The sequence below is a fragment of the Oceanobacillus sp. FSL W7-1309 genome, assembly GCF_038002145.1.
In the GTDB taxonomy this organism is placed as follows: domain Bacteria; phylum Bacillota; class Bacilli; order Bacillales; family Amphibacillaceae; genus Oceanobacillus; species Oceanobacillus profundus.
In genome coordinates, this window is sequence record NZ_JBBOBX010000001.1 from 1729647 (window position 1) to 1787317 (window position 57671).

The window sequence follows — 57671 nt, forward strand, 5'->3', positions numbered from 1 at the left end:
TGGCGGTGCACAGGATATGGATGTTCGTATTCTGAATGAAGCAGCGGATTCTGCCTATAGTCAGATGCTCGTCATGCATATGCATATCAATACGTGTGATGCAATGGGAGCGAATATCATCAATACAATGGTTGAATCAATTGCACCAATTGTCGAAGAATTAACGGATGGAAAAGTCTATTTACGAATTTTGTCAAATTATGCCGATGAATGTTTGGCACGGGCACGATGTGTTATCCCTCCTGCATTACTTGCTACAGGTGATTTTTCTGGGGAGGAAGTACGTGATGGGGTGATCCATGCGTTTGAATTTGCTGCATCTGATCCGTATCGTGCTGTTACGCATAATAAAGGTATTATGAATGGAATTGACCCGGTTGTTATTGCGACTGGGAACGATTGGAGAGCCGTGGAAGCTGGTGCCCATGCATATGCTGCAAGGAATGGCAGCTACGGCTCGATGACAACTTGGTCAAAGGATGAAGCAGGTAATTTGGTTGGAGAAATTGAATTACCGATGGCTATTGGAACAGTCGGTGGAGCAACACGAGTGCATCCATTAGCGAAGCTTTCATTATCTATGATGCACATTGAATCAGCCAAAGAGCTTGCCCAAGTGATTGTGGCAGTTGGATTGACGCAAAATCTCGGAGCTTTGAAGGCATTAGCTACTGATGGTATCCAAAAGGGCCATATGGCTTTACACTCTCGCTCTGTTGCGATCGCGGCAGGAGCTACTGGGGAGATGATCGATATCATTGCAGAACAACTAGTTGAACAAAAACAAATCCGTGTCGGAAAAGCTAAAGAATTGGTGGAACAGTATACAAAATGAGTGCAGAAAAAGTAACAACTTCAGAAAAAACAGCTATTGGTATAGCTCATAGTAAGCTAATTTTGATTGGAGAGCATGCGGTTGTACACGGACAACCAGCAATTGCCATTCCATTTCCATTAATTGGTGTTGAAACAGTTATTGAACGTGTACCAGGGTCGGTTAAAATGGATAGTTCTTTTTACCATGGACCATTACATTTAGCGCCGGAATCCTTACAAGGAATCGTCCAGTGTGTTGAAGCGTCGCTAGAATATTTACAAATCCCTTGTAAAGACCTGCTGATTCGAATTAATTCCTCTATTCCGCCTGGAAAAGGGTTAGGCTCGAGTGCATCTGTTGCAATCTCTGTGATTCGGTCATTATTTGACTTTGCTGACCGAGAATGTACGGACGACGAGCTGTTGGAGCTTGCAAATGTAGCGGAGACGTATGCACATGGGGCTCCAAGCGGGCTTGATACGCTCACCATTACATCTCGTTCTCCAGTTTGGTATAAGAAAGAAAACCCAATTGATTACATTGACCTTGGAGAGGATTTCCACTTTATTGTTGCTGACTCTGGAAGAGTTGGTGACACACGTACATCCGTAGAATCCGTTGCGAGGCTTCTCAAGTCAGCACCGAAGCGAATTCAGCGAAAAATGGATCGAATTGGTGAATTAACCCATCAAGCAAAGCATGCACTAGAGCGTGCGGGTAAACATTTCCTTGGGCATTTATTAAATGAAGCGCAAAAGGAATTAGAAGCACTTGGCGTTAGTGATGCTGGGTTGAATAAATTAATTTATTTTGCTCGGAAAGAAGGAGCTTTAGGAGCCAAATTAACAGGCGGGGGCAACGGTGGCTGCATTATCGCGCTTGCCCAAAATGAAGTACATTCGAAATTGCTTGCAGAGAAGCTAAGAAAGTATGGCGCGACAGCAGTGTGGCCATTTGTATTGAAAAAGCAGAAATAAGAAGAATAGAGAGACAAGGGAGATAAAACGATGAAAGCTACAGCAAAAGCACATACAAATATTGCTTTAATTAAATACTGGGGAAAGCGTGATGAACGGCTGATTTTACCTACTAACAGCAGTCTTTCCCTAACATTGGATGGCTTTTCAACAACAACTACTGTAGCTTTTCAGGAGGGTTTATCTGAAGATCAATTTATGCTCGATAATCAGCTTGTAGAGGGTGAGGCATTCCGTCGCGTGACGAAATTCCTTGATTTGATCCGCCAGCTTGCAGGAAAAGAACAGTTATATGCTAAAGTGAATTCAATCAATGATGTTCCAACTGCAGCTGGGTTTGCCTCATCCGCTTCTGGTTTTGCGGCACTAGCGGCAGCGGGTACAAAAGCAATCGGATTAGATTTGGATGATCAAGCATTATCCCGTCTTACACGTCAAGGTTCGGGATCGGCTTGTCGTTCTATCTATGGCGGTTTTGCAGAATGGGAAATGGGTGAACAAGCAGATGGTTCGGATTCGTTTGCTGTTCCGATTGCTCCAGCCCGGCATTGGGATGTTCGTGTTGCTGCTGTTGTCCTTTCGTCTACAATGAAAAAAGTCTCGAGTCGTGCTGGGATGAAGCGAACGGTGGAGACATCTCCGTTTTATTCAGGCTGGATAGATAGTATTCCAAACGACTTGAAACAAATAAAGGAAGCAATTGAAGGGAAAGATTTTGAGAAAGCAGGAAGTATTGCTGAGGCAAATTGCCTCAAGATGCATGCAACGACACTAGCTGCGAACCCTCCATTCACGTATTGGCATGATACGACAATGCGTGTGATGCATGCCATTCAAGACATGCGAGCAGATGGAATTCCAGCATATTTTACGATTGATGCTGGACCAAATGTCAAAGTCCTTTACTTGCCGGAGGATGAAGCACGTGTTAAGCAAAGACTTTCTGAAATATCCGGTGTTTCGGATGTGATTTTAAGTAAACCAGGGCAGGGAATAAGCTATCTTTAGGGGTTGGAATGTCTTGGATAATACATCAATGACTATAAAAGTACCAGGGAAATTAATGATTGCCGGAGAATTTGCTGTTCTGGAGCCATATCAAAAACTAGCGGTTACAGCTGTAGACCGGTTTGTTTATGCTTCAATTGAACAAAGTGAAAGAAACACGCTAACATTGCATGATTTCGACCTCGAGGAATTGGAATGGTCGTACGAAGCGGAGGAAGTGAAAATCCATTCGGATGACAAAAGAACGCAATTCGTATGTGATGCGATGACGGTTGTTTATACATACTTAAAAGAGAATAATGTCCAACCGGGAAAGTTCCACTTAGCGATTCGCAGCGAATTGGATGACAGTTCTGGTATTAAATATGGGCTAGGGTCAAGTGCAGCGGTTGTAACATCTGTAATCACGGCTATACTTAATAAATTCCATGTAGAAAAGCCTGCATCAGAGCTTGTTTTTAGACTTGCGGCTATTTCTCATGTGAAAACACAAGGAAATGGTTCAGGCGCAGACGTTGCTGCTTCATCCTTTGGCGGCATGCTGCAATATGCATCGTTTCAAGCAGAGTGGCTGTTGGATGCATATAAGAATCGAATTTCAATAACAGATTTAGTAGAAAGCACATGGACGTATTATGACGCAAAATCGATACAAATGCCGAAAAATGTCTATTTTTGTGTAGGTTGGACTGGTAAGCCAGCATCGACCTCGAAGCTTGTCGACCGAATTTTACAATTGAAATCAGATAATCCAGAAGCCTTCCAGCGCTTTTTGAATGCAAGTAAATTGGCAGTAGATCAATTTTTGCAAGGGATGGAGAATGCTGATGTGGAGCTTTTATTAAAAGGTGTAAAACAAAATAGAGAGGCGTTAGCAACTGTTGGTAAGGATGCGGATACACCGGTTGAAACGCCATTGCTCGGCACACTATGTGATTTGGCAGAGTCCTTGGGCGGAGCGGGTAAGCCTTCAGGAGCCGGCGGAGGAGATTGTGGTATTGCTTTTATGCCATCGAAACAACAAGCTGATGAATTGATGAAAGCTTGGGAGGAGGCAGGTATTAAAGCCTTAAGCCTACAATCGTATCAATATGGTGCTAATATTATAATAGAATAGATGGAGAATTTGATCATTTTATATTTAATTTTTGCCCAAATAAAAAAGACATTCATTTCCTGCTCCGATGGAGAGCACTTTGATGTCTTTTTTTACCCTATTTGTATCATCTTTATCTAGTAGTGCTTTTGATACGTATTAATTAATTGGTCTAACTTAACACTTGATGCGATAACAGCTTCAGAAGTCAGGTCATGTGTTATAGAAAGTGAAATCATTTCTTCGCGGCATTCTTCAATTTTTTCAATTAAATGATCTTTATTCACAATTCTGTCCTCCTATCTAGTATACTATAATAGAAAAATACCCGAATTATTGCAACAGTAAACGTCTGTGAACATTTTGTGTCTTTTTGATAAAATATTATTTGTACGATTACTTTAGATGAGTTCGATAATTGCCAAGCCTTGGGGCACATGACTTAGTGGGACTATGCAGTGCAGGTAGGAATGTTTTATACTTTTTGTTAAATAAAGTTTGAAACCTTTTTGCTAGATAATCGTATAACAAGTACCGCATAGTAAGCGGAGGTAACCTGATGGATCAATTTATAATAGAAAAAATAAAACAAGTTAAAAAAGGAGATCAATCTGCATTCGCGGATGTCGTTTCCTTTTATCAAGATAAGATATACCAGCATTGTTTGCGGATGCTTGGTAATGCACATGAAGCAGAGGATATGGCGCAAGAGGCTTTTATTCGTGCATATGTGAATATCCATTCGTTTGATGATCGCAGAAAGTTTTCTACATGGTTGTATCGGATTGCGACGAATTTGACAATCGACCGGATCCGTAAACGAAAGCCAGATTATTATCTGGATGCAGAGATCAGAGGAACGGAAGGGTTGGATATGTATTCCCAGCTGGCGAGCGAGGAGCGGCTACCTGGTGAGCAAGTTGAAAGCTTAGAATTACAACGCTATATTCATCACGAAATTTCCCAGCTTCCAGTGAAATATCGAAGCATTATTATGTTGCGTTACCTGGAAGAGTTTTCCCTACAAGAAATAAGCGACATCTTAGATATACCTTTAGGAACGGTGAAAACCCGTATTCATCGTGGGAGAGAAGCTTTAAGAAAAAGGCTTCGTCATGTGTAAAGGAGTGTGAAACACTTGAAATGTAATAAAGAATCGGTTGAATTGATGCATAAATATTTGGACGGTGATCTTTGTAAGGAGGAAGAGATACAGCTAAGGACACATCTGGAAACTTGTGAAGCTTGCCAACATCATTTCCATGAACTAAAGCGTACGATTACATTGATTAAAAGTGCGGAGCATTTCGCGGCGCCTAACGACTTCACGCAGAAAGTCATGGATAGACTTCCGACCGAGAAGAAACGTGTAACCTATAAGCGATGGTTTAAAACGCACCCGGTACTCACCGCTGCAGCAATATTCTTCGTATTAATGATGACTGGAATGTTTGCTTCTTGGAGTGAGGATGGTCAATTAGTTGTCTCAAAACAAGAAGAACTAGTCATTCAAGGAGATACGGTAATTGTACCAGAAGGAGTAACCGTTCCGGGTGACGTACTTGTTAAAAATGGGAAATTGCTAATTAAAGGTACAATTGATGGGAATGTGACATTAGTGAATGGAAAGCTGATAAGCGATGATGAAACGCTAAATGGAGATGGACTCATGGCTTCAGCTGGCGGCGTCAATGGCGAATTAGAAACAGTTGATCAGATGTTTGAATGGATGTGGTATCAACTGAAGAGCTTTTTTAGTGGCGTTTTTTCCTTTTAAACATGTTAAAATAAACCCAGGTAAGGTGGGAAATCTTATCTGGGTTTTTGCCTTCCTAAAGTAATATGTTTTAGCAATATTGTGTTATAATAGATAACGTTCCTATCTTTTGAAAATCAAGCTACATAAGCGTGCTTGTTTTAGTTGAGCGTATAATTAGAATAAATTTTTATTGCAAAAGGATGTGTGCACATGCTTGATGGGGGATTCGATGTAATAGATCTGCTAAGAATAGGCGTAGATATAGCTCTCGTCTGGTATGTATTATATAAATTAATGATGCTGATTAGAGGTACAAAAGCAATCCAGCTTTTAAAAGGGATTGCCGTTGTACTTGTGGTCTGGCTTTTGAGTATATTATTGAATTTACAAACCATGCAATGGCTGACGAATCAAGCCATTTCTTGGGGTTTAATTGTAATCATCATTTTATTCCAGCCGGAGCTACGGAGGGCACTCGAGCAGCTTGGCCGGGGAAACCTTTTTGCTCGGAGTGTAAAGTCAGAAGAGGAAAAGATGCAACAAGAAATCGATGCGATAGTACAGTCGTGTAGCTACATGGCGAAACGTCGAATTGGTGCATTAATTTCGATTGAGCGGGAGACAGGTATTGGTGATTATGCTGAAACAGGTATTGCGATTAATGGAAAATTGACGCATCAGTTGCTAACAAATATTTTTACTCCGAATACACCTTTGCATGATGGTGCTGTCATCATTAAAGAAGGGGAAATCACCGCAGCTGCTTGTTATCTTCCTTTATCAGAAAGTCCATTTATTTCGAAGGAGCTAGGGACGAGGCACCGTGCAGCAATGGGGATCAGTGAGGTTACCGATGCATTGACAATTATTGTTTCAGAGGAAACAGGTGCAGTTTCCTGTACAAAGAACGGAGAACTTCACCGAGATATTGATCAGGACAATCTTCGTACGATGTTAGAAGCCCATTTATCCCTAAATCAAAAGGCTTCTGAGAAAAAGTCGTGGAAACGAAGGGGGAACAAGAATGGATAATTGGTTTAAGAGTAAATGGTTTGTCCGACTTGCTTCTTTAGCTTTTGCGGTGTTCTTGTATATATTTGTGAATGTTACAGTTAATTCTTCACATTCTGATCCAACTTTTTCTGGTAGGTCTGAACAAACACAAACACTTGATGATGTTCCGGTCGAAATACGAATCGATGAAGCAAATTATGTGGTTAGTGGTGTACCAGAGTTTGTTACGGTTAGCTTGCAGGGGAATCCTGGAAACCTGACCCCCCTTATTTTTCAACGTAATTTTGATGTGTATGTTGACTTGCAAGGATTAGAAGAAGGCGATCACGAGGTGAAATTGGAGCACAATATCTCCAATGATCTTACTGTCTTTATCGAGCCAAAGACGATTGAGGTTACGATTGAAGAAAGAGCGAGCGAAGAGTTTGCTGTTGTTGCTGATTTTATTAATGAAGACAAAATGGCACCTGGATACGAGCTGGTTGATTATACGCTCGACCCACCTACAGTTACGATTACAAGCTCAAGGTCCGTTATTGACCAAATCGGTATTGTTAAGGCCTATGTTAATTTAGAAGGACTGGATAGTTCAATAAATAATCGCGAGCTGCCTGTAAATGTGTATGATACACAGGGGAATGAGTTAACAGTCCGAATAGAACCAGAGAATATACAAATATCAGCCGAAGTTGATAACCCAAGTAAGTCGGTACCTGTATCAGTCGAGACAACAGGAGAACTGCCAGAAGGTTATGCATTAAATTCTATTTCTGCTAATGTAGATGAGGTGGAGGTTTTCTCCACGAGTGAAGTACTTGAAGGAATTTCTGAACTTGAGACAGAGGCAATTGATTTATCCGAAATCACCGAATCTGGTACAATAGACGCGCAACTGTCATTACCGGAAGGTGTAAATGTTCCCGATATGGAAACAATTGAGGTAACAGTCGATGTAGAACAGACACGTGTTTTGGAAGGACTAACAATTGAAGAAGAAGGGCTGACGAGTGGCCAAGCAGTTACTTTTGTTGAACCTGATGCCGCCGAAATGGATATTACGGTTACGGGTGACGAAGCCGATATAAAAGAACTAACAGCTGAGGATATTCGTATATTCATTGATTTAAGTGATCTGGAGCCTGGAGAGCATCAAGTTCCAATTACGATTGAAGGGCCAGATACTGATAATATAACGATTACTGGAGAATTTGAAGAAGCTACAATTGAGATTAGTGAAGTGGAACCTGAGTAATGAAATCATTTGTAAGCAGATAGCTGAATTGGATGTAAGTTAAAGGAGAGGTAACGAATGGGAAAATATTTTGGAACGGATGGTGTGAGAGGCGTAGCCAATAAGGATCTAACACCAGAATTAGCATACAAGCTAGGACGTTATGGTGGTTACGTTTTGACGAATGGAATGGAAAGACCTCGCGTTGTTATCGGACGTGACACCCGAATTTCAGGCCATATGCTGGAAGGAGCTTTATTAGCAGGGCTCTTATCCATCGGCGCAGAAGTAATGCGACTCGGAGTAATTTCGACACCAGGTGTTGCCTATTTAACGAAAGCAACTAGTGCACAGGCTGGTGTTATGATTTCAGCGTCGCATAACCCTGTTGAGGATAACGGAATTAAATTTTTTGGACCAGATGGCTTTAAATTGACAGATGAGCAAGAAGCAGAGATTGAAAAGCTAATGGACACAGAAGATACCCTACCTCGTCCTACAGGTGCTGGTGTTGGTATTGTCACCGATTATTTCGAAGGCGGACAAAAGTATCTTTCCTATTTGAAGGATACAATTGATAATGATTTTGAAGGCTTTCAAATCGCAATTGACTGTGCCCATGGAGCGACATCTAGTTTAGCTACACACTTGTTCGCTGACCTGGAAGCAGATATTTTTTCAATTGGATCTGCCCCAGATGGACTCAATATAAACGACGGAGTAGGTTCCACGCACCCAGAAAAACTGCAAGCATTTGTTGCGGAAAAAGGTGCAGATATTGGTCTTGCATTTGATGGAGATGGTGATCGTCTCATTGCAGTTGATGAAAAAGGGAATATTGTTGATGGCGATCAAATCATGTTTATTTGTGCGAGACATTTGAATGAAAAAGGACTACTCAAGAAAAATACAGTTGTATCAACGGTAATGAGTAATCTTGGTTTCTATAAAGCAATTGAGGAAAACGGCATGCGAAGTGATAAAACTGCAGTTGGTGACCGATACGTGATGGAGGAAATGCGTAATGGGGGTTATAACCTTGGTGGAGAACAATCCGGCCACATTATCTTCCTTGATTACATCACAACAGGAGATGGCATGCTATCGGCAATCCAGCTTGTGAATGTCATGAAAGAAACCGGCAAACCTTTATCCGAGCTTGCTAGTGAAATGACAATCTTCCCGCAAGTATTAAAAAATGTGAGAGTTACCGATAAAACGGAAGCATTAAGTAACTCAGTAATTCTAGATGAGATTAAAGCAGTAGAAACGAAACTTGCTGGACAAGGACGCGTTCTTGTAAGACCTTCTGGTACAGAGCCGCTTGTTCGTGTCATGGTTGAAGCTCCAACTGCTGACGAATGTGAAAAGTATGCCGACCAAGTTGTAAAGGTTATTGATGACTTGCTAGGATTAAAAGAATAATTTTTATGAACTGCTCTCTTATTTAAATGGAGGGCAGTTTTTTGTTGTGCATATATGTAAAATTAGTACGCATTTAGAGAGGGGGCTGAAGTTCACAAGAGAAAGACTGATATTGACGAGGAAAAGACTGATATTCAGGAGAAAAAAGCTGAAGTTCACAAATTAAGGACATGATGAAATGAGGTAGGTGCTCAAGCTCAACGCAAGCCGAACATGAATCAATCAAAGGAGATATGGTATGGTAAAGTTATTACAGGTTAGGAGGTTCAGACGCGATGATTACAATTTTGATTGTTGATGACGATCCGCATATTCGAGAATTGCTTCGTTTTTATTTGCAAAAAGATGGTTATAAGACGATAGAAGCTGCTGATGGACAAGATGCATTGCAGCAATTAGAAGAAAACAGCATACATTTGGCTGTTGTCGATATTATGATGCCGAATGTAGATGGCTATCAGCTCTGCGAGGAAATACGTAATAATTATGATATTCCTGTGCTCATGCTTACCGCAAAGGATGGGATTTTAGATAAAGAAAAGGCTTATTTGGCTGGAACAGATGATTATATTGTAAAGCCATTTGAACCGAAGGAAGTGCTTTTCCGTATAAAAGCATTGCTTAGACGATTTCAAATTACCAATGAAGAAGTTATCCGGATTGGGAAAACAACGGTGGTTAATCGAAAAAACTATGAAGTACAGGTGAAAGGTAAAACAATGATTTTACCTTTAAAGGAATTTGAGCTGCTTGCACAATTAGCGAATTATCCAAATCGAATATTTTCCCGGGAGCAATTAATTCAATTGATTTGGGGAAATGATTATGAAGGAAATGATCGAACAGTGGATGTACATATTAAACGGCTTCGTGAGCGTTTTGCACCAATGGAAGCGGGTTTTTCGATTAATACGATCCGGGGGTTAGGATATAAACTAGAAGTGAATTAGAGAGTTGGAGGAGCAGATATGCGAACGCTCTATGTACGAATTATTGTAATGACAATGGCAATTATGATTGCAAGTGCCCTGATTGCATTTGCTGCAACAAACATTTATTACCAGCATTTTTTAAAGCCGGAGAATGATAAAAAGGTAACCCATATTGCTGAAAATATTGTAGATCTATTTGAAGAAAGTCCAAATCAATCGATAGCGGACTATTTAACAGCAATGACAGATTTAGGATATACCTTTTATCTTGTGACGCCGGCAGGGGATGCAGAAACGTTCGGAAACCCTTTTTCATCTGAAGAGCTGGATCAAAGGGAAATCAATCATGTTTTTCGTGGGAATACCTATCACGGAATTGCGAATTATCCTTGGAAGCCCTTTGTAACTGGCTTTTTTGATAATGAAGTGAAGAATACAATTGGAGTTCCGATTCAGGTAAACGGTGATACACATGCACTATTTATTCGTCCGAATTCTGCCCAGCAATTTGGTGAAATGCGGATATTTCTAGCTATACTACTCTTTTTGGCATTGCTATTTAGCTTTTTATTAGTATTAGCAAGCACTCGTTTTATCGTGAAACCGATTAAGAAATTGACAGAAGCAACGAGAAAGATTGCTGCTGGAAACTATCATTTAAAGCTTGATGTTAATCGCAAGGATGAGATTGGAAGACTGGCGAGTGACTTTTCTACGATGAGCAGTAGTTTAGCCCGAACAGAAGAAAAGCGTCAAGAGTTCGTGTCGAATGTTTCTCATGAAATCCAGTCTCCATTAACATCGATTCAGGGTTTTTCTCAAGCTTTGCAAGAAGAGGAAATGTCTGAAGAGGAAAAGCGGCGTTATCTTGCTATCATTGAGAATGAAAGCAAGCGATTATCAGCTTTGAGTAAACAACTTCTTACCTTATCCAATTTGGATAGCGAAGTGGATATCAATGACTTTGTACCGTTTGATCTAGCAGAGCAATTGAAGGAAGTTGTTTTAACAATGGAATGGCAATGGCGGGAAAAACAAATTGCGATAGAACTCGATATTCATCCTACTACAATTGTTGGTGATCCGAAGCTTCTACAGCAGGTATGGGTAAATTTAATCTCAAATGCAATTCGGTATACAGATCTCGGAGGAGAGATATCGATTCATATAGCGACCGATAAATACCATGTGCAGGTTATGGTGGAGGACACGGGCATTGGAATTAGTGAGGTAGATGTACCCCAGCTTTTTGATCGCTTCTATAAAGTCGATAAAGCCCGAACAAGGACAGAAAACAGCACTGGCTTAGGTCTTTCAATTGTGAAAAAAATAATGGAGGTACATGGCGGCACAATTATGGTAGAAAGTGAGCTTGGGAAAGGAACTGTATTTACAGTATCCCTTCCTCAAAAGTAAAAGTAACGATTCGTTCATCCTCCGTTCATATTCAGCGTATATGCTTGAAACATAGAGAAATAAAGGAGTGAACAGAATGTTTCTAGCTATACGGGAATTAGCACATGCGAAAATTCGTTATGCTTTAATCGGTTTGATCATTGTATTAATTGCTAGTCTGATTTTTATTATCTCGGGACTAGCAAAGGGATTATCTGCGGATAACGCATCAGCAATTCAAAATATGCAGGCAGATTATATATTGATGGATACCGATGCTGAACTTGAGATGACAAAATCGTTTATTTCAAGAACAGACCTAGATAATGTGTTACAGATGGATGGGATTGAACAAGCGAATTCTCTTTCGGTTCGAATGATGAATGCATCTGTTAACGGATCCGATCAGAATGAGGATGTAGCTTTATTTGTGACAGATGGGGATAGTATGCTCTTGCCATCTGTTCGTGATGGCAGCCCAATTACGCAAGAAGATGAAGCAATTGTAGATGCATCCTTACAACGAGAAGGTATTGAAATCGGTGATAGACTAGTATTTGGAGAAGAAAGTGAGTTAACGGTTGTGGGTTTTACCGATAGTCAGCGCTACAGCCATACGCCGGTTGTGTTTGTAGATGGTGGAGGTCGCGAAACGATTAATGCCATTGCAATCAGCGTTGATGAATCGCGCGCTGATGAAATTCGAAATGCTGTTGGTAATTCGTTCGATATGGTAACGAAAGACGAAGCATTAAAAGGAATCCCTAGCTACTCGCAGGAGCAAGCTTCCTTAAATATGATGATTGTCTTCCTATTCGTAATTACAGCATTTGTTTTAGCTGCGTTCTTTTATGTAATCACATTGCAAAAGCGAGATCAGTTTGGCGTGCTAAAAGCGTTAGGTGCGAAAACGACGTATCTTGCACAAAACTTAGTCGGTCAAGTTGTGCTTATATCTATTATGTGTATTGGCATTGCGATGGGACTAACGTTGGGAATAGCTGAACTCTTACCAGAGGAGATGCCATTTCTATTAACAGCGGATGAAATGGTGCAGACCTCTATCCTTATTCTAATTGTCTCGATTATAGGTGCCTTTCTCTCGCTTATCCAAATCGTCAAAATTGATCCGATCGAAGCAATAGAGGGGGCTGGCAAATGACAATCGTTATGGAGAATGTATCAAAGGTATATCAAGATGGTCCGAAGTCCTTTACAGCATTGGACTCCATTTCTTTGGAAGTGAAGGAAGGAGAGTTTCTTGCGATTATCGGTCCTTCTGGATCTGGAAAAAGCACGATGTTATCAATAGCGGGAGCCCTCTTATCGCCAACGAAAGGAACGGTTTTGCTTGATGGAGAGAATCTTGCAAACCTATCATCTAAACAAATTACTGCTCGAAGATTAGAGAAGATTGGATTTGTTTTTCAAGCGGCAAATTTAATCCCTTATTTAAAGGTGAAAGATCAGTTAAGTGTTATCAATATCTTAGCGAAACATAAAAGCAAAGCAAATGAAGGAGCACTTTTGAGGCATTTTGGCTTAGCACATCGAGCTGTAAACTATCCGAATGAGCTTTCAGGAGGAGAAAGGCAGCGTGTAGCTATAGCACGAGCGCTAATTAACGATCCCAAGCTAATTCTTGCAGATGAGCCAACTGCAAGCTTAGATTCGAAGCGTGGACGAGAAGTTGTAGAAACACTAGCGAATGAAATTAAGTCGCGGGGAAAATCGGGAATTATGGTCACGCATGATGAAAGGGTTCTTGATTTATGTGATAGAGTCGTTACGATTCGTGATGGTCGGTTAGAAGAATAGATTGGAAAAGGAAAATGAGCTTGGGGAGCTTTCTCCAGGTTCATTTCCATTTTTCCTCCCCTTCATTATAACCCCTACTCCGCCTAAGGTCTGAACAAATATCCCACTCCAGCAGGTTCACTATAATGCGAATCTTGAATACAGACATTTACTGTGCAGGGGTAAATCGTTTATAATAAAAATATCCATTATTTTATGTTTTTTCAGAATAAATGATTCGAAAATCGAGGAGGATAAGGATGATTCAATTTCCTAAACCGAAAGTGGAACAGTTTTTCCGTACGTCCAATATTTATGATTTTGCTGTAAGTGGTGATGAAAAGCGGCTTATTTTTAGTTCTAATTTAAATGGAAAAGTTAATTTATGGGCGATTGATTTGCCAAGCACATCTCCTTATTTATTTGCCCATCATGATGAATCAACCAATTTTATTAAGTTTGATCCAGAAAATCGCTATGTATTAACTGGCTATGATAAGGATGGTGATGAGAATTATCAGATCTATGCTGTTCCAAGTGAAGGAGGACTCCCCCAGTCATTAATAACTGGTGATGCCAAGGAGAAATATTTCTTTTGTCATTTAAGTGAGGATGGAGAACGAGTCTATTATATGACTTCTGAGGGGAACCCATCATTTTTAAATGCGCGAGTACGTAATCTGAAGGATAATGCAGATACGTTATTGAATGAAGGAGAAGTTTCGCCAACGTATTTAGCTGCTGTATCGGATAATGAGGATGCCTTTGTATATACGCGTATGTTCGCAAATACATATGTGACAGCTTTTGTGAAGGTCGATGATGAGACACACTATTTAACACCTGATCAAGAGAAAATTCATGTTGTTTTCAGCCCTGTTTTTACAGATGAAGAAACGGTTTATTTCGTAACTAATTATGATAGTGAATATAATTACCTGGCTAAATATAATTTGAAAACAAAAACATTTTCTTCTGTTTTCTCTATCGATAAGGAAAGCATCGATATAAAATGGGATAAGGAAAATAAAGTGTTTTATCTCACGACAGAAAAAGGGGTAGAGGATTTATTCTACCGTTTTGATCCGGCGACAGAAAAGCTTGAGAAATTAGCTTTGCCAGTTGATGTGATTGAAAAAGTGCATGTCGCTAAATCAGGTAATCTTTATGTGCTTGGTAGAAGTGCAACCCTTCCATTCAATATCTTTACATCAGAGGACGGAAAGGATTGGGAGCAGCTAACAGATAATCGGGTACTCGGGATTAGCAGGGAGGATATGGTAGAACCAGAAGTAATCGCTTATGAATCTTTTGATGGGATGGAAATTGAAGCATTGCTTTTCAGAGCAAAGCCTGAAAACGATAATGGCTACACAATTTTTTGGCCTCATGGAGGTCCACAGGCATCTGAGCGCAAGATGTTTCGCGCGATGTTCCAAAGCTTTTTAAACCGTGGTTATACAATATTTGCGCCGAACTTCCGTGGGAGCACAGGCTATGGCTCTTCTTTTGTAAAATTAGTGGAGCAGGATTGGGGAGAAGGTCCACGCTTAGATAATGTAGCTGGAATTGAATGGTTGTTTGAAAAGGCTATCGCTGACCGGGAAAAGCTTTTCCTTGTAGGTGGAAGCTATGGTGGATATATGGCGCTGCTGCTGCATGGACGGCATCCGGAATATTTTAAGGCAGTCATCGATATTTTTGGACCATCAGATTTGTTTACGTTTGTAAAATCTGTTCCACCACACTGGAAGCCAATTATGGACCGCTGGCTTGGTGATCCAGAACGGGATAAAGAGCGTTTTATTAAAGACTCGCCTGTTACGTATCTTGATACGATGACGAAGCCAATGCTCGTTATCCAAGGTGCGAAGGATCCACGTGTTGTAAAAGAAGAATCGGATCAAATCGTTGCTAAGCTCGAAGCAAAAGGGCGTGACGTCGAATACCTCGTGCTAGAGGATGAAGGTCATGGGTTCTCGAAAAAGGAAAATGAAATTAAAGTGTATAGCTTGATGCTGGAATTTATGGAAAAGCATAAAGGATAAGCGGGATCTCTGTATGTGCTAAAATAACTTTAGCAATGGAAAAAATCTCCGCCTAAAATCAAGTATTTCTCTTGTTAACCTATGTGGTTGGGTTAACAAGAGAAATTTTTATTCGTCCATCTATAATAAACAAAAGACAGCTTCTGTCCATTCATTTCAAATGTTTCCTTATCCGCCCTCATATAAGCAAATCCATTTTTCTCTAGAATCACTCTAGATGCCACATTATTGGTTGTGGTTTTGGCATGAATCTGCTTGATATTCTGATTGGCGATGACGTTTTCTAATAATAATTGCAATGCTCTTTTGGCGACGCCTTTCCCAGTATAGAACTTGCCAACGCGATAGCCGAGATGAGCTGCTTTTTGAGCAGAAGTAATATCCACTAGATTAATCCTGCCAACAATCGCATTATGCTGATCCTTTATTAAGTAAAAATACGAAGTACCTACTGTTTGCTCTTTCAGCAAAGCCTCGTGGTTCCTTTTAAAAATATCTGGCTTATAATAGTCGTCCCCTCGAGATGGTACTGTTTCCTCGAAATAATCTCTATTTTCAAGTTCAAATGTGAATAAAGCGTCTGCATCGGCAGCTTTTAATTTTTCAATTGATATTTCCATCTGCAAATCTCCTATCATTGGTTATGTGTTTATTATAACGAAAAAATAGGGTTCCTCCGTCTGATTTAATGTTTATAAATAAAAATCTAACGGATCGTTATATAACCTTATCTGTGATATAAATCGATAAGGAACTTTGACGCCTTGACCATCATATACTAATCAATAACTCCTTCTAAAAAATAGGGGTTAGGTATTGACCAAATTGATAAGTTTCAGTTAGAATGAAGAGTGTTCGTTTGGAAATATTTCCAACAGAACCGTTTATTTAAAAAAAGAAAGGAGCATAGAGGTTATCGAAGTAACAAAAAGCGCCAGGACTATTTTTCAGGTCGAAATGGAAAAATAGTTGACGAGGTGGAGGTTATCGAAGTTTCGGCGGGTGCCTCCCGGTTGCACATCTCAATCGTTTCGCTTTATCTATAAAACAATGAGGCGACTTATTGGACAAAAGGATAAAGCAAGATGTCCACTATAAAAATACACGAGAGAGGGGCAGAAAGACGCCCCTTGTACAGCAAAGAAAAAGGTTCGTTTTGTCTGCCCCTTATTAGGAGGACAACGTTATGTGCGGAATTGTAGGATATATCGGACAAAATGATACGAAGGAAGTTTTATTAAACGGACTGGAAAAGCTGGAATACAGAGGTTATGACTCTGCGGGTATTGCTATGCTGAATGCAGAAGGCATCAACCTGACGAAGGTGAAAGGTCGCATTGCTGCACTACGTGAACGTGTGGATAACTCGATCCAAGCAACAATGGGAATTGGCCATACTAGATGGGCAACACATGGTGTACCAAGTATCACGAATGCACACCCACATCAAAGTACAACAGGCAGATTCACTCTTGTTCATAATGGAGTTATTGAAAATTACAATGACCTGAAAAAAGAATACCTTCAAGATGTTAGTTTTGTAAGTGATACGGATACAGAAGTAGTTGTGCAATTGATCGATAAGCTTTATCAAAAACATCAGGATACGGTCGAGGCGTTTCGTGAGACGATGCGTTTATTAAAAGGTTCTTATGCGATTGGTCTAATCGACGTAGAGGATCACGAGACACTGTATGTTTCCAAAAACAAAAGTCCACTTCTGGTTGGTTTAGGTGATGGATTTAACCTTGTTGCAAGCGACGCTATGGCAACATTAAAGGAAACAGACCAATACCTTGAAATTTTTGATAAAGAGATTGTACTTGTTAATCGCAACTTTGTTGAAGTTCAAACATTAGAAGGTTCTGTTGTGGAACGCAAACCCTACACTGCTGAAATTGATGCAAGTGATACTGAAAAGGGTACGTATGCCCATTACATGTTGAAAGAAATCGATGAGCAGCCAATTGTAATGCGTAACATCATCAAGAACTATCAAGACGAAAACAATAAACTAAAGCTTGATGCAAACATCCGCAGTGCAATGAAAGCGGCTGACCGCATTTATATTATTGCGGCAGGCACAAGCTACCATGCAGGCTTAGTTGGAAAAGAACTCATTGAGAAACTAGCAAACATTCCAGTGGAAGTTCATGTTGCAAGTGAATTTTCATATAATACACCGCTGTTATCCGAGAAACCACTATTTATATTCATCTCACAAAGTGGTGAAACAGCTGATAGCCGTGCCGTTTTAGTTAAAATAAAAGAAATGGGCCACCCGGCATTAACGATTACAAATGTGCCAGGATCCACCCTTTCTCGTGAAGCGGACCATACATTGCATTTATATGCAGGTCCCGAAATTGCTGTGGCTTCAACAAAAGCATATACTGCACAAATTGCAGTACTAGCTATTTTGGCAGTCGATACAGCAAATGTAAAAGGAATTCAATTAGATTTCGATCCATTGCAGGAGCTTGCTATTGTTGCAACAGCAATGGAAACTCTAACTGGTCAGAAGGAAGAAATCGAACAATTAGCAAGAGATTACTTTGAGACAACTCGTAATGCTTTCTTTATCGGTAGAAGCGGTGATTACAATGTTTCACTGGAAGCTGCATTGAAGCTGAAGGAAATCTCCTATATTCAGGCAGAAGGTTTTGCTGGTGGAGAATTGAAACACGGAACGATCGCCCTAATCGAAGAGGGAACACCGGTAATCGCGCTTGCTACACAGGAAAATGTAAACTACTCTATTCGCAGTAATGTGCAGGAAGTCGTTGCCCGTGGTGCAAACGCAATGATCATCAGCATGAAAGGCTTAGAAGAAGACGATGATAGCTTCGTGGTCCCACATGTGCATGAACTCTTAACACCGCTTGTCAGTGTGATTCCAATGCAATTATTAGCTTATTACGCTGCGTTGCATCGTGGCTGTGATGTTGATAAGCCAAGGAATTTAGCTAAGAGTGTTACGGTGGAGTAAGATGTTTCAAACTACTGTTGTGTTTGTCTCCCTGTAACTCCCTTGTTCCCAACGTAACTTTGTTCTTCCCTACTGTAACTAAGTTGGTATCGAAGCGGGAAAAGTACAGAGAGGACAACGGGTGGAAACAGTATGCAGTTCAATGGTTTTCCTATCAACAATCAAACGTTTGTTTTACCCAAACATTAATCTCAAATTCAGACTGGATCCATTATTAGGGTCCAGTTTTTTGTCTGCCAATAATATCTCAATCCCTTCTCCAATAAGGATTTCATCATCTTATAACCATTCTTTTTCTCCCATTATGTTACCATCCCAACTGTATCAATTCGAACGATTTTCAGTCGTCTTTTTCGGTGTTTTGTCAATATCACTTCGTCAGTTTCTCCAGTCTTTCATCTGGTTCGATCTTTTAATACTCCCCAATTCTGGGGAAAGACTTAGATACAATGGCAGAATATTCTATACAACCCGGACGGGATATTTAGGGTCTTTTTCAGGCGTTTTGGGGAAGAACTTAGTTCCATTGCCTTCAGGATTAAAAGAGCGGGAGGAACCTTGGGAGAGAAGGAGTGGAGGGGGATTTTGGGCGAGGAAGGACTAAGTTACAGACACATATGTTGTGGCTTTAAAATAAATTCGCGAAGTTTCGCCCCTTTGGATAGATTGTCTAAAGGGGTGTTTTTTATTGTTTGAATTTTACCCTGACCCCAACATATATTTCAGAGCCAAAAAAAGAACAACTATTATTGAACACCGTTCGAATTATTTGAACGGTGTTTGATTGTTTGCTTTATTTGATTAAGAAAAGATTGCTGCGGTTGTTGGATTTAAACCTATGATTACTCTTTACTATGGCCGCTTTGTAAGGATATGCGATTCTAGTAACCAGTAAAATTAAGTATTCAAACGGTTATGATTTATTACGAAGATGACTACTTCAATCAGTTCCGTTTGGTGTAGGATTTTTCTAAATTGGGTATAGTACTTATGGACATCTCAGTGGGAGATGAAAACATGAAATAATGGTAATATGACCTGAGCTTGACAATTGACCGCGAGCTTTTTCACAGGAACCACTGTTTAGTGTAGACAGCCTATTGGTTTCATATTAGCAGACGTGAAGGGAATATCCTTTTCTATTATTCTCAACTTACATTACAAAGATTTTTAAAGGAGATGAGACTTTGACTAGAGATAATAGTTTTATTCTAAATGATGGATCAGCGCTTCCCCTTGTGGGATTAGGCACGATCGGCATTGATGGTGATCAGGGTACATTTGAAATTTTAAACGCCTTAAACACAGGATACCGTTTAATCGATACTTCAACAAACTATAACAATGAAGGTATTGTCGGTGAAGCTATACGTCGATCCGCACTGCCCAGGGAAGAAATTTTAATCAGTACGAAATTGCCCGGCTCGCACCATGAATACGACAAGGCGTTTATCTTTATTCAAGAATCTTTACGCCGCACTGGATTAAACTATTTTGACAAGTATTTAATTCATTGGCCGAATCCCAAAGATGGCAAATATGTAGAAGCTTGGAAGGCTTTAGTAGATGCTCAAAAACAAGGATTAATCAGAACCATTGGTGTTTCAAACTTTGAACCTGAACATCTGGACAATATTATCGAAGAAACAGGTGTGACTCCTGCTACAAACCAGGTGGAGCGTCAGCCGTATTTTAATAATAACCGTATGGTTGAAGAAAATAAAAAACGGGGTATCCTTACTGAAGCCTGGAGTTCTTTTGGTCGGGGTTATCTGAATGACGTGCTGGAAAATGCCACAATTAAAGAAATCGCGGATAAATACGATAAAACTCCGGCACAGATTATTTTAAACTGGAACTATCAGGCCGGCGTATTTTCTATTCCAAAATCGAGTAATCCAAAGCATCAAAAGGATAATATCAATAGTACCAGCTTTGAATTAGCCCCTGAGGATATGGAAACAATTGATTCACTGGATAAAGGGGAAGCCGGCCGTGTAGAAGGACAGGACCCCAACGAATATCATGAATATGTATAGACAGCCGACTATCTGAGTTAGATATTTTGAGCAATAGATAAGAAATGGGTCTGTTTTAAGCAGATCCACCTTTTATTTTTAAGAATTGTGCTGTTAACGGGCACGATTGTTTAAACAACATTATCGTTACATCCATAAAGTTCTACTTGGAAGTTGCCCTAACAATTAAATAACTTAACTTTTACACCGTCCTCAAATGAGGGCGGTGTAATGTGTATTTTCGGCCTCATTTTTAATAATTTTATTCTCTTTATACAGCAAATGAAACTAAAATAAATATCAAACGTATAACAAAGACAAGCATTTTTTAAATAAAAACAAATTTGAGATAAAGGGGTTTTGTATACCTGATGCTTCGTTTTATTCGTCGTAGAAAACGTCGTCTGAAGATGAAAAAAGTTAAAGAGGGAGATGGTCATACATTAAAAGAGTACCGCCTATGGAATATTTTCACTCGCTCATTATTCCATATAGAAATAACCAATGATCAGAATGAGAAAACCGATTACGCTATAAGCTGTAAATATTTTGCGGAGGAGCCTAAAGCTGATTTATACCGCAATGGCATACATATTGCCTACTCTAAGCTTCCAGCTGCTTTCGTAGTAGAAAATGGAGTAATTGAAATAGAAAAAGGTGGGTATGGGATAAATCGGATTCGTTATGATTCGGACAAAGAAGAGACCTTTTCAGTTTATCCAGATAAACGTTCGATTAGGGGTTTACGCATGCGATTGCATAAACGATTTCCCAAAATTAGCTCGCTCATTGGGATGATTGCTATTTTAATTTTATTGACTTCAATAGCCTTGAGTGCACCTCAACTAATAGAAAAGATTACGGAAATTCCTTGGGTTTCTGAAAATATAGGTACATTCGAATCACCAATAGCATTTTCGTTGCAGGTTAATATTTGGATATGGGTTGCGGGTGCGGTAGCTGGGGTAGAACGAACTCTCATGCTTCGTAATCATTGGTTAATTGATATGGAAACAAGCTATTGGGATAGTTAATTTTCTTTCGGTATACAAGGTACAATTGCTTCAATCCCAGTGAATTATTCGATCTGCAAGTTTTTTGGTTAAAATAAACTTTATTCTAAAACAGCAAAAACCTATAAATCATGCATACTTAGTATGTATGATTTATAGGTTTTTTTATATATTTACAAATAATTTAGGTGTTAATTAGTGTTTTCACTTCATTTTATTATATACTTAGTATATAATAAAATGAAGTTAGGGATAGGAGGAAGTAAAACATGATTAAGGTAAACAATTTAACAAAGTCGTTTATACAAGGGCAAGCAAGAACGCAAGTATTAAAAGGTGTTGATTTGCACGTTGAAGAAGGGGAATTTGTAGCTATAATGGGGCCAAGTGGCTCTGGGAAAAGTACATTACTACAACTTTTAGGTGGTCTTGATATACCAACTGAAGGGGATATATTAATAAATCAGAATAATTTGAGTGAGATGACGGAAAAAGAAAGAACGATTTTCCGCAGAAAATATATAGGGTTTATTTTTCAAAATTACCAGCTGCTACCAACATTAAATGTAGAAGAAAACATAGCTTTTCCTCTTCATGCAGATGGCAGTTTAACGAAAGAAAAATACCAGTTTATTTTAGAATTACTTGATTCTGTTGGATTAAAAGAGCTTGGTCGAAAACGTGCTAATTTACTTAGTGGTGGTCAGCAACAACGAGTAGCTATAGCCAGAGCGCTTGTCAATAATCCCTCCGTATTATTAGCTGATGAACCGACGGGAAATTTAGATAGAAATAAAGCCGAAGAAATTCTCGGGTTAATAGCAAGATTCAACCGAGAAAGCAATCAAACAATCATAATGGTTACGCATGATATTTTCGCAGCTGGGTTTGCAGATCGCATTATTCTTTTTAAAGATGGAGTTATTGATCAAGTGATTTCTAGGAAGGATGATGATTATGCTAAATATGTGGCGAATTTCATGGCTTAACATAATACAAAATAAAAAACGTTTTTCCATTTCATTGCTTGGGATTATTTTAGGTATAGCGTTCGTAACATCTATGCTTATTGCAGACAAAACAACAAATGATGTTTTTGATTATTACGAACAAATGTATGTGGCAAATGCAGATTACTGGGTTCTAAGCGATGAACATACATACTCTGAAGATATTGTTTCGTCAGTTCTGACTAGTTCAGCGGTAACGGAAACACTGCTTGCGCTTGATAAACAAGCTTTCTTTGAGCTTGAGGGTGATCAATCCCTAAATCAAAGATCTGTACGAATTACAGGTGTGAATGATCAAGATAGTTCTTTGCTAAAACTTCCTGTAATTGAAGGAAGTTTAGATAATGAAGGATTGGTAATACCAGACGTTGTTGCAAATCTGTTAAATAAAAAGGTAGGAGATACAATTAGGTTTACCGATTTGGGAGAAGCTAAGGTTTCCGCCATTGTTGAATACACGCAGCTGCTTGCAAGTCCGAGTGACTGGGAAGGTGCTGAACAGAAGAGCTTCCGAATTATGGCTCCACTTGATTTGTTAAGAGATTGGACTGGTATGGATAATGAGCTTTCATATGTAAGGTTCCAAACAAATGATGAAGGAGAGAAGCTTTTTCAATCCCTCCAGGAAGAATTTCTTAATTCAAATGTATTTGTACAACCAGTTGTCGCGGATGATCTACAAAGTAATGACATTGGGGGACTTTATACATTTTTTTACCTAATCGCTGGGTTATCCATGTTTATCAGTGGGTTTATTGTTTTTAATATGATTTATACAAGTGTTATGGAGAGAAAAAAGGAATTTGCGATAATGAAGAGTTTTGGTTATCTTCAACGTTCTGTTTCTAGACTTATCCTGATCGAAGTACTACTTTTGGCAATAATAGGTGTAGCTATTGGAGTACCCATTGGAATTTTGCTTGGAGATATGTTCATGCAAACTTTACTTAGTGTGTTTGAGTTTGACATGGTTTACACATTAAATTGGCAAATACCTACATTAACAGCTGTAGTAATTGGAATTTTATTTCCTGTTATCTTTTCTTTATTTCCAATTTATAATGCGGGGAAAACCTCTGTTTTATTGACGTTAAAAATGGCAGATCAAACACAATCATCGAAGAGAGGATACATATTTAGGGCTGTTCTGGGAGCTGGCTTGCTAATCTTTGTATTTATCGATCACCCTGTCTCTTACTTAGCTATTTTGGCAAGCATCATTTTGTTGTTTCCATTATTGTTACTGGGTGTGAATCGGATATTTAAACCTATTTTGAAGCTATTCTTTGGCTATTCTGGTAGTCTGGCAGCTAAAAGCCTAAAACAGCAATTAAATCGAAACGCCAATACTTCCGCTATTCTTGCCGTTGGAATAGCAGTGATATTATTGCTAAGTGCTGTTATCGAATCTGCTCCGGAAGGTTATGAAAATGAAATCAGGAATACGTATGGTGGCGACCTAAGAGTTACATCAGAAGCGCCTTGGTCTGAACAGGATAGAGCAAAAATGCTAGCCTATGATTCTGTTGCGAATGCTGAGCCCTTAACGGAAGCTACGCCAATTACATGGGAAACAATAGACGGAGAGAAGAGACAGTTTTCTATTTTTGCTGCAGATAAAGAAGGACCCACTTTATTTGAGCGTTCTGAAAAGGATAAAACATATAATGAGCTGACAAAGGAACCATCTATTCTCCTTGGCGAAAGAGCCTTTGATGAATGGGGCGGAAGTGTAGGGGGATATATTTCCATTAATACACCTTCAGGTAATCAGCAATTTAAAGTCATTGACGTTGTGAAAACATCGAATTACGCAGGCTATACCGCATTTATGGATGAGAATCATTTAAATAATGAATTTGGTTGGGCGAATAGTTTTGACATGCTGCTAACTTTAAATGACGGATATACGGCTGTACAATTACGAGATCAGTTATGGCTGGATTTCAGCAATCATCTCTCAAAAGTTGAAACGGTAGAAGATGAAATTAAATCATCTACTTCCGCATTATCTGGCATGAACGAGTTAATTCTAGTCATGTTAGTTTTAATTATCGGGCTAGCAAGTATTGGTACAGCTAACACTTTACTGATGAACACTTTGGAGCGCACCTCTGAGATAGGGACAATGCGAGCGCTTGGTCTTACGAAACAGCAAGTTAAAAAAATGATAATTGGAGAAGGTTTGCTTATAGGATTGTCAGGGGTTATTGGTGGTATAATTTCAGGTGTGGTTTTACTTTATGTTACTAGCCAATCCGAACTTTTAGAAGGGTTTATATCTTTTCAAATACCTTTAGGAAATATTATCCTGGCACTGATTGCTGGTATTTCTCTTAGCCTTTTTGCTTCTTGGATTTCTAGTGCTACGGCGGGTAAAATAAATATTATATCATCACTTAAAGAAGGTTGAGCAATTATGTCGGTTAAGTACGGAATATTAACATTGCTATATTTGCAAGAAAATCATGGATATGAATTAAAACTGGAGCTGGAATCCCTTCTAGGAACCAAAGGGAAAATTAATCCTGGTCAAATTTATACGACTTTGGATCGTCTTATTCGTGATCTGCTTGTCTCATCTGTAGGAATGGATGACCAAGAAAGAAAACTTTATGAAATAACTACGGAAGGTAAAAGGGAGCTGGAAAATTGGCTGCTGGAACTTGTACCCTATCATTCTACAAAAGATGATTTTCATTTTAAATGGAGCTGTGCTCGTAAGATTGGTTTCGAACAGGAAAAGGAAATGCTTGATCAACAAAAGGCCATGATAATGAAAGATGTTTTGGAATTGACTAAACTAAAAACGGAATTTCTTCTTCGAGGTGACGAGAATAGGTATTTATTAATTAGTGGTACCCTCTTGCATTTAGAAGCAGATTTAAACTGGATCCATCAAGTTGAAAGTCGAAATCGGTCCTAATTTAAAAAGAGTATGAAGTAATTGAAAGAAGTAAAAATCCCCAAAAATATATTGCGAAGAAACCGTTGAAGCAGTTTTAGATTTAATGTAGGCAAATAGCATCTATCTTTATAAGAAATACAAGAATAGAGCAACACCATCAAGGTGCTGCTCCTTGTTATTACATAGACTTATAATTAAAAAACTTTATTGTCATTTAAAATTATTTTTTTATAAAAAATCGCTTTCGATCGAAGGTTTTTCCGGTTACGCTGGTTTCAAAATCAAATGATCCTTTTGAAGAAGTTCTACTAAGTGGACCTGATGAATTAACCAAAACCCAAGTTATTGTTTCTTTGTTAATTAAAAGTTCCCTATTTTATTGGTCTTATGAATATCTTCCGTTCCTGCATCCAATGCAGTCTGGTAATATTCACATTTATGATTTATAAGTTCCATTGTCTTCTTTAGCTCTTCCAATTGTGCTTCTGCAACAGCTTTTCGTTCCAAGAACATGTCATATCTTTTTTGTAGCGTGGAATCTCCATCGGAACACCAATCGATAAATTTTTTAATTTCCTTAATAGGCATCCCTGTAGATTTAAGGCATTCAATTACATTTAAAGCGTCTATATCGGATTCTTTAAACAATCTTGTTCCGTTAGGTGTCCGTTCTACAAAAGGCATTAGGCCCTCCTTATCGTAGTAACGTAAAGTATATACGGTGAGATTTAACTTTTTTGCAACTTCACTGATAGAATATGTCACAGTTGTTTAACTCCTTTTGATATAGATTTCGAGTTAACTCTAGGTTTTGGCGAAATTTTATCACGCTGAATACGGAATGTCAAAGTATAAATAAATCCTTATTTATTTGTTGACCTAGAGTTAACTATAGGGTTTATCCTAGTTTTGCAGGAGAATAATAAGTAAATTCTCTAAAAAATCAAGTTATTGGAGGGCTATACAGATGGTTACAGCTAAAGCACGAGCAGTAGACGGTCCGGATCAACCGTTTCGAGCTGCTGAAATTAAAAGACGTGATCTTGATTCGCATGATGTTCTGATTGAAATTAAATATGCAGGCATTTGTCATTCCGATATTCATACAGCTCACGGTGAATGGGGTCCAGTCAACTATCCACTTGTACCTGGCCATGAGATTGCAGGCGTTGTTACGGCTATAGGACCTAACGTTTTAAAGTATACTATCGGGGACCGAGTTGGTGTCGGATGTATGGTAGGCTCCTGTGGTGAATGTGAGAACTGTCGTAATGGTGAAGAGCAATATTGTCTCGAAGGTAAAGTCGATACTTACGCTGGCGTTGATAAATACGGGGAACCAACTCAAGGCGGTTATTCTACCCATATTGTCGTACCTGAAGACTTCGTACTCCGAATACCTGATAATATTGAATTTGATGTTGCAGCACCACTACTTTGCGCTGGTATTACGACATATTCTCCATTAAATCATTGGGCGGCGGGCCCTGGCAAGAAGATTGCTATTGTAGGTATGGGTGGTCTTGGGCATATGGCTGTTCAAATTGCCCATGCAATGGGTGCTGAAGTTACTGTTCTATCACAAACATTGAAGAAACAGGATGATGGTTATAAATTAGGAGCAGACAATTACTATGCAACAAGTGACACAGAAACATTCGAGAAACTTGCTGGTTACTTTGACTTAATTATTAACACGGTAAGTGCAGATATTGACTTGAATGCATATTTAGGATTACTAACTCTTGATGGTACTCTCGTAAATGTCGGTGCTCCTGCAGAACCGCTGTCACTCAACGTGATAAATTTAATCGGTCATCGTCGTTCATTTGCAGGTTCGATGATTGGAGGCATCCGTGAGACACAGGAAATGTTAGATTTCTGTGCAAAACATAACATTGTTCCTAAAATTGAAGTGATTACGGCTGATCAAATTGACGAAGCGTATGAACGAGTATTGGCTTCTGATGTAAAATATAGATTCGTGATTGACATTAGTACAATGTGAATTCTGCTAATACAAAAACAGGGCTGATCCAATCGGATTTTGCCCTGTTTTTTGTCCAATACGCCTTTAATTTCCTCTCAATGTGAATAAATAATACCATGATAATCTAAAGTATGATTAAATAAAGAAATAGAAAAATTGTTTGGAAAGAGGAAAGTAAATGAATGCAAATACAAGCACAAAGCAAAAAAGAACCATAATATTTAAAAAGGTACTACGTGCATTAGCAGTTGCGATAGGTGCCTTTATAACAGCATATGGTCTCGAGTCGGTCCTGATCCCAAACAATGTGTCAGATGGTGGCGTGACGGGTTTAAGTATAGTCGGTTCACAACTGTTCGGATTGCCTCTTGGAGTTTTAATTGCGATATTGAATATTCCGTTCGTGTTTTTAGGATATAAACAAATCGGGAAAAGCTTTGCGATTTACTCTGTTATTGGTATTGCTACACTTGCGTTTGGGACAAGCATTATGCACCATATACCAATTATAGTTCAAGGAGATACATTGTTAGTGACCGTCGTTGGTGGTATTATCATTGGCTTCGGTATGGGGTTAGCATTACGAAATGGTGGCGCATTAGATGGTATTGATATGTTAGCGGTATTGCTATCCCGAAAATTGCCTTTTGGAACAAGTGACCTTATTCTATTTTTAAATATGTTTGTTTTTATAGTCGTTTCCACAGTTTTCGGATTACAAGGGGCCTTCTTGTCAGGGATAGCTTATTTTATTGCTTCTAAAGTGATTCATATAGTTGAGGAAGGTTTAAGTGGTTCTAAGACCTATAAAATTATCACTAGTCAGCCGGATTTAATGGTAGAAACCATACGTGATCGTTTAGGTCGCAGTGCAACCTATAATCTGGTTGAAGGTGGTTATACAAATGAAAAATTTAAAGAAATTACGTGTATTATTAACCGTTTAGAAGATAGTAAGATGAAAGAAATTATTAACGAAATTGACAAACATGCTTTTATTGCTGTGTATGATGTGGCAGAAGTAAAAGGCGGTAGTTTCAAGAAGAAAGACATTCATTAATACAGGTCTTTGTTTTAAAAATAAATACAAATTGAGGCTGGATCCTTTATTGGATTCAGTTTTTTTATGTATTAAAAAGCGTTCATCTCTTGATTGAAAAAGTTGCTATTTTTATTGTGGATTCAAAGGTATAATGATCTGACTTTTGAGATGGCACATCGGGGCAATAGCTAACTTTACAGGAAATCCTAACTCTTCTCAATTAAATTATAGCATATAAAAAAAGGTAATTATAGACTGTTTCTTCTTATATACTATTGCTAAAATCAATAGAACAATACTGGTTAGGAGAGATGTGGAATGAGCTCTTTGGTTATCGGTTTTCAGGAAATGGGGAAAACAGAGCATTTGCTTGTAGGCGGAAAAGGATTAAATTTGGGGGAGTTATCCAAAATCCAAGGAATAGAAGTTCCAGAAGGTTTTTGTATAACAACGACAGGATACCAAATGGCCATTGAACAAAATGAAATGTTTCAAGCATTGTTGGATCAACTAATGGTGTTAAACGTAGAGGAACGTCATCAAATTAGTGAAATCAGCAGCAAGATTCGACAGGTTATGATGGACGTAGATATTCCTTCTGATGTTGTAAGCGCAGTTGATGAAAATCTCTCCGAGTTTGGTGAGAACCACGCTTATGCAGTTCGCTCTAGTGCTACCGCTGAGGACTTGCCACATGCCTCTTTTGCTGGACAACAAGATACCTATCTAAACATTAAAGGACTGGATGCAATCTTACAGCATATTAGTAAGTGCTGGGCTTCTCTGTTTACGGATCGCGCGGTGATTTATCGAATGCAAAATGGGTTTGACCACAGTAAGGTTTCTTTATCCGTTATTATCCAAAGGATGGTTTTTCCTCAGGCTTCTGGGATTTTATTTACTGCTGATCCAATTACCTCTAACCGAAAGATAGTATCAATTGATGCCAGTTTTGGACTTGGAGAAGCATTGGTCTCTGGCTTGGTATCTCCTGATAATTATAAGGTACAGGAAGAAAGAGTCGTCGAAAAGATGATAGGAGATAAGAACATGGCTATCTATGGACGGGAGGGAGGAGGAACTGAGACACAGCAGATTGATTTTGATCAGCAGAAGTCACAGACACTAACAGACCAGCAAATTTTACAATTAGCACATATAGGAAGAAAGATTGAAGCGCATTTTGGGAGTCCGCAAGACATCGAGTGGTGTTTGGCAGAGGATATATTTTATATTGTTCAGAGTCGACCAATCACAACTTTGTATCCCACCCCTGAAGCAGGGGAGTCCCAAGGAAATCACGTCTATGTATCTGTTGGGCATCAACAAATGATGACAGACCCCATGAAACCATTGGGATTGTCCCTTTTCCTGTTAACAACACCTGCACCGATGCGCAAAGCTGGTGGAAGGCTGTTTGCCGATGTAACAGATATGCTGGCTTCACCTGTCAGCAGAAAAATGATAATGGATAATTTAGGGGAATCTGATCCGCTCATAAAAGACGCGCTTATGAAAATAGTAGATCGAGAAGATTTTATAAAAACGTCCCCAGTTGTTGAAAAAAATCTGAGTCCTGACAAGCCTCATGCTCTCTCTGATACTCAAGCACAAATCGGAAACGATCCAACAATCGTTTCGGAATTAATTAAAAAAAACCAGACCTCGCTAGAAGAACTGAAGCAAAACATCCAGACAAAATCAGGTGCGGAGTTATTTGGTTTTATTCTGGAAGATCTTGAGGAACTGAGAAGGGTTGTATTTGAGGGTATGAGTGTGATAATAGCTGCACAGGATGCCACAACATGGATTAATGAGAAAATGAACAAGTGGTTAGGAGAAAAAAACGCAGCGGATATGCTTTCTCAATCCGTACCAAATAATATTACTTCAGAAATGGGTCTGGCATTATTGGATGTCGCAGATGCGATTCGTCCATATCCAGAAGTGATTAATTATTTACGACATGTAAAAGCGGAAAACTTTTTGGATGAACTGATTAACCTTGAAGGCGGACAAATTGCCCAAGATGCAATAAAAGCTTATCTCAAAAAATATGGCATGAGGTGTGCCGGAGAAATTGATATAACGAGAAGTCGATGGAGCGAAAAACCAACGACACTTATCCCTATAATTTTAGGGAATATCAAAAACTTTGAGCCGAATGCTAGTCAGCAGAAATTTGAGCAAGGGCGAAAAGAGGCTTTGGAAAAAGAACAAGCATTATTAGAAAGACTGAAACAACTGCCGAACGGAGAACAAAAAGCTAAAGAGGCGAAACGAAATATTGACCTAATTCGGAATTTCAGCGGGTTTAGGGAATATCCTAAATACGGTATGATTAACCGTTATTTTGTTTATAAGCAGGCATTAATGAAAGAAGCGGAACAACTCGTACAAGCGGGGATTATTCAAGGAAAAGAAGATATATCCTATCTTACTTTTGAAGAACTTGAAGAAGTAGTCCGCACCAATAAACTGGATTATCAAATCATTGACAAACGAAAAGAAGCGCATAAATTATATGAAAAATTAACCCCGCCACGTGTTATTACTTCTGATGGTGAGATCATTACTGGTGAATACAAGCGAGAAAATCTTCCAGCTGAAGCTATTGTCGGCCTGCCGGTTTCCTCGGGAGTTATCGAGGGGCGAGCACGTGTCATTTTAAACATGGAAGATGCTGATTTAGAAGAAGGAGATATATTGGTTACTTCTTTTACGGACCCTAGCTGGACACCGTTATTTGTATCCATAAAAGGTCTAGTAACTGAAGTTGGTGGGCTGATGACCCATGGAGCGGTTGTCGCACGTGAATATGGCTTGCCAGCAGTTGTGGGAGTAGAAAATGCTACAAAAATAATAAAAAATGGGCAACGAATTCTTGTTAATGGAACGGAAGGGTATATTCAATTATTGTAATTGCTATATGTGTTCAGACTATCGTCAGAGTAGGTGGCTAATCCGGATAAACAGAAAACGATTTAAGCTCTCTCACAACACGAGAGATCGGTAAGCCTACAACATTGTAATAATCTCCATTAATGTTTTTGACAAACATAGCACCAAGGCCTTGGATACCATATGCACCTGCTTTATCGTACGGCTCTTCAGATGAAACATACCATTCGATTTCCTGATCAGTAAGTGGCAAAAATTCAACTTGTGTACGTTCGATAAAAATGCTTTTCTGTTCCAGTGAGCGGATCATGACACCAGTATATACCTCATGTGCGTTGCCGCTTAGCGCTAAAAGCATTTGATAGGCCTCTTCCTTATTGTTGGGCTTTTCGAATATTTGCTGCTTATAAGCAACTACCGTGTCAGCAGCTAAAATGATAGTTTCTGGATGCTGGATAGGGACATTTTTACCCTTGATTAGGGCCAATTGTTTTACTTTTTCAACCGGGTCATTTGTTGTAATTTGGGATTCATCTACGTTTGGATTGCGTACTGAAAAGGGAATTCTTACTTGCGTTAAAAGCTCTTGCCTTCTTGGTGAGGATGAGGCCAGAATTAGTTTGTTTTTTGCCATGAATGTTCCTCCTAAGTAGTAGTGAGTTGATATAGGTTTATTATAGTCCATGGTTTGTAGTATTAGAGACAACGTATCCAAGGGAAGATGGAACCATTATAGCTGTACGTGTTTTGCTAATCAAATGTTATTGCCATCTAATCGGAAATACAATTTTTTTAAAACAAGACGAGTATTCAGAGAGAAATACACAAAGCATTCGCGTTTGGTACTTCTCTCTTTTATTTTGAAATTACCATTGTAAACCTGTTCAAAAACGATAGAATATCAGCATGAATCTCTGCTTGATCCTCACCTACAACATTGCAAAGCATGAATTTGTGTGCTATTTGATCAAACATTACGAAATGTTAGGTAGCATGTAACGAATGATTTATTCCTCTATAGGATTTTCAGGTCCATTCAGCTCTAATTGATAAAAGGTTAAGTCAATCCATTTATTGAATTTAAAACCTGCCTTTTCGATTATACCTGAATAAACAAAGCCAAAGCTTTTGTGCATTGCAATGCTTTTTTCATTTGCTGCATCAATACCAGCAACCAATGTCATATATTCTCTTTCTTTCGCAATAGCGATTAATTCTTTCATTAAGGAAGTACCAACGCCTCTTTTTTGATATTCCTTATTTACATAAACGGAATGTTCAATTGTATATTTATAAGCCGGCCATGCTCTAAAGGGACCGAATGTTGCAAAACCGGCCACTTTATTATCTTGTTCGCACACCAATATTGGGTAACCTTCCTCCATCTTTTGTTCATACCATTGTTGTCTGCTTTCAAGCGTCTGGGGTTTATAGGCGTATACAGCAGTAGAATGAAGAATGGCATCATTATAGATATGTAAAATGTCCATTAAATCTTTTTCAGTTGCTTCTCTGATCATGTTGTTCTTCCTCTCGTAACAAATACTTTCCTATCTGTTTATTTTAGAACGATTTGTACTAAAGGTAAAATTGGATCTCTTAACCCTTGAATTTATAGACTCTTGTTTCACGAACCAGAAAATGCTCGTGGAGGATTTCACCTGAAGTTTCCCGACGTGCCTTTAATAATAAATAAGCATAAATAGTATTCCGGTAATAGAGGATGCGAAGATTTGTAAACAAACTGAAGGATGCTAAATAATATCTGATATGACTGAAAGTTCGGTTTTCTGTTAGAATAAAGATAGCTATTAAACTATTAAGATAATTATTAAATATATTCGATAGCAATAATTAAGAAAAGGAATGTTTATAAATGGAAAATAAATTTGCTAAGCGAGCTCATTTCGTTAAATCCTCGGAGACGCGTGAAATTTTGAAGGTAACAGAAAGACCGGAAGTAATCTCTTTTGCGGGAGGACTGCCAGCCCCGGAGTTGTTTCCGCTAAAAGCTCTTAAGGATGTGTGTAATGCTGTTTTGAATGAAGAAGGAGCGGCTTCTCTTCAATATAGTACGACAGAGGGATATGTTCCATTAAGAGAAGCTATTAATCGAAGAATGAAAGCTGTTGGAATTAATGCTACTGTTGAAAATGTTCTTATCACATCGGGATCACAGCAAGCAATCGACCTTACTGGAAAGTTATTTATTGACGAAGAGGATACAATTATTTGTGAAAGTCCAACCTATCTTGCGGCAATCAATACATTCAAAACATACAATGCCAACTTTGTTGAAGTAGCGATGGATGATGATGGAATGGTTATGGAAGAGCTGGAGGAAAAGCTGCAGAAGCATCCTAACACAAAATTTATCTATACGATTCCAGACTTCCAAAATCCTACAGGTCGTACGTTAAAGCTCGATAGACGAAAAAGAATGATTGAGCTTGCGAATCAATATGATGTACTGATTGTAGAAGATAATCCTTATGGGGCTATAAGATTTGCTGGAGAGGAACTTCCGCCAGTAAAACATTTTGATACGGAAGGTAGAGTAATTTATCTAAGCACTTTCTCTAAGATTTTCACTCCTGGCCTTCGACTTGGATGGATCTGTGCAGACCAAGCATTCATTGATAAGTACGTGGCTTTTAAGCAAACAGCTGACTTACATACGGACAGCTTTGCGCAAAGAATTACAGCCAAATATATGGAACTTTATGATATGGAAGAGCACATTAATCAAATCAAAGCTGTTTATAAAGAAAGATGTGCAGCGATGTTATCTTGTGTTGAAACGTTTTTTCCAAAAAATTTATCTTACAGTAAGCCAGAAGGTGGATTATTTATTTGGGTTGAACTTCCTGAGGACATTGATTCAACGCATATATTTACAGAGTGCCTGAAAAACAATGTTGCTTGTGTTCCCGGAACACCATTTTTCCCGAATGGTACAAAGAAAAGTACATTCCGTTTAAATTTTTCAAATATGTCGAAAGAGAAAATAATAGAAGGTATGAAGCGTATTGGTGAAGTGTTGTATCGTGAGTTAGAGAAAGAAACAGCTATTTTATGATTTAAAACTGACAGTAGTATAGGAGACAGATATTGTAAATATAAAAGTCGTGCAATTAAATGGTTGTGTAATACAAAAAGGTTTAAGAAACATGGTTCTATGCAATATGTTTCATAACTCTTTTTAAAACAATGCTTGGATAAAATTTAGGAATATTAACCATAAACTAATCCTTTAATCATGGGTATATTTTCATAAAAAATCATCTTATTTACACTAAATTTACTATTTTTTAATAAAATAGTTGTACAATAAAAGAAGAGTGGAATATATGAGAATATTTGTTGCTGCCGATTAAATACGCACTCATGGAAGTGTGAATACAGAGGGGATTTTATATGCATGTTGTTATTGGAGATATTGCAAGAGAAACGATACCGGTATTACCAACTACAAATTGCGAAAATGTTTATGCTATTTTTAATGAGCAACCATCAACAGAGGGGATAGTTGTTGCTGTTGAAATGCAGCCTGTTGGATTAATTATGAGAGATACATTCTTTCAAAAGCTATCCACTAAATATGGGTTTGACCTTTTTATGCAACGGCCAATTGAATTGATGATGGATACAACAATGTTAGTTGTGGACTATATTACACCACTAACCAAGGTTAGTACGCTTGCCATGAAACGAGAGCAAGAAAGACTCTATGACTATGTTATTGTACAGAAGCAGAATGAGCTATGTGGAGTTGTAAGTATACGTGAGTTAATAATGAAGTTGTCTGAGGTACAGATTAACATTGCGAAATATTCCAATCCATTAAGCGGACTTCCTGGAAACCACATTATAGACGATATGTTAGAAAAAGTATTACATTACGAAAGCTATACGGTGCTTTATCTTGATCTCGATCATTTTAAAGCATTCAATGATGTATATGGATTCAAAGCAGGGGATCAACTTCTCGTCGAGACGGCGAATATCATTCAACAAACGATTGGCAAAAAACCAAATTACTTTGTTGGTCATATTGGTGGAGATGACTTTATCGCGGTGATTCCTAATTATCAGCATGAGGATATTTGCAAAAGGATTATTGCCCGCTTCGAACAGACGATTATCAGCTTTTATAGTAAAGAAGATATTGAACAGGGATATGTCAAAACATTCAACCGAAAAGGAACCATGGAAAATGTTCCATTAGTAAGCATCTCGATTGCAGTGGTTCAAAATAAACATACATCCTTTTCCACACCAAATGCGCTAAGTAGAGAAGCAGCAGAGATTAAAAGGATTTGTAAAGCTTGTGAGGGAAGTATCTACCTGAGCAAAGGGGATAAGGAAGCTGGAAAATTAAATGCGTAAAAAATGAGCGATATTCAAAAATCGCTCATTTTTTTTGTATGTTATTATCTTTAAGAAGAGATTGGTACGGTGCCTTTACATAATGTCTCAACTGGTTTTCCTATCGCGTAGCCTTGCCCCATATCGACCCCCAAATCTTGCAAAAAGGTGTATTCGGAAAAAGTCTCGATTCCCTCTGCAATTACTTTCGTTTCAGATTTATATGCAAAATCAAGAATAAGCTCAACTAAATATTGTTTTTCCGGGATCGTTTCGATATTCCGGATTAATGATTTATCAATCTTTATAAACTCAGGATTTAAGTAAAGAAGTGTTTGTAAACTATTATAACCACTGCCAGCATCATCTACAGCAATGCGAAAGCCCTGTTCCCTGTAGTGCTCTACTAGCTTCACAAATTGAGAATAGTTGATTCCTGCCTTCTTTTCTGTCAATTCAAGAACAACTTGCTTAGGAGAGATGTTATGTTTTGTTAATAAATTCATTGTAGTTCCTGCTTTATAGTTTGGGTCGGCTAGTACTTGGGGATGTATATTTAGGAATATAAAGCAATCTTCATTTTCATCTAAACGATTAACCTGCTCGTGATATCTTTTCAATGCTAAATTTCGTATAAAGCTTTCGACCATAAAAACATGTTTGCTGTCTCCAACATAGTCGTAAAAAGCATCCGTAGTAGGAAAGCTCTTCGTAGAATCTGGTCGATTCAAAATTTCATAACCTATAGTATCGCCGCTTATTAAAGATAGAATTGGCTGGAAAAAGGTTTGGATTCTACATTTGCGGATAACATTTAATAATTCTTCATTTTTATTAAACTCTTGATAAAGTAATTTACGGTTTGTATTTAAAAATCGAATAAAATGAATCGATTTATGAACTAAATTTGTTTTCATATGTCCACCTTTGAGTTGAATAAAATTGTCATGATGCTTAATTTAATTCTATCGGTGAATTATTAAGATTGATAATCAGTTGTGTAAATTTCCTGTAAAACCTGTGGGTAAAGATTTGTGTTGGACATAAAAATCTCTGGCTAAACATCTAAACTTAAGGGAATACTTGACACGACACTAAATGGTGTCGTATTATAACGGATAAATAGGACACCTTTAAGTGTCGTATTAAAACGTAAGATCAGGGGATGGTGATATTGAGCGAAAAGAGAACGGAAAGAGATGTTTACGAAGCTATTTCCGATCAAACCCGACGGAGGCTGCTTCGTCTATTAGCCGATGCGGAAGAATTACCGCTATATGAGTTAACCGTTCATTTCGAAATGGGTCGTACGGCAGTTTCAAAGCACTTGACAATCCTAAAAGATGCTGGTCTTGTAGTCAGCAGGAAGATTGGCAGGGAAACGCGTTATCGGTTGAATGCCACCCCTTTGAAGGAAATTCATGATTGGGTATCTTTTTATGAAGATTTCTGGAAGGAAAGAATGTTTAAATTAAATCTTTTATTGGAGGAACAAAAAATGAAAGCAGATGTATCATTAGATTTTCAATATACAAGTTCAATTGAAGAAGTGTGGAAGGCATTAACGGATTCGGAAATGCTTGCAAAGTGGATATGGGAAAATGACTTTAAGCCAGTAGTTGGACATAAATTTCAATTCCGAGCAGAGCCAAATAAATGGTGGAACGGAATTGTTGATTGTGAAGTGCTTGAAGTGGAAGAACCTCATAAAATATCTTATACGTGGGCAAGCCAAGGTGAGAACACAACTGTTACATGGACGTTGAAGGAAGGTTCAGATGGAACTACTCACTTGCACTTCGAACAAGCTGGATTCAGTGAAGAAACAAAAGCCACCAAAGGTGCTATCGAGGGGGCAATATATAGCTGGACTAAAATGGGTGAGCAGCTTGGGGAAGTGTTGGATCAATAAGCGTTATTGTCTTTCTCCTTGCCTTATATAAAATCTTAGACGGTCTAGTGGAACGGCCCGAACCATCAAAGGCTATCAATTACCCAATTACTAACATGTGTAGGGGTAGCTAATATTAAAAGGGGAGATAAGAAAATGAGTTTTTTCAAAGATATGATAGCGGTGTTTAAGAAGAGAGAATTATTACTTTTAGAGCGCTATGAAGAAGCAGAAGGCGTGTATACCTTTCTGTTTGAAAAGCCAGATGATTTAACCTGGGAAGCAGGGCAACACGGTCTGTTTACTATTACGCATAAGAAAATAAAAAATGCTACGCGGCCATTTACCGTAGCCTCAGCTCCTGCAGAAAAAGTTGTTAAATTAACAATGCGGATTAAGGATAATCCAAGTGATTTTAAACAGGAAATGTTAGAACTCAAACAAGGAATGAAGATTAGTATAAGCGGACCTGTAGGATCATTTCACTTGGAAAATAACAGTCCTTCAATCCTCATTGCAGGTGGGATTGGCATTACCCCATTTCGATCAATTCTAAAACAAATAGAAGCGGAAGGAAGTCTCCGTGAGAACCCAATACATCTGCTTTATCTAGATAGTGATAAATCCCATATCTTTAAAGATGAACTTGATGAAATTGCTAACTATCCTGCCATACATGTAACTTACCTTGATACAAGGGAGGACTTGCATCAGGAAATAAATCAGTTTAGCGATTTATATCAGAACAACGGTAAATATTTTATTGCAGGTCCAAAAACCATGGTCGAGTCTATTTCAAGTCATTTAAGAAATAACGATGTTCCCAAACGAAATATCAAAAAGGATGCCTTTTTTGGATATTAATTAAAAATGAATATGAGCCCACAATTATGGTATCATACAAAAATCCTATTTTGTTGAACTTCCCCCTGTCAAGTAGACAGTGGAAATAATAAAAGGATTTATACGGCTTTAGCTCTATATTCAATAGGGTTGAAGCCGTTTAGTCTTTCTTGATATCTATCATGATTGTAGAAGTAAATATATTTATCAATTGCTGTTGAGAGATCCTCAAATGTCTCATGATCGTTCTTCCCGTTGGCTAAAGCATCTTCTACAATTTCAATTCATTATATCTGTTGAGGTGATTACAGGGATGGGAAAGGAACTAGTGTTGATAAGTGATCATAGGGAGGTCTTGTTTTCAGCGGGGAAAATGGATCTTAAATTCCCAATTGTTTTCATCAATCTTGTATGATATAGTGTCAACGGTACTTATTAAACGTATTTAATAAGTCTTTTTATAGGTGGTGATGTTTGTGGAAGCTGCTTCAAAATCATTGAAGAGAGTAATTACTCTTGGTATTCGTAAATCTCTCTTAGAGCTTGGAAGTGCAACAAAGGCTGAGCTTAGCAGCAAGCTAGAAATTAGCTTTCCAACAATAAGTAAGTTCCTTGCACAGATGGAGAAAGATGGTGAAGTGATAGCAGTTGGTTTAGATGAATCAAGTGGTGGAAGAAGAGCAAAAAGATATACGTACAATTCAGAGTATATGCTTGGTCTTGCAGTCTTTATAGAGAAGGAAGAGACCTATTATACAATTTTCAATTGCTTAGGTGAAAAAAAGGAGCAAGGAAAAGCCCCAAGTGTACTAATAGATAATGGCATGAATTTATTAACACAACTGATTGAAAAAGTAATAACAACTAATTCTTCAAAAATTACTTCCATCGCTATCGGTGTTCCAGGGTCGGTTGATCACGGGAAGATTTTCTACATGCCAGGGTATGAGCAGTTTCAAAATGTTGATTTGAAGACGTATTATGAGGGTTATTTTAATATTCCTGTTGTGGTAGAGAACGATATGAATGCTGTTGTTCTTGGTTTTAACCACCAAAAAAGAATGGAAAATAATCAGTCTCTTATCTATTTGTATTTTGGCCAAAATGGCCCGGGGGCAGGGTTTATGATAAATGGAGATGTGGTAAGAGGAAGTACGTTTTTTGCTGGAGAGATTTCGTTCGTCCCTCAATATAGTGAACATAACTTTGGGCAGGTACTAGAAAAGGGAATTGGACAAAAAAAGAGATTGGTCAATGAGGATGAACAGATTGATGCAATAAGCAGATTAGTAGCCTCTTTTGTAGCTATCATAAACCCACATACCATTATTTTTAGTGAGGATGAAATCGAAAAAGGGATGTTAAGTAAAATCGCCATCGCTAGTTCAACATATATCCCGTCAGAACATCTTCCGGAACTTACGGTGAGTAATTGGAAACAGGATTATTTATTTGGGTTACAAAGGCTTTGCCTCGATCTTATGATAGCGAAATAGGGATATGGACGTATACGGAGCAAGGGACTGGATAGGTGCTTGATAATCATTATAGTGGAGAGTAGGTCATTTAAGATGAAAACGGAAAAAGAAAAAATGATAGCTGGAGAAATGTATAATCCCGCAGATTCAGAATTGGTAAAGGATCGTATGGCAGCAAGACGTAAGGTTAGGCAATATAATCAAACGTTAGAGACAGAGGGAGAAAAGCGAACAAAACTATTAGAGGGATTATTTGGTTCGACAGGAGAAAATATCTATATGGAACCAAATATACGATTTGATTATGGTTATAATACATACGTAGGAGACAATTTTTATGCGAATTTTGACTGTACGTTTTTAGATATTTGTGAAGTGCGTTTTGGAGATAATTGTATGCTTGGACCAAGGGTACAAATCTATACAGCAACACATCCGCTTCATCCAGTGGAACGAAATTCTGGGATAGAAAGCGGAAAACCGATTACAGTTGGCAACAATGTATGGATTGGAGGAAGTGCAATTATAAATCCAGGAGTAACAATAGGAGATAATGTTGTGGTTGGAGCTGGTGCAGTCGTTACGAAGGACATACCAGATAATGTGGTAGTTGGGGGTAACCCTGCTAGAATCATTAAACAAATTGAACTATAAGATTCCTTTTGCTTAACTAATCAAGTTCTTTTAAACAAGTGGTGCAATTCCATTCACAAGGAATTGTACCTTTATTAATATAATTTTCCTTACTTTATATAATACATTTTAATACGAATTAGTACCAAGTAATAGTAACAAGTGATAAAATATTGATGACACTATTATAAGGAGGGGAAACCGTGAAAACTCAAGTAACAGATCTATTCGGAATTCAGTATCCAATCATACAAGGTGGTCTAGCTTATTTAGGTTATGCAGAACTAGCTGCTGCTGTCTCAAATGCCGGAGGACTAGGGCAAATTACTGCAGCAACATTACGTACGCCTGAAAATCTTCGGAATGAAATTCATAAATTACGTGAGTTTACGAACAAGCCTTTTGGTGTAAACTTTGCTATTGCAAAGTACAACGGTGAATACGAGGAATTATTAGAAGTGGCAATAGAGGAAAAGGTACCGGTAATCTCTATTACTGGTGGTAATCCAAAACCTGTGTTAGAACGACTCAAAGACGAGAATATTAAGACGCTTGTCCTTGTTTCAGGAGTTAGACATGCACAGAAAGCAGAACAGCTTGGAGCGGATGCACTTATTGCAGTTGGACAAGAAGGTGGAGGTCATTTAGGGCGTGACGATATTGGTACAATGGTGCTGATTCCTCGTATTGTAGACCATGTATCCATTCCCGTGTTAGCAGCAGGAGGAATAGGCGACGGCAGAGGTTTATTAGCAGCTTTTTCTCTTGGTGCAGAAGGTATCGTGATGGGGACTCGTTTTATTGCTACCCAAGAATGCGTACATGCACATTACGACTATAAAAATGCGCTTTTACAAGCGCAAGAAACAGACACGGTCATTATTAAAAAATCATTAGGTGCCCCAGGACGAGTTCTTCAATCAGATTTTGCTTTAGAAATTATCGATCGAGAACATCAAGGAGCAACGTACGAGGATCTGAAAGATATGATTAGTGGCAAAACGAATTGTAGATATATTTATGATGGTCATGAAGAAGAAGGGTTTGGCTGGGCTGGGCAGGTAATTGGTCTTATCAACAACGTACCAACAGTACAGGAATTGTTTGCTGAGATGATTTTAACAGCAGAAAATAGTCTGAGCCGTATTCGTAATATTATAAGAGGGTAATCCAGTAGATAATATTAATAAAATAAATGCACATAAATAACTCTATGGAGCTTTTAATAGAAGTATCTGCGATGTGAATTATAGTAAAACATTTAGCGAAGGCAGAATTGAGGAATTGAAGGAAAAGCTGTAATCCGTTAGTTGTAACTGTAAACAATAAAGAGAGCAGACAGCTTATAAAGGATATTGTAGTTCCATCCGCTATTAGGCTATAATAAAACATAGTATAGCAATGAGGAATGTGAGTGACAACACATGATAGACATAAGCAAGTTAACCCAAGGGAAGAATCTAACGGAATTGGATGCCCAGATTCTTAAATATATCGTAGAAAATATCGATACGGTTTTACAAAAAGGTGTGCGTGAAATTGCTAGAGATAATTATACATCTTCGGCAACGGTTATTCGTTTATCGAAAAAGTTGGGGTATACAGGATTTGTCGATATGTATTATCAACTCGTTCCACAAGTCAAAAAGGCAAGTCTACAACAAACGGAAGTGATTGGTGACTTTCCAGAAATTCGGCTTCAGGATTTTTTTGAATATAATACAATGGAAGAAGTCAATCTTTTTATTGAAAAGGTTCTACATTTAAGACAAAACTATATTTTTATATATGCAACAGGTTTCTCGGCGATTGCGGCAGAGTATCTATATAAAAAACTGCTTGTTCTGGGGAAAAAGACCATTATTGCCAGTGGAACGGATTCGATAGGAGTTTTTGAAAATAATTTAGAAGACATTGGTGCGCTGGTTGTCATATCGAAATCCGGTGAAACCCAACAAGTGATTGATAAACTAAAAGCGGCGAAAGAACATGATATCTTTACAGTTTCATTCACAAAGGAAACGGAAAATCGAACAACTGAAATAGCCGATCTCAATTTTAAGTTGTTTGATAACAATAAACTAGATGACCGGAATATGCTACCGAACATTTTCTTTCCTAGACTTTTGATGTTGTTTGAATATATTTTGAAAGAATATTTCGGGCGTTTAAATAAAAATAATGATGAGAAGTGAAACGTGTTTCAAGATATGAAACACGTTTTTTGTGGTCTTGAAACTATCGACATTAATTTGTTGGAGGGGTACACTATATGACGTAAACAGGAGATTCACTGGAGGTGTAAAAATGAAGGCCAAAATGATGGAAGGAATGCAAAGGTTTTCAAAAGCCATGTTCATTCCTGTACTTATTTTACCAATTGCTGGTATTTTAATCGCACTTGGAAATTTGTTGACCAATCAAAGGTTAATTGAAACCGTTCCCTTTATGGATAATCCAATCATGACAGGATTCGGTTCTATTCTAACTGGATCATTGGTTTCGATATTAGGTAACCTAGGGCTGATCTTCAGTGTAGGTATCGCAATAGGATTAGCAACGAAAGAAAAATCAATAGCTGGATTTACTGCATTACTAGGCTATTTAGTTTTTGTAAACGCTATGAATAAATTTATGGAACTAACTGGCCTTTTGACAGAAGCTGAAGCATTGCAGGGTACTGGACAAACATTGGTATTAGGCGTTCAAATCCTTGATATGGGTGTTTTTCTAGGTATTATTCTCGGTATTATAACCGCGATTGTTCATAATAAGTTTGTTGATACTGAGTTTAAAGGTGCATTCCAAATCTATGGCGGGTCACGTTTTGTATTTATTGTACTTATTCCAGTCGTTGTATTATTGGCAATTGCACTAACTTATATTTGGCCGTTTTTCCAAACAGGCATTAACAACTTAGGTACGCTGATTAATCGTAGCGGCAGCTTTGGAATTTTCTTATACGGAATGTTAGAAAGACTATTGATTCCAACAGGTTTGCATCACTTAGTATACACGCCATTCCTTTATACATCATTGGGTGGTGTGGCAGAGGTTGGCGGACAAGTATTCGAAGGAGCAAGAAATATTTATTATGCTGAAATTTCGGATCCATCTGTAACACGTCTTTCTGAAAGCGTAATATGGGATGCGCGTGGAATAGCAAAAATGTTCGGATTACTTGGTGCATGTTTAGCAATGTACCACATGGCAAGACCAGAAAATAAAGCAAAAGTAAAAGCGATCTTAATTCCAGCAGCATTTACTTCATTTATTGCTGGTGTAACAGAACCAATCGAGTTCTCGTTTATGTTTGTCGCACCACTTCTTTTCGTAGTTCATGCTGCGCTAAGTGGCTTGAGTATGGTGACATTGAATCTTCTGGATGTCCGGGCTATTGGTCCAAATGGAATGATTGACTTTCTGCTATTCAATTTACCTTTAGGTTTCGAAAAAACGAGCTGGCCAATGTATATCTTAGTTGGATTACTTTTCTTTGGAATCTATTATGTGGTTTTCCGCTTCTTAATTACGAAATTTAACTTCAAGACAATTGGTCGGGAAGATGACGGTAAAGAAGCTAAACTATACTCGAAAAATGACTATAAAGAAAGCAAAGCAAAAGGGGAAAACACGGTATCAGATCAAGATCAGGGAGAACCAGCAATGGCAAGTGTTATTGTCGATGCGCTAGGAGGATCTGACAATATTAATACGGTAACGAATTGTTACACGAGACTCCGATTAACTTTAGATAAACCAGACATGGTCGACGAAGCGACATTGAAGAGTGAAACCGGGGCAAGCGGTGTCATTATTAAAGACCAAAATGTTCAAGTCGTATATGGATTACAAGTAAGCAACATTAGAAAAGCGGTAGATAACTATTTAGGTAGACAAGTAGACGAATAAATATAGAGAGGACGAAATAATATGAAACAATTTTCAGTCGTAATCGCAGGTGGAGGAAGCACGTATACACCAGGTATTGTAATGATGCTGTTAGATAACTTGGATCGTTTTCCAATTCGTACATTGAAATTGTATGATAATGATCATGAAAGACAAGCAGTGCTTGGTGAAGCGCTTGAAATTGTGTTAAAAGAACAAGCACCTGATATCAATTACATTTTTACTACAGATCCAGAAGAAGCATTCACAGACATTGATTTCTGCTTTGCTCATATCCGGTCAGGTCAATATAAAATGCGCGAAATGGATGAAAAAATCCCGTTGAAACATGGTGTTGTGGGGCAAGAAACATGTGGTCCAGGTGGGATTGCTTATGGAATGCGCAGTATAGGGGACATGATTGAATTGATCGATACGATGGAAAAATATTCCCCAGACGCTTGGATGTTAAACTATTCTAATCCAGCAGCGATTATTGCAGAAGCATGCCGAATCTTACGCCCCGATTCTAAAGTCTTAAATATTTGCGATATGCCTGTTGGAACAATCCGCAGAATGTCACAAATCATTGGGAAAACACCACAGGATCTAGATGTTCGTTACTTTGGATTAAATCACTTTGGCTGGTGGACAAGTGTAAAGGATAAAGAAGGTAACGAATACTTGCCACAAATCCGTGACTATGTTGCGGAAAATGGATACTTAACGCAAATTGAAGTGGATACACAGCATATGGACCAAAGTTGGCAAGAAACACACAAGAAAGCAAAAGACCTATTAGCGGTTAATCCTAGATTCTTGCCAAATACCTATTTGAAATACTATCTCTACCCTGATTATGAGGTAGCCAATGCTAACCCAGAATATACGCGTGCAAATGAAGTAATTGATGGTCGCGAAAAAGAAGTATTTTCAACTGCTAGAACGATTGTTGAAAAAGGTACAGGAGAAGGCAGTGAATTCGGAATCGGCAGTCATGCAACATTTATTGTGGACTTAGCTCGTGCAATTGCTTTCAACACACATGAACGAATGCTCTTAATTGTAGAAAACAATGGAGCAATCGCAAACTTTGATGATGATGCAATGGTAGAAGTACCATGTATTGTTGGTACAGATGGTCCAGAACCATTAAGTCAAGGAAAGATTCCCGAATTCGAAAGAGCTTTAATGTATCAGCAAGTAACGGTTGAAAAACTAGTAGTACAAGCATATATCGAAGGAAGCTATCAAAAATTATGGCAGGCTCTTACACTCTCTAAAACTGTACCGAGTGCCAAAGTAGCGAAGGATGTATTAGATGATTTGATTGAAGCAAACAAAGACTACTGGCCAGAATTGAAGTAATGACAAAGCTAAAGCGGGCGGATTGAATATGCAGTAAACGCGATATGCGTCAGTTGAGATGAACTCTTTATAAATGAAGGGAGCAGGCGAAAAAGGGAACTATTTTCGTCTGTTCCTATATATAATCGGAGGTAACAGCATGTTAAAGAAATTATTTGGCAAAAAAGAGACATTAGAAAATTTAGTTTCACCGATAACTGGGAACATCTTGAAAATTGAAGCTGTTCCGGATGATATGTTCAGTCAAAAAATGCTTGGTGATGGGATTGCGGTTGAACCGACAGAATGAATTGTGGTATCCCCTCTCGATGGTGAAGTTGTTCAATTTTTTCCAACCAAACATGCCGTTGGAATTCGGGGAAACAATGGGTTAGAAGTTTTAATTCATATCGGTTTAGAAACAGTTGCACTTAACGGAGAAGGGTTCGAAGGTTACGTTCAACAAGGTGATAAGGTGCGTGCTGGTGATAAACTAATCAGCTTTGACTTAGAATTAATCAAAGAAAAAGCGGATAGTATTGTTTCGCCAGTTGTTATTACGAATTTTGATCAAGTTCAAGAATTAGTAAAAAGTGAGGATAGTACTGCGAATCATGGTGAATCTGTATTGTTGAAGGTGAAAATAAAATAAGGCGAGTGTATAATCATTCTCTATCTGTAAGGCTGTCCTAATTACGGACATCTTTTTTTGTAAGCAGATATGATTGGACCAGTAACAAGCGGGCATACGATCTAGTTATCCGTTAGGTTGTAAACCATTCAACTCCGGTTTAACAAAGTATGTGGGAGTTGAATGGTATTTTTTTCTAATTAGATAAGTTAGTTCATAAAGCTAGTAAGAAGCTATCAAAACAACGGGAATTCTAACTTAGCCAAAACGATTACAGTTACTTCTTCTTGTAATATTTAAATCCCCTTCAAATGTGGATCCTTCCAGAACATCGTCATTACGAAACCTAGTATAATCACAACTGCACTAAAATAAAAAGGGAAATTTATATCGATATCAAACAGCATACCTCCCAGAACTGGTCCAAACACATTGGCAAGCGAAGTGAAGAAGGAGTTCATCCCGCCAACAAATCCTTGCTCATTACCGGCGATGCGTGAGAGGTAGGTCGTTACAGCCGGACGAATAAGGTCAAATCCGATGAATACCGTAAATGTCACTGCCATGATTGTCCAGTAGGTGTTTACGAGTGTCATCGCGAAAACTAAAATCGTCGAGAATAGTAATGACCAACGAATGATATTAACTTCCCCCATATATCTGGTTAATGGATCAAATAATAGAATCTGGAAGAGTGCACCGATAATTGCACCACCTGTAATGGCAATAGCTATATCCGACGGGCTAAATGCAAATTTATGGTCAACATATAGGCTGAATAAAGAATCAAATGCAGCTAAACCAAATGATGCTATGAAAATTACGATAAAGGCAATAAAGAACATTGGCTTTAACATTTTCTTTAAGCTGTTCTTTCCAGCTAATGGTGATTCATCCAACGTGTCTTCTGCTTTAGAGCTAGGCTCCTTCAATGTGAAAATGGATAAAATCGCGACTACAAAAGCAAAAGCAGCGGCTGAAAAAAATGGAACTCTTGTACCGATTTCCGCCAAAAAGCCGCCGATGCCAGGCCCGATTATAAAACCGGTGTTAATTGCTGCAGACATATAGCCAAGTGCTTTTGGGCGTTTCTCTATTGTGGTAACGTCGGCAATAAATGCCGTCACAGCAGGCATGATAAAAGCACCACTTACGCCACCTAAAATACGTGATATAAATAGAACTTCTATTGTTTTTCCCAGTCCGAATAATAGTTCGGAAAAACTGAAAATAAATAAACCGATCACAATCATAATTTTCCGGCCGAATTTATCAGCAGCTTTTCCAGCAAATGGAGAAAAAATTAATTGTGTTAAAGCAAATGCTGCGGTTAAATAGCCAACAACGGTACCACTAATATTTAACTCATTCATTATTGTTGGCAGTACAGGTATAACTAAACTGATTCCTAAAAAGACAAAAAATATGTTCATAAGTAGTATGGCTAATGTCATTTCTTTTCTCTTCTTCATCTTATGTCACCTATATTCTTTTCCTAAGTAATATTAGAATTCTACTCTTTTTCCCTCATACATGCAATCTTTATTTTTCGATTTTTGTTTCGTGTACATACCCACTCTATTTAATAAAAAAGTGGATTGCAATTAAACTTCTTTTAATTCTTGATATTAGGTTTTAACTATCAATTATCTGCATAATTATAATTTAACTTAACAAACAATTTACAGTTAATTAATATAATTCTGTTAAACTTATCGGTATTAAGGCTTAGGGGGATTGTTACATGAAGAAAGTTATTTTATTTGCTGCAACATTACTATTTGCAGTAGTTTTAGCAGCTTGTGGTGATCAGACGGAAGAAAGTGATGCTTCTACAGAAGGCGCTAATTCTAGTGATACAACAGAAAATGAATCTATTGAAAAATTGTCCATTGGATTTGTACCTTCTCGTGAACCAGAGGAAATTATTACTGCTACAGAACCGTTAAAGGAGTTATTAACAGAAGAGCTATCTGGCTTAGGATATGACATAGGTGAAATTGAAATAAATGTAGGTACAAATTATGAGGCAGTTGGAGAAGCACTCTCAGCCGGAACAACGGATATTGGATTTATTCCAGGCGGTACATATGTATTGTATGATGACGGTGCTGAAGTTATATTAACAGCAACACGTGCAGGTTTAAGCAATGACTCGGATAATGCTGCAGATTGGAATGAAAATGAACCAACAGAACCAACGGATGAACAAACAACTTCATATCGTGCATTATTAATTGCAGGTCCATCAGAGAACGGACAAGCTTTAGCCGAGAAAGTAAATAATGGGGAAGAGCTGACATTTGAAGATGTAGATAATGCGACTTGGAATGTGATGTCATCGTCATCTCCAGCGGGTTACATTTACCCTGCATTATGGTTGCAAGAAAACTTTAATAAGACAATTACGGACTTATCAAAAGCGGTACAAGCTGATTCATATGGAAGTGCATTTGCTCGTTTAGCTACCGGACAAACAGATGTATTAGTTACGTATGCAGATGCACGTCGTGACTTTGTAGACACATGGACGACGGAATACGGTCGTGACGCTGATATCTGGGAAGAAACAGATGTCATTGGTGTTATGCCAGCAATCTATAATGACACCATTAGTGTGAGCAAAAACTCTGAAATAATGAATGATGATTTGAAAGCAGCATTAAAGAAAGCATTTATGAATATTGGAGAATCAGAAGAGGGAAAAGAAGTTATTGCGATCTACAGTCATGAAGGGTATCAAGATGCGACAGATGAAGACTATGATAATGAACGAAAGGCCCAGGAAATTGTGCAGCAAGTAGGGTCAAACTAAGGATCAGAATGCAAATAGAATGATAGAAAAATGAGAACGTTATTCTATGTTCTCATTTTTTTCTAGGATTGGAGTATCATCATGATTGAATTTAAACAAGTCCAAAAACAATATCCCAATGGTTTATTGGCGTTAAAGGATATTGATCTTCAGATTGATCAAGGAGAATATGTAGCTATTATTGGGCTTTCAGGCGCTGGGAAATCGACGTTACTGCGTTGCGTTAATCGTATGCACGATATATCAAGCGGCTCTTTGAAGGTAGACGATGTCGAAATCAGCACATTAAGAGGAAAGGGGATACGCCAATTGCGTCGCAGCATTGGAATGATTTTTCAGTCATTTAACTTAGTCACCCGTATCTCGGTTATGAAAAACGTGCTTGTTTCTTTTGTTCCTGAAATACCTTTATGGAGAAAGGTGCTAGGTGTGTTTACAGAACAAGAGAAAAAACAGGCGTTAATTGCACTTGATCGGGTTGGTATTTTAGATAAGGCATTCGTTAGGGTTGATCAATTGTCAGGCGGACAGCAACAGCGTGTAGCTCTCGCGCGTACACTTGCGCAAAACCCCAAAATAATTTTAGCTGATGAGCCTGTGGCATCACTTGATCCAGTAACTGCAAATCAAGTAATGGAAGACTTCAGGCGAATTAATCAGGAACTTCATATGACCGTTATCATGAATATTCATCATGTCGAATTAGCACTGGAATATGCGAGTCGAATTATTGGCATACGTGCTGGAGAAATTGTCTATGATGGACGCACAGAGGATGTAACAGACGAGATTTTAGAACAGATTTATAAAGGGTCTGTTGAAAAAGGGGAGGACATTGCCCGTGCTCGCGAAGCTGTTACCAACTAAGAAATTAACACTTCCAAATGGAAAAGTAGTAGTGGAAAGGAGGTCCATGACGCCCGTTATTATTCTGCTTTTACTCGGATTTTCCTACTGGTCTATTCAAATTACGGGGTTCGATCTTGAAATTCTAATCACTAGAATCCGCCAGTTCTTTGTCATTATACAAGAGATGCTTTCACCAACATGGGCTTATGTTCCGCATATTTGGAAACCATTATTAGATACTATTAAAATGTCACTACTTGGATCACTTTTAGGTGCCATTTCTGCATTGCCGTTAGCGATACTTGCAGCAAGTAATATTGCGAAGGCAGCCTGGATTTCATCTGCAACCAAATTTGCCCTAAGCTTATTGCGTACACTTCCAACATTGATTGTTGCTCTTATTGCTACCTATATTTTCGGACTTGGAACGTTTGCGGGAACTGTTGCAATTTACTTATTTACAATCGCATATGTAGGCAAATTACTATACGAGCAAATAGAGAATGTCAATATGGATGCATATGAGGCGATGCATTCGATGGGATTAACAACAATCCAATCATTTCGGTATGCTATTTTCCCGCAAATACTACCGAATTATTTATCGACTTCCTTGTTTTGTTTTGAGGGAAATGTTCGTTACGCAGCTATTTTAGGGTACGTTGGAGCAGGTGGTATTGGACTGCTGCTAAATGAAAGTCTTGGATGGCGAAACTACGCAAATGTAGGCATGATTTTACTGATGCTAGTTGTTGTTGTCTATTTGATTGAATCGATTAGTGAACATTACCGAAAGAAATTAAAGTAGGAGATTACATATGAATCATATCGATAAACAGTACGAACTGGAACCGAATCGCCGTCTTACACAAATAATGACAGCATTGATCTTGATTATCCTTTTTGGTTGGTCGTTGTCTGCCATCCAGTTTGATGAATTAACAGTGAATGGACTTACAATCTCCAAAAATATCCTGTTGGGTCTCGTTCAACCAGATGTAGAATTGTTGTTTAATTTTACGAATGGGGTACCTTATTTGCTCATTGAAACAGTAGCAATTGCTTTCTTAGGTACCATTGTAGGAGCAATTCTGGCAATTCCGCTTGCTTTTTTATCCGCATCAAATATTGTACCGAAGCCAGTAGCAATTATCATTCGCTTATTGCTCGTTTTTATTAGGACAATTCCTGCCATTGTTTATGGACTAATGTTTATCCGGGTAACCGGTCCAGGCCCGTTTGCAGGCGTTTTAACAATGTCTCTAACAAGTATAGGAATGTTGGCAAAGTTGTATGTAGACGTTATAGAAGATTTAGATACGTCTATTCTGGAGTCGATGGAATCATTAGGATGTACCATGATAGAAAAAATACGTTTTGGTATACTGCCACAGCTTTCAGCTTTGTTCCTGTCCATCATCATCTATCGATTTGATATGAATCTGCGTGATGCAGCTGTTCTAGGATTAGTTGGAGCAGGTGGAATTGGTGCTCCGCTTATATTTGCCATGAATTCATATCGCTGGGAAGAGGTTGGTTCAATTTTAATTGGTCTTGTTATACTTATTTTAATTGTTGAATATGTGTCCAATAAAATTCGGACAAAGTTAGTAAGGGGATAACGCTTGGAGCGCTGATATGGCTTATTGTAATAATGCCGTTTCCAGTTGGAATGTTATTACTCTATTTATTTTTAAGGCGGCCATTATATAGTTGGTTTATCACATATTTAACAACATTGAGCTTGTATACGCTCATACATATTTTAGTAAGTTACTTTTCCCATTTCCATTCTTTAATTCCTGCTTGGAAATTATCTTAAAAAACTTCTAAACAAAATGGTGCATTAGTTGAAAAGGCAAAAGGAGCTTGGGTGCCGAGCTCCTTTTTGTTCTTTTTATATTTGGTTTTCAACAAAAAAACATCGAAAATCGTAATTTATTTATTGTGAAACGATAAATATAATGATAAAATCAAATAGAATAATAAAGTGAGGTGTATTTAATGAAATATGGTTCAACACTCTTTTTAAGGTTAGCATTATTTCTTATTGGAACTCCGGTTCTTGCTTTATCTATATTCGGAGTGTATTGGTTAGTTAATAATCCAGCAAATCCAGAATATGATCATATTCTGTATCCCATTATAATTGGTATGTATGTATCAGTGATTCCGTTTTTCTTTGCTTTGTACGAGGCTTTTAAACTTTTAAGCTATATTGACAAGAACCAGGCTTTCTCTAAATTATCTGTTGTGGCTCTAAAGAAAATTAAATGGTGTGCAATAACAATCAGTGGGTTGTATGTGCTTATTATTCCTTTTGTTTATATCGTAGCAGAGCTAGATGATGCACCAGGTCTCATCATTATCGGAATGGTCCCTATTTTTGCTTCGATGGTGATCGCAGTCTTTGCTGCGGTTCTCCAAAGACTTTTAGAAGAAGCGATTCATATAAAATCCGAAAATGATTTGACGGTATGAGGTGATGATATGGCGATTATAATTAATATTGATGTGATGTTAGCAAAACGAAAAATGAGTGTTACGGAATTATCTGAGCGGGTTGGCATAACGATGGCAAATCTTTCTATATTGAAAAATGGGAAGGCAAAAGCAATTCGGATTTCAACGTTAGATGCCATTTGTAAGGCATTAGAGTGTCAGCCGGGTGATGTATTGGAATATCGATCCGATGAGGGTGGCACCAATTAAGTAACCTTTTTCCAAATCCAGTAGTTATAAAAAAGACTGCCTTCAAGTGAGGACAGTCTTTTTTTTCGTTTATACAGTAGTAGGAACAGCTATTTCATCCACTGGAACGCCAAGCGCTCTGGCTACACCTTCGCCATATGCTGGATCTGCTTTATAACAATTGTTAATATGTCTTAATTGAATTTCCTTCGTAGTTCCTTGCATATTTTTTGCTGTGTTTTCAAATAACCTTTGCTGCTCTTCTACAGTCATTAATCGGAATAACCTACCGGGTTGTTCATAGTAATTATCATCATCTTCTCGGAAGTTATGATAATCCGCAGTACCAAAAATATCTAGAGCTGGTTCTTGGTGTTCCTTGCTGTCTTCCCATTCACCATAGCTATTTGGGCTATATGTGACTTGATTTCCATGAGGGATGACTCTCATAGCACCATCACGGTGATATGGGTTGAAATTCTTCGCGTTTTTCGGATAGTTGACTGGGATTTGCCAGTGGTTTACACCTAAACGATAGCGTTGTGCATCTCCGTATGAGAATAAGCGACCTTGTAACATTCTATCTGGAGAGAAACCAATACCAGGAACAATGTTGGTTGGAGCGAATGCAGCCTGCTCAACTTCTTCAAAGTAATTCTCTGGGTTGCGATTTAATTCAACCTCACCAACTTCAATTAGTGGGAAATCCTCTTTATACCAAACCTTTGTGATATCAAATGGATTATCTTTCATGTTTCTTGCATATTCTTCTGTCATAACTTGGATAAATAAAGTCCATTTTGGATTATCTCCGCGTTCAATTGCTTGAAATAAATCTCGTTGATGGCTTTCGCGGTCGCGACCAACTAATGCTTCAGCTTCTTGTTCAGTCAGATTTTTAATTCCTTGTTGTGTTTTGAAGTGGAATTTTACCCAAAATCGTTCATTTTCTGCATTGAAAAAGCTATACGTATGACTACCAAACATATGCATGTTTCGATAGCTTGCTGGAATACCACGGTCACTCATCGTGATTGTCACTTGATGCAGTGCTTCCGGTAAGCTTGTCCAAAAATCCCAGTTCGCTTGAGCGCTATGCATATTCGTTTTTGGATCACGTTTTACAACATGGTTTAAATCTGGGAACCGCTTCGGATCTCTCATAAAGAACACAGGCGTATTATTTCCGACAAGATCCCAGTTACCTTCCTCTGTATAGAATTTCATAGATGTACCACGAATATCACGTTCTGCATCAGCAGCCCCGCGTTCGCCAGCAACAGTTGAGAAGCGGACAAACATATCGGTTTTCTTACCAACCTCTGAGAAAATGTCTGCTTTCGTATATTTTGTAATATCGTTCGTAACGGTAAATGTCCCGTATGCACCGGAACCTTTCGCGTGCATACGGCGCTCTGGGATTACCTCACGATCAAAGTGAGCTAGTTTCTCGAGGAACCAGTAATCTTCCATTAATAACGGGCCGCGTGGACCGGCTGTCTTAGAATCTGAGTCATTTGGTACAGGATTACCAAATGCAGTAGTCATTCTTTTTTTGTTTTCATTTATATTCCCCAAAATAAATACCTCCAAAGTATAATAGTTTTTAATTTATATTAATTATAATTTATTTCTATAGATGCTATTTTATATAAAGATATTTAGTAAGTCAAGAACGAATGATCTTATTTTAAAATATTTTTTTCTCAATTAAATTATATAATTGATAATTATAAACTTTGGTGAATTTAGGGAATTTTGTGTGGTATAGTTTTTATTAACAAATGAAGGAACACTAAATTTAGGTGGTACAAAGTTATTTTTTAAATCTGTCGATAGAATTTCGGTAATATATATTGACTCTGTGGCGCACCCCACAGTTTATAATTTAAGACGAGCGGGAGGGACAGGATGTATAAGGTTAGTGATTTTTCTGAGATGACCGGATTAAGTAAAGAAACATTACGATACTATGCCGAAGTAAAATTGCTTGAACCAGCATTTATTGATCCAAATAACAACTATCGTTATTACGATGATGGAAGTTACTTCCTGGCAATCCTCCTCGTAAAGTTGCGGAGACTTGGCTTTACCATACAGGAAATGGTCTGTGTCATGGAGGATGAGTCATTTGCAAATTTAGATGGGCTGTTAATACAAAAAAGACATAAAATTCAGAGGGAAATAGACGATCTTCTGCTTCGGGTTGAAGAGATCGATGCTTTTCTTGAATCTGGGAAGGAAGAAAACAAATGATCCAATGGAAAGAAGAAATCACTATTGATACAAATATTGAAAATGTATGGAGCCTATTTTTAGATAGAAACATCAAACAGATTATGCCTAAAGTAGAGAAACATACGGTGATTGAAAAAAAGGAAGATGAGGTTGGAGCAAAGCACGAACAAACCTATCGGGAAGGAAAACGGCTTGAAACGTATATTGTAGAAACGTTAGCTTATGAAGACTTAGAAGATAAAAAGTACAAGCAAATACGTTTTGTTTTAGGTAAAGCTTTTGAGATTAATCTATCTTTTAAATTACTTAAAATTAGTGATACACAAACGGCATTTATTTATGAGGGTAGTAATAAAGGGGTTAATTTTGTAGGAAGAGCAATGTTGAAGCTAGGAAGTGAGAAAAGCAACAATAAAGTTGTAGAAGAGTTTATGCAAAAAGTGAATGAGGAAGCAATGAAAATCTAGATTCGTAATTTGTGACTTCGAAAACGATTAAGCGATTAAAGTCCTACAAACATAGCGTCCCGTTAATTGGGGAATAAAAAGCAAAGCTCGCCGGTTCGAGTTGATTACGAACTGGCGAGCTTTTTGATTCTTTAAGCTAAAAAATGATATGAAATTGGTATAGACAACTAGTTTAACGTGGGATACAATATATTTCGTTGTTATCTTTAATTTTTTACGGATGAAATAAGGAAGGGTTCGAAAGTTATAACCTTAAATGAAAGCGTATTTTTGGGGTAGAATACTATATTAAGTACGTTACACATTTTTTAATTTATACACTCCGTAATTAACAACATATATAAAACTTTTGATAGGAGGAAAACAGGATGATGAAATATCTCCAAAGTATAGGTCGTTCATTGATGTTGCCGGTTGCAGTATTACCTGCAGCGGCAATTTTAATGGGGATAGGTTATTGGATTGACCCATCAGGCATGGGGGAAGGAAGTGCGGCAGCTGCATTCTTAATTAAAGCAGGGTCTTCCATTATTGATAATATACCAATCTTATTTGCAGTAGGAATTGCGTTAGGTATGTCCAAGGAGAGAGACGGTGCTGCTGCACTAAGTGGGCTAGTTGCATACTTAGTCGTAACTACACTACTTTCCGTTGATACTGTTGCATTATTGCAAGGAATTAATGTGGAAAATGTAAACCCAGCCTTTGAGAATATAGAAAATGCGTTTATTGGAATTCTTTCTGGGGTTGTAGCATCAATTATGTTTAATCGATTTAGTCATGTACAATTACCAGCAGCGTTAGCTTTCTTTAGTGGGAAGCGAGTTGTACCGATTATGACATCTGCTTTAATGCTTGTTGTTGCTGCAGCATTATTCTTTGTCTGGCCTGTAGTTTATACAGGATTAGTTAATTTCGGTGAAATGATTAGTACATTAGGGGCTATTGGTGCAGGGATTTATGGATTTCTTAATAAATTATTAATTCCAATTGGATTACATCATGCGCTTAACTCTGTGTTCTGGTTTGATGTAGCGGGAATAAACGATATTGGAAATTTCTGGGCGGGAACTGGTGAAAAAGGAATTACAGGTATGTATCAAGCCGGATACTTCCCGATTATGATGTTTGGCTTACCTGCAGCAGGACTTGCGATGTATCATGCGGCAAAAACAAAAAGGAAAAAGCAAGTAGGATCCTTAATGCTTGCAGGAGGTTTTGCTTCCTTCTTAACTGGGGTTACCGAACCTATTGAATTTGCTTTTATGTTTGTAGCGCCGTTTTTATATGTTGTTCATGCCGTATTAACAGGTATCTCCATGGCGATTGCTGCTATGTTTAATTGGACAGCTGGTTTTGGTTTTAGCGCGGGGCTAATTGACTTTATATTAAGCTCCCGTCTGCCAATGGCTAATGAACCGTATATGCTATTACTCCAAGGACTGGTATTCTTTGTTATCTACTATATTATATTTAGATTTTTAATTGCAAAATTTAATATCAAAACTCCTGGTAGAGAAGATGATGATGTGCTTGAAGCGGAAGAGGTAGAATCTACTGAAAATGCCGATGACAATAAATTCGCAGCAATGGCAGCGAAAATTTACGAAGGTTTAGGTGGAGAAGAAAACGTTACCTCTATTGACAATTGTGTTACCCGATTAAGACTGGATGTGAAAGATTCGTCTGCAATTGATCAAAGTAAAATTAAGGCTACAGGTGTACCAGGGGTAGTTGTTACTGGTAAAAACAATGTTCAAGTTGTTGTTGGCACACAAGTTCAATTTGTAGCTGACGAGATGAAGAAGATTCATAAGTAATAAATGATTGGGAGTGTCCTAATCGCTTGAACAGCCTAGCGTAGATTATCTAGAACGATAGCTTACGTATTAAAATATAGTCGAACGTAATAATTAAATATCCGATACAAGACATCATTGCTTTTACGTAACGATAAAAGGAAAGTGTTTTCTAAAATGATAATCAAAGAATCGCCAATACCACTTTATTTTCAATTGGAACAAGTGATAAAAGAGATGATTGAAAAGAAGGAGTTAAAACCTGGAGACTTAGTTCCTTCTGAGCGTGAATACGCTGAGAAGTTCCAAATCAGTCGAATGACTGTAAGGCAAGCAATGAATAATCTTACGAGTGAAGGC

General features: G+C 38.1%; 52 protein-coding genes and 3 pseudogenes (2 of these 55 cut by a window edge). 46 read left to right on the forward strand and 9 right to left on the reverse strand.

The window, feature by feature from the left end:
• The 4 genes in view from NST46_RS08105 to NST46_RS08120 are tightly spaced (at most 30 nt apart) and all read left to right on the forward strand, a layout consistent with a single transcriptional unit that may run on beyond the window.
• A protein-coding gene (locus NST46_RS08105; RefSeq protein ID WP_341137024.1) for a hydroxymethylglutaryl-CoA reductase, degradative crosses the window boundary here: on the forward strand, positions 1 to 835 show its 3' portion. It extends 455 nt beyond the left edge of the window; only the last 835 of its 1290 coding nucleotides appear in the window; its start codon lies beyond the left edge, outside the window; its stop codon occupies positions 833 to 835.
• Entirely contained in the window at positions 832 to 1794 is a 963-nt protein-coding gene (mvk, locus tag NST46_RS08110) for a mevalonate kinase (protein ID WP_118890156.1), read from the forward strand. The genes NST46_RS08105 and mvk overlap by 4 nt, the downstream gene beginning before the upstream one ends.
• Positions 1795 to 1824: 30 nt before the next feature.
• Complete coding sequence (gene mvaD / locus NST46_RS08115; protein ID WP_095312973.1) at positions 1825 to 2802, forward strand: diphosphomevalonate decarboxylase; 978 nt, start codon at positions 1825 to 1827, stop codon at positions 2800 to 2802.
• A 13-nt stretch (positions 2803 to 2815) separates the two neighbouring features.
• Positions 2816 to 3919, forward strand: a complete 1104-nt coding sequence (locus NST46_RS08120; RefSeq protein WP_118890158.1) for a phosphomevalonate kinase — start codon at positions 2816 to 2818, stop codon at positions 3917 to 3919.
• Positions 3920 to 4035: 116 nt separating this feature from the next.
• Here NST46_RS08120 and NST46_RS08125 read toward each other — a convergent pair whose 3' ends face one another.
• On the reverse strand, positions 4036 to 4185 hold the full coding sequence (locus NST46_RS08125) for an aspartyl-phosphate phosphatase Spo0E family protein (RefSeq protein ID WP_095312977.1): 150 nt from the start codon (positions 4183 to 4185) through the stop codon (positions 4036 to 4038).
• A 272-nt stretch (positions 4186 to 4457) separates the two neighbouring features.
• Here NST46_RS08125 and sigW point away from each other — a divergent pair, with 272 nt between their 5' ends.
• The 10 genes from sigW to NST46_RS08175 all read left to right on the forward strand — a co-directional run bounded on the left by sigW (position 4458) and on the right by NST46_RS08175 (position 15499).
• Positions 4458 to 5021 carry an RNA polymerase sigma factor SigW gene (gene sigW / locus NST46_RS08130; RefSeq protein WP_095312980.1) on the forward strand — a complete coding sequence of 188 codons (564 nt, stop codon included), beginning with the start codon at positions 4458 to 4460 and terminating at the stop codon, positions 5019 to 5021.
• A 15-nt stretch (positions 5022 to 5036) separates the two neighbouring features.
• Positions 5037 to 5675 carry an anti-sigma-W factor RsiW gene (gene rsiW, locus NST46_RS08135; RefSeq protein ID WP_118890159.1) on the forward strand — a complete coding sequence of 213 codons (639 nt, stop codon included), beginning with the start codon at positions 5037 to 5039 and terminating at the stop codon, positions 5673 to 5675.
• A 192-nt stretch (positions 5676 to 5867) separates the two neighbouring features.
• Positions 5868 to 6689, forward strand: coding sequence for a diadenylate cyclase CdaA (cdaA, locus tag NST46_RS08140; RefSeq protein ID WP_095312984.1), 822 nt, complete (start codon positions 5868 to 5870; stop codon positions 6687 to 6689).
• A complete protein-coding gene (locus NST46_RS08145) occupies positions 6682 to 7923 on the forward strand; it encodes a CdaR family protein (protein WP_095312986.1) in 1242 nt (413 codons plus the stop codon). Before cdaA ends, NST46_RS08145 begins: the two co-directional genes overlap by 8 nt.
• Before the next feature lie 57 nt (positions 7924 to 7980).
• Entirely contained in the window at positions 7981 to 9327 is a 1347-nt protein-coding gene (gene glmM, locus NST46_RS08150; RefSeq protein ID WP_118890160.1) for a phosphoglucosamine mutase, read from the forward strand.
• Positions 9328 to 9602: 275 nt separating this feature from the next.
• The gene (locus NST46_RS08155) at positions 9603 to 10277 is read left to right on the forward strand and encodes a response regulator transcription factor (RefSeq protein WP_251661261.1); all 675 of its coding nucleotides are present in this window, start codon (positions 9603 to 9605) and stop codon (positions 10275 to 10277) included.
• Between the two features lie 18 nt (positions 10278 to 10295).
• Positions 10296 to 11675 carry a sensor histidine kinase gene (locus NST46_RS08160; protein ID WP_095312994.1) on the forward strand — a complete coding sequence of 460 codons (1380 nt, stop codon included), beginning with the start codon at positions 10296 to 10298 and terminating at the stop codon, positions 11673 to 11675.
• A gap of 76 nt (positions 11676 to 11751) precedes the next feature.
• Positions 11752 to 12816, forward strand: a complete 1065-nt coding sequence (locus NST46_RS08165) for an ABC transporter permease (protein WP_095312997.1) — start codon at positions 11752 to 11754, stop codon at positions 12814 to 12816.
• Positions 12813 to 13472 (forward strand): ABC transporter ATP-binding protein, encoded by a 660-nt coding sequence (locus tag NST46_RS08170; protein ID WP_095312999.1) that lies wholly within the window; start codon positions 12813 to 12815, stop codon positions 13470 to 13472. The genes NST46_RS08165 and NST46_RS08170 overlap by 4 nt, the downstream gene beginning before the upstream one ends.
• A 239-nt stretch (positions 13473 to 13711) precedes the next feature.
• Complete coding sequence (locus NST46_RS08175) at positions 13712 to 15499, forward strand: S9 family peptidase (RefSeq protein ID WP_095313000.1); 1788 nt, start codon at positions 13712 to 13714, stop codon at positions 15497 to 15499.
• A gap of 92 nt (positions 15500 to 15591) precedes the next feature.
• Here the strand turns inward: NST46_RS08175 and NST46_RS08180 are convergent, their stop codons facing one another.
• Complete coding sequence (locus NST46_RS08180) at positions 15592 to 16119, reverse strand: GNAT family N-acetyltransferase (RefSeq protein WP_303449363.1); 528 nt, start codon at positions 16117 to 16119, stop codon at positions 15592 to 15594.
• Positions 16120 to 16685: 566 nt separating this feature from the next.
• On the opposite strand from NST46_RS08180, the gene glmS reads away from it, so the two are divergent.
• The 7 genes and pseudogenes from glmS to NST46_RS08215 all read left to right on the forward strand — a co-directional run bounded on the left by glmS (position 16686) and on the right by NST46_RS08215 (position 25455).
• Positions 16686 to 18488, forward strand: a complete 1803-nt coding sequence (gene glmS / locus NST46_RS08185) for a glutamine--fructose-6-phosphate transaminase (isomerizing) (protein WP_095313004.1) — start codon at positions 16686 to 16688, stop codon at positions 18486 to 18488.
• 805 nt (positions 18489 to 19293) lie between these two features.
• Positions 19294 to 19405, forward strand: a pseudogene (locus tag NST46_RS08190) (GNAT family N-acetyltransferase); the annotation flags it as partial.
• Between the two features lie 270 nt (positions 19406 to 19675).
• Positions 19676 to 20527, forward strand: coding sequence for an aldo/keto reductase (locus tag NST46_RS08195; protein ID WP_251661271.1), 852 nt, complete (start codon positions 19676 to 19678; stop codon positions 20525 to 20527).
• A 350-nt stretch (positions 20528 to 20877) separates the two neighbouring features.
• A complete protein-coding gene (locus NST46_RS08200; RefSeq protein ID WP_251661273.1) occupies positions 20878 to 21540 on the forward strand; it encodes a hypothetical protein in 663 nt (220 codons plus the stop codon).
• 248 nt (positions 21541 to 21788) lie between these two features.
• Entirely contained in the window at positions 21789 to 22508 is a 720-nt protein-coding gene (locus NST46_RS08205; RefSeq protein ID WP_095313010.1) for an ABC transporter ATP-binding protein, read from the forward strand.
• Positions 22477 to 24942 (forward strand): ABC transporter permease, encoded by a 2466-nt coding sequence (locus tag NST46_RS08210; protein WP_341137025.1) that lies wholly within the window; start codon positions 22477 to 22479, stop codon positions 24940 to 24942. The genes NST46_RS08205 and NST46_RS08210 overlap by 32 nt, the downstream gene beginning before the upstream one ends.
• Positions 24943 to 24948: 6 nt before the next feature.
• Positions 24949 to 25455, forward strand: coding sequence for a PadR family transcriptional regulator (locus NST46_RS08215; protein WP_340002716.1), 507 nt, complete (start codon positions 24949 to 24951; stop codon positions 25453 to 25455).
• 342 nt (positions 25456 to 25797) lie between these two features.
• Here the strand turns inward: NST46_RS08215 and NST46_RS08220 are convergent, their stop codons facing one another.
• Positions 25798 to 26202, reverse strand: coding sequence for a MerR family transcriptional regulator (locus NST46_RS08220; RefSeq protein ID WP_095313015.1), 405 nt, complete (start codon positions 26200 to 26202; stop codon positions 25798 to 25800).
• A 202-nt stretch (positions 26203 to 26404) separates the two neighbouring features.
• Between NST46_RS08220 and NST46_RS08225 the strand changes: the two genes are divergently transcribed.
• The 3 genes from NST46_RS08225 to ppsA all read left to right on the forward strand — a co-directional run bounded on the left by NST46_RS08225 (position 26405) and on the right by ppsA (position 31391).
• Positions 26405 to 27445, forward strand: coding sequence for an NAD(P)-dependent alcohol dehydrogenase (locus NST46_RS08225; RefSeq protein ID WP_095313017.1), 1041 nt, complete (start codon positions 26405 to 26407; stop codon positions 27443 to 27445).
• A gap of 160 nt (positions 27446 to 27605) precedes the next feature.
• Positions 27606 to 28487, forward strand: coding sequence for a YitT family protein (locus NST46_RS08230; protein ID WP_303449369.1), 882 nt, complete (start codon positions 27606 to 27608; stop codon positions 28485 to 28487).
• A 300-nt stretch (positions 28488 to 28787) separates the two neighbouring features.
• Positions 28788 to 31391, forward strand: coding sequence for a phosphoenolpyruvate synthase (ppsA, locus tag NST46_RS08235; RefSeq protein ID WP_341137026.1), 2604 nt, complete (start codon positions 28788 to 28790; stop codon positions 31389 to 31391).
• 37 nt (positions 31392 to 31428) lie between these two features.
• Here ppsA and NST46_RS08240 read toward each other — a convergent pair whose 3' ends face one another.
• Together NST46_RS08240 and NST46_RS08245 are read right to left on the reverse strand one after the other, a co-directional pair.
• On the reverse strand, positions 31429 to 32004 hold the full coding sequence (locus NST46_RS08240; protein ID WP_340002718.1) for a Maf family protein: 576 nt from the start codon (positions 32002 to 32004) through the stop codon (positions 31429 to 31431).
• A gap of 373 nt (positions 32005 to 32377) precedes the next feature.
• Entirely contained in the window at positions 32378 to 32890 is a 513-nt protein-coding gene (locus tag NST46_RS08245; RefSeq protein WP_341137027.1) for a GNAT family N-acetyltransferase, read from the reverse strand.
• Positions 32891 to 33246: 356 nt separating this feature from the next.
• On the opposite strand from NST46_RS08245, the gene NST46_RS08250 reads away from it, so the two are divergent.
• Together NST46_RS08250 and NST46_RS08255 are read left to right on the forward strand one after the other, a co-directional pair.
• Positions 33247 to 34449 (forward strand): aminotransferase-like domain-containing protein, encoded by a 1203-nt coding sequence (locus tag NST46_RS08250; protein ID WP_341137028.1) that lies wholly within the window; start codon positions 33247 to 33249, stop codon positions 34447 to 34449.
• A gap of 338 nt (positions 34450 to 34787) precedes the next feature.
• On the forward strand, positions 34788 to 35759 hold the full coding sequence (locus NST46_RS08255) for a GGDEF domain-containing protein (protein ID WP_341137029.1): 972 nt from the start codon (positions 34788 to 34790) through the stop codon (positions 35757 to 35759).
• 50 nt (positions 35760 to 35809) lie between these two features.
• Here NST46_RS08255 and NST46_RS08260 read toward each other — a convergent pair whose 3' ends face one another.
• The gene (locus NST46_RS08260; protein ID WP_341137030.1) at positions 35810 to 36655 is read right to left on the reverse strand and encodes an EAL domain-containing protein; all 846 of its coding nucleotides are present in this window, start codon (positions 36653 to 36655) and stop codon (positions 35810 to 35812) included.
• 248 nt (positions 36656 to 36903) lie between these two features.
• On the opposite strand from NST46_RS08260, the pseudogene NST46_RS08265 reads away from it, so the two are divergent.
• The 3 genes and pseudogenes from NST46_RS08265 to NST46_RS08275 form a co-directional block, all read left to right on the forward strand.
• Positions 36904 to 37098: pseudogene (locus NST46_RS08265) on the forward strand (metalloregulator ArsR/SmtB family transcription factor); the annotation flags it as partial.
• Between the two features lie 138 nt (positions 37099 to 37236).
• Positions 37237 to 37650 (forward strand): SRPBCC family protein, encoded by a 414-nt coding sequence (locus tag NST46_RS08270; protein WP_303449469.1) that lies wholly within the window; start codon positions 37237 to 37239, stop codon positions 37648 to 37650.
• A 135-nt stretch (positions 37651 to 37785) separates the two neighbouring features.
• A complete protein-coding gene (locus tag NST46_RS08275) occupies positions 37786 to 38493 on the forward strand; it encodes an FAD-dependent oxidoreductase (protein WP_341137031.1) in 708 nt (235 codons plus the stop codon).
• 98 nt (positions 38494 to 38591) lie between these two features.
• Here the strand turns inward: NST46_RS08275 and NST46_RS08280 are convergent, their stop codons facing one another.
• Positions 38592 to 38756 (reverse strand): IS3 family transposase, encoded by a 165-nt coding sequence (locus NST46_RS08280; protein ID WP_303449471.1) that lies wholly within the window; start codon positions 38754 to 38756, stop codon positions 38592 to 38594.
• 192 nt (positions 38757 to 38948) lie between these two features.
• Here NST46_RS08280 and NST46_RS08285 point away from each other — a divergent pair, with 192 nt between their 5' ends.
• The 7 genes and pseudogenes from NST46_RS08285 to NST46_RS08315 all read left to right on the forward strand — a co-directional run bounded on the left by NST46_RS08285 (position 38949) and on the right by NST46_RS08315 (position 46473).
• Positions 38949 to 39968 carry an ROK family transcriptional regulator gene (locus NST46_RS08285; protein ID WP_303449379.1) on the forward strand — a complete coding sequence of 340 codons (1020 nt, stop codon included), beginning with the start codon at positions 38949 to 38951 and terminating at the stop codon, positions 39966 to 39968.
• 75 nt (positions 39969 to 40043) lie between these two features.
• Positions 40044 to 40604 carry a sugar O-acetyltransferase gene (locus NST46_RS08290; RefSeq protein ID WP_341137032.1) on the forward strand — a complete coding sequence of 187 codons (561 nt, stop codon included), beginning with the start codon at positions 40044 to 40046 and terminating at the stop codon, positions 40602 to 40604.
• Between the two features lie 182 nt (positions 40605 to 40786).
• Positions 40787 to 41752: an NAD(P)H-dependent flavin oxidoreductase gene (locus tag NST46_RS08295; RefSeq protein ID WP_095313043.1), complete on the forward strand. Its 966-nt coding sequence runs from the start codon at positions 40787 to 40789 to the stop codon at positions 41750 to 41752.
• Between the two features lie 255 nt (positions 41753 to 42007).
• Entirely contained in the window at positions 42008 to 42778 is a 771-nt protein-coding gene (locus NST46_RS08300) for a MurR/RpiR family transcriptional regulator (protein ID WP_341137033.1), read from the forward strand.
• 112 nt (positions 42779 to 42890) lie between these two features.
• Positions 42891 to 44495 (forward strand): PTS transporter subunit EIIC, encoded by a 1605-nt coding sequence (locus NST46_RS08305; RefSeq protein ID WP_303449387.1) that lies wholly within the window; start codon positions 42891 to 42893, stop codon positions 44493 to 44495.
• Positions 44496 to 44516: 21 nt separating this feature from the next.
• Positions 44517 to 45842 carry a 6-phospho-alpha-glucosidase gene (locus NST46_RS08310; protein ID WP_341137034.1) on the forward strand — a complete coding sequence of 442 codons (1326 nt, stop codon included), beginning with the start codon at positions 44517 to 44519 and terminating at the stop codon, positions 45840 to 45842.
• A 139-nt stretch (positions 45843 to 45981) separates the two neighbouring features.
• Positions 45982 to 46473, forward strand: a pseudogene (locus tag NST46_RS08315) (PTS sugar transporter subunit IIA).
• Positions 46474 to 46748: 275 nt separating this feature from the next.
• Here the strand turns inward: NST46_RS08315 and norA are convergent.
• Positions 46749 to 47924, reverse strand: a complete 1176-nt coding sequence (gene norA / locus NST46_RS08320; RefSeq protein WP_341137035.1) for a multidrug efflux MFS transporter NorA — start codon at positions 47922 to 47924, stop codon at positions 46749 to 46751.
• A gap of 272 nt (positions 47925 to 48196) precedes the next feature.
• Between norA and NST46_RS08325 the strand changes: the two genes are divergently transcribed.
• The 6 genes from NST46_RS08325 to NST46_RS08350 all read left to right on the forward strand — a co-directional run bounded on the left by NST46_RS08325 (position 48197) and on the right by NST46_RS08350 (position 52828).
• Positions 48197 to 49267 carry a phosphate/phosphite/phosphonate ABC transporter substrate-binding protein gene (locus NST46_RS08325; RefSeq protein WP_341137036.1) on the forward strand — a complete coding sequence of 357 codons (1071 nt, stop codon included), beginning with the start codon at positions 48197 to 48199 and terminating at the stop codon, positions 49265 to 49267.
• An 81-nt stretch (positions 49268 to 49348) separates the two neighbouring features.
• Complete coding sequence (phnC, locus tag NST46_RS08330) at positions 49349 to 50134, forward strand: phosphonate ABC transporter ATP-binding protein (protein WP_341137037.1); 786 nt, start codon at positions 49349 to 49351, stop codon at positions 50132 to 50134.
• Positions 50109 to 50924 (forward strand): phosphonate ABC transporter, permease protein PhnE, encoded by an 816-nt coding sequence (gene phnE / locus NST46_RS08335; RefSeq protein WP_095313051.1) that lies wholly within the window; start codon positions 50109 to 50111, stop codon positions 50922 to 50924. The genes phnC and phnE (NST46_RS08335) overlap by 26 nt, the downstream gene beginning before the upstream one ends.
• A gap of 10 nt (positions 50925 to 50934) precedes the next feature.
• Entirely contained in the window at positions 50935 to 51738 is an 804-nt protein-coding gene (gene phnE / locus NST46_RS08340) for a phosphonate ABC transporter, permease protein PhnE (protein ID WP_341137038.1), read from the forward strand.
• Between the two features lie 382 nt (positions 51739 to 52120).
• On the forward strand, positions 52121 to 52597 hold the full coding sequence (locus tag NST46_RS08345; protein ID WP_341137039.1) for a DUF2975 domain-containing protein: 477 nt from the start codon (positions 52121 to 52123) through the stop codon (positions 52595 to 52597).
• A gap of 9 nt (positions 52598 to 52606) precedes the next feature.
• Positions 52607 to 52828 carry a helix-turn-helix domain-containing protein gene (locus tag NST46_RS08350; RefSeq protein WP_341137040.1) on the forward strand — a complete coding sequence of 74 codons (222 nt, stop codon included), beginning with the start codon at positions 52607 to 52609 and terminating at the stop codon, positions 52826 to 52828.
• Between the two features lie 69 nt (positions 52829 to 52897).
• Here the strand turns inward: NST46_RS08350 and NST46_RS08355 are convergent, their stop codons facing one another.
• Positions 52898 to 54355, reverse strand: coding sequence for a catalase (locus NST46_RS08355; RefSeq protein ID WP_445321735.1), 1458 nt, complete (start codon positions 54353 to 54355; stop codon positions 52898 to 52900).
• 363 nt (positions 54356 to 54718) lie between these two features.
• Here NST46_RS08355 and NST46_RS08360 point away from each other — a divergent pair, with 363 nt between their 5' ends.
• The 4 genes from NST46_RS08360 to NST46_RS08375 form a co-directional block, all read left to right on the forward strand.
• Positions 54719 to 55063, forward strand: a complete 345-nt coding sequence (locus NST46_RS08360; RefSeq protein ID WP_341137042.1) for a MerR family transcriptional regulator — start codon at positions 54719 to 54721, stop codon at positions 55061 to 55063.
• Positions 55060 to 55512: an SRPBCC family protein gene (locus tag NST46_RS08365; protein ID WP_340002728.1), complete on the forward strand. Its 453-nt coding sequence runs from the start codon at positions 55060 to 55062 to the stop codon at positions 55510 to 55512. The genes NST46_RS08360 and NST46_RS08365 overlap by 4 nt, the downstream gene beginning before the upstream one ends.
• 368 nt (positions 55513 to 55880) lie before the next feature.
• Positions 55881 to 57332 (forward strand): N-acetylglucosamine-specific PTS transporter subunit IIBC, encoded by a 1452-nt coding sequence (gene nagE, locus NST46_RS08370; RefSeq protein ID WP_095313066.1) that lies wholly within the window; start codon positions 55881 to 55883, stop codon positions 57330 to 57332.
• A gap of 156 nt (positions 57333 to 57488) precedes the next feature.
• A protein-coding gene (locus NST46_RS08375) for a GntR family transcriptional regulator (RefSeq protein ID WP_341137043.1) crosses the window boundary here: on the forward strand, positions 57489 to 57671 show its start. It continues 540 nt past the right edge of the window; 183 of the gene's 723 nt are visible here — the first part of the coding sequence; its start codon is at positions 57489 to 57491; its stop codon lies beyond the right edge, outside the window.

Excerpts from the sequence above, each read along its gene's own strand:
- NST46_RS08350 (WP_341137040.1), top strand. The coding sequence starts at position 52,607 with ATGGCGATTATAATTAATATTGATGTGATGTTAGCAAAACGAAAAATG.
- NST46_RS08250 (WP_341137028.1), top strand. The coding sequence starts at position 33,247 with ATGGAAAATAAATTTGCTAAGCGAGCTCATTTCGTTAAATCCTCGGAG.
- NST46_RS08225 (WP_095313017.1), top strand. The coding sequence starts at position 26,405 with ATGGTTACAGCTAAAGCACGAGCAGTAGACGGTCCGGATCAACCGTTT.
- NST46_RS08165 (WP_095312997.1), top strand. The coding sequence starts at position 11,752 with ATGTTTCTAGCTATACGGGAATTAGCACATGCGAAAATTCGTTATGCT.
- NST46_RS08245 (WP_341137027.1), bottom strand. The coding sequence starts at position 32,890 with ATGATCAGAGAAGCAACTGAAAAAGATTTAATGGACATTTTACATATC.
- sigW (WP_095312980.1), top strand. The coding sequence starts at position 4,458 with ATGGATCAATTTATAATAGAAAAAATAAAACAAGTTAAAAAAGGAGAT.
- NST46_RS08260 (WP_341137030.1), bottom strand. The coding sequence starts at position 36,655 with ATGAAAACAAATTTAGTTCATAAATCGATTCATTTTATTCGATTTTTA.
- phnC (WP_341137037.1), top strand. The coding sequence starts at position 49,349 with ATGATTGAATTTAAACAAGTCCAAAAACAATATCCCAATGGTTTATTG.
- NST46_RS08215 (WP_340002716.1), top strand. The coding sequence starts at position 24,949 with ATGTCGGTTAAGTACGGAATATTAACATTGCTATATTTGCAAGAAAAT.
- NST46_RS08160 (WP_095312994.1), top strand. The coding sequence starts at position 10,296 with ATGCGAACGCTCTATGTACGAATTATTGTAATGACAATGGCAATTATG.
- NST46_RS08180 (WP_303449363.1), bottom strand. The coding sequence starts at position 16,119 with ATGGAAATATCAATTGAAAAATTAAAAGCTGCCGATGCAGACGCTTTA.
- NST46_RS08355 (WP_445321735.1), bottom strand. The coding sequence starts at position 54,355 with ATGACTACTGCATTTGGTAATCCTGTACCAAATGACTCAGATTCTAAG.
- NST46_RS08175 (WP_095313000.1), top strand. The coding sequence starts at position 13,712 with ATGATTCAATTTCCTAAACCGAAAGTGGAACAGTTTTTCCGTACGTCC.
- nagE (WP_095313066.1), top strand. The coding sequence starts at position 55,881 with ATGATGAAATATCTCCAAAGTATAGGTCGTTCATTGATGTTGCCGGTT.
- mvk (WP_118890156.1), top strand. The coding sequence starts at position 832 with ATGAGTGCAGAAAAAGTAACAACTTCAGAAAAAACAGCTATTGGTATA.
- ppsA (WP_341137026.1), top strand. The coding sequence starts at position 28,788 with ATGAGCTCTTTGGTTATCGGTTTTCAGGAAATGGGGAAAACAGAGCAT.
- cdaA (WP_095312984.1), top strand. The coding sequence starts at position 5,868 with ATGCTTGATGGGGGATTCGATGTAATAGATCTGCTAAGAATAGGCGTA.
- NST46_RS08145 (WP_095312986.1), top strand. The coding sequence starts at position 6,682 with ATGGATAATTGGTTTAAGAGTAAATGGTTTGTCCGACTTGCTTCTTTA.
- NST46_RS08310 (WP_341137034.1), top strand. The coding sequence starts at position 44,517 with ATGAAACAATTTTCAGTCGTAATCGCAGGTGGAGGAAGCACGTATACA.
- NST46_RS08170 (WP_095312999.1), top strand. The coding sequence starts at position 12,813 with ATGACAATCGTTATGGAGAATGTATCAAAGGTATATCAAGATGGTCCG.
- NST46_RS08345 (WP_341137039.1), top strand. The coding sequence starts at position 52,121 with ATGAAATATGGTTCAACACTCTTTTTAAGGTTAGCATTATTTCTTATT.
- NST46_RS08360 (WP_341137042.1), top strand. The coding sequence starts at position 54,719 with ATGTATAAGGTTAGTGATTTTTCTGAGATGACCGGATTAAGTAAAGAA.
- glmM (WP_118890160.1), top strand. The coding sequence starts at position 7,981 with ATGGGAAAATATTTTGGAACGGATGGTGTGAGAGGCGTAGCCAATAAG.
- NST46_RS08240 (WP_340002718.1), bottom strand. The coding sequence starts at position 32,004 with ATGGCAAAAAACAAACTAATTCTGGCCTCATCCTCACCAAGAAGGCAA.
- NST46_RS08270 (WP_303449469.1), top strand. The coding sequence starts at position 37,237 with ATGAAAGCAGATGTATCATTAGATTTTCAATATACAAGTTCAATTGAA.
- phnE (WP_341137038.1), top strand. The coding sequence starts at position 50,935 with ATGAATCATATCGATAAACAGTACGAACTGGAACCGAATCGCCGTCTT.
- glmS (WP_095313004.1), top strand. The coding sequence starts at position 16,686 with ATGTGCGGAATTGTAGGATATATCGGACAAAATGATACGAAGGAAGTT.
- NST46_RS08205 (WP_095313010.1), top strand. The coding sequence starts at position 21,789 with ATGATTAAGGTAAACAATTTAACAAAGTCGTTTATACAAGGGCAAGCA.
- NST46_RS08290 (WP_341137032.1), top strand. The coding sequence starts at position 40,044 with ATGAAAACGGAAAAAGAAAAAATGATAGCTGGAGAAATGTATAATCCC.
- norA (WP_341137035.1), bottom strand. The coding sequence starts at position 47,924 with ATGAAGAAGAGAAAAGAAATGACATTAGCCATACTACTTATGAACATA.
- NST46_RS08365 (WP_340002728.1), top strand. The coding sequence starts at position 55,060 with ATGATCCAATGGAAAGAAGAAATCACTATTGATACAAATATTGAAAAT.
- NST46_RS08230 (WP_303449369.1), top strand. The coding sequence starts at position 27,606 with ATGAATGCAAATACAAGCACAAAGCAAAAAAGAACCATAATATTTAAA.
- NST46_RS08325 (WP_341137036.1), top strand. The coding sequence starts at position 48,197 with ATGAAGAAAGTTATTTTATTTGCTGCAACATTACTATTTGCAGTAGTT.
- NST46_RS08200 (WP_251661273.1), top strand. The coding sequence starts at position 20,878 with ATGCTTCGTTTTATTCGTCGTAGAAAACGTCGTCTGAAGATGAAAAAA.
- NST46_RS08305 (WP_303449387.1), top strand. The coding sequence starts at position 42,891 with ATGAAGGCCAAAATGATGGAAGGAATGCAAAGGTTTTCAAAAGCCATG.
- mvaD (WP_095312973.1), top strand. The coding sequence starts at position 1,825 with ATGAAAGCTACAGCAAAAGCACATACAAATATTGCTTTAATTAAATAC.
- NST46_RS08155 (WP_251661261.1), top strand. The coding sequence starts at position 9,603 with ATGATTACAATTTTGATTGTTGATGACGATCCGCATATTCGAGAATTG.
- NST46_RS08300 (WP_341137033.1), top strand. The coding sequence starts at position 42,008 with ATGATAGACATAAGCAAGTTAACCCAAGGGAAGAATCTAACGGAATTG.
- NST46_RS08255 (WP_341137029.1), top strand. The coding sequence starts at position 34,788 with ATGCATGTTGTTATTGGAGATATTGCAAGAGAAACGATACCGGTATTA.
- NST46_RS08210 (WP_341137025.1), top strand. The coding sequence starts at position 22,477 with ATGCTAAATATGTGGCGAATTTCATGGCTTAACATAATACAAAATAAA.
- NST46_RS08275 (WP_341137031.1), top strand. The coding sequence starts at position 37,786 with ATGAGTTTTTTCAAAGATATGATAGCGGTGTTTAAGAAGAGAGAATTA.